The organism is Mesorhizobium sp. IMUNJ 23232 (assembly GCF_044326205.1).
GTDB lineage: Bacteria > Pseudomonadota > Alphaproteobacteria > Rhizobiales > Rhizobiaceae > Kumtagia.
Window position 1 is genome coordinate 1 of the sequence record NZ_JBIRCY010000009.1, and the last position, 55,433, is coordinate 55,433.

At 63.1% G+C, this 55,433-nt stretch carries 56 protein-coding genes and 1 pseudogene; 34 read left to right on the forward strand and 23 right to left on the reverse strand.

All coding sequences use genetic code 11. From position 1 onward, the window contains the following. From ACH196_RS08585 to ACH196_RS08595, 3 genes and pseudogenes are all read left to right on the forward strand, one after another. Positions 1 to 109, forward strand: a pseudogene (locus ACH196_RS08585) (IS5/IS1182 family transposase); the annotation flags it as partial. Between the two features lie 432 nt (positions 110 to 541). Beyond that, positions 542 to 1,075, forward strand: coding sequence for a PAS domain-containing protein (locus ACH196_RS08590; RefSeq protein WP_396646640.1), 534 nt, complete (start codon positions 542 to 544; stop codon positions 1,073 to 1,075). 83 nt (positions 1,076 to 1,158) lie between these two features. Continuing rightward, positions 1,159 to 1,377 carry a hypothetical protein gene (locus tag ACH196_RS08595; RefSeq protein WP_396646470.1) on the forward strand — a complete coding sequence of 73 codons (219 nt, stop codon included), beginning with the start codon at positions 1,159 to 1,161 and terminating at the stop codon, positions 1,375 to 1,377. 40 nt (positions 1,378 to 1,417) lie between these two features. Here ACH196_RS08595 and ACH196_RS08600 read toward each other — a convergent pair whose 3' ends face one another. Then, positions 1,418 to 1,663, reverse strand: a complete 246-nt coding sequence (locus ACH196_RS08600; RefSeq protein WP_396646471.1) for a hypothetical protein — start codon at positions 1,661 to 1,663, stop codon at positions 1,418 to 1,420. 255 nt (positions 1,664 to 1,918) lie between these two features. On the opposite strand from ACH196_RS08600, the gene ACH196_RS08605 reads away from it, so the two are divergent. The 3 genes from ACH196_RS08605 to ACH196_RS08615 are packed head-to-tail and all read left to right on the forward strand — an operon-like array spanning position 1,919 to position 3,636. After that, the gene (locus tag ACH196_RS08605; RefSeq protein ID WP_396646472.1) at positions 1,919 to 2,338 is read left to right on the forward strand and encodes an HIT domain-containing protein; all 420 of its coding nucleotides are present in this window, start codon (positions 1,919 to 1,921) and stop codon (positions 2,336 to 2,338) included. 31 nt (positions 2,339 to 2,369) lie between these two features. After that, positions 2,370 to 3,311 (forward strand): NAD(+) diphosphatase, encoded by a 942-nt coding sequence (gene nudC, locus ACH196_RS08610; protein ID WP_396646473.1) that lies wholly within the window; start codon positions 2,370 to 2,372, stop codon positions 3,309 to 3,311. Between the two features lie 31 nt (positions 3,312 to 3,342). Next, positions 3,343 to 3,636, forward strand: a complete 294-nt coding sequence (locus ACH196_RS08615) for a Dabb family protein (RefSeq protein ID WP_396646474.1) — start codon at positions 3,343 to 3,345, stop codon at positions 3,634 to 3,636. 42 nt (positions 3,637 to 3,678) lie between these two features. On the opposite strand, the gene ACH196_RS08620 is transcribed toward ACH196_RS08615, so the two are convergent. Together ACH196_RS08620 and ACH196_RS08625 are read right to left on the reverse strand one after the other, a co-directional pair. Continuing rightward, complete coding sequence (locus ACH196_RS08620; protein WP_396646475.1) at positions 3,679 to 4,542, reverse strand: prephenate dehydratase; 864 nt, start codon at positions 4,540 to 4,542, stop codon at positions 3,679 to 3,681. A gap of 2 nt (positions 4,543 to 4,544) precedes the next feature. Continuing rightward, positions 4,545 to 5,279 carry a 3-deoxy-manno-octulosonate cytidylyltransferase gene (locus ACH196_RS08625; protein ID WP_396646476.1) on the reverse strand — a complete coding sequence of 245 codons (735 nt, stop codon included), beginning with the start codon at positions 5,277 to 5,279 and terminating at the stop codon, positions 4,545 to 4,547. A gap of 195 nt (positions 5,280 to 5,474) precedes the next feature. On the opposite strand from ACH196_RS08625, the gene ACH196_RS08630 reads away from it, so the two are divergent. The 7 genes from ACH196_RS08630 (at position 5,475) to ACH196_RS08660 (ending at position 15,146) form a co-directional block, all read left to right on the forward strand. Next, positions 5,475 to 6,200, forward strand: a complete 726-nt coding sequence (locus tag ACH196_RS08630; RefSeq protein ID WP_396646477.1) for a c-type cytochrome — start codon at positions 5,475 to 5,477, stop codon at positions 6,198 to 6,200. A gap of 156 nt (positions 6,201 to 6,356) precedes the next feature. Further along, on the forward strand, positions 6,357 to 8,273 hold the full coding sequence (locus ACH196_RS08635; protein ID WP_396646641.1) for an extracellular solute-binding protein: 1,917 nt from the start codon (positions 6,357 to 6,359) through the stop codon (positions 8,271 to 8,273). Next, positions 8,273 to 10,150, forward strand: a complete 1,878-nt coding sequence (locus ACH196_RS08640; protein ID WP_396646478.1) for an extracellular solute-binding protein — start codon at positions 8,273 to 8,275, stop codon at positions 10,148 to 10,150. Before ACH196_RS08635 ends, ACH196_RS08640 begins: the two co-directional genes overlap by 1 nt. Before the next feature lie 90 nt (positions 10,151 to 10,240). Beyond that, the gene (locus ACH196_RS08645) at positions 10,241 to 11,344 is read left to right on the forward strand and encodes a microcin C ABC transporter permease YejB (RefSeq protein WP_396646479.1); all 1,104 of its coding nucleotides are present in this window, start codon (positions 10,241 to 10,243) and stop codon (positions 11,342 to 11,344) included. Continuing rightward, positions 11,344 to 12,495 (forward strand): ABC transporter permease, encoded by a 1,152-nt coding sequence (locus ACH196_RS08650; RefSeq protein ID WP_396646480.1) that lies wholly within the window; start codon positions 11,344 to 11,346, stop codon positions 12,493 to 12,495. Before ACH196_RS08645 ends, ACH196_RS08650 begins: the two co-directional genes overlap by 1 nt. Then, positions 12,492 to 14,123 carry an ABC transporter ATP-binding protein gene (locus ACH196_RS08655; protein ID WP_396646481.1) on the forward strand — a complete coding sequence of 544 codons (1,632 nt, stop codon included), beginning with the start codon at positions 12,492 to 12,494 and terminating at the stop codon, positions 14,121 to 14,123. Before ACH196_RS08650 ends, ACH196_RS08655 begins: the two co-directional genes overlap by 4 nt. 81 nt (positions 14,124 to 14,204) lie before the next feature. Beyond that, a complete protein-coding gene (locus tag ACH196_RS08660) occupies positions 14,205 to 15,146 on the forward strand; it encodes a 2-hydroxyacid dehydrogenase (protein WP_396646482.1) in 942 nt (313 codons plus the stop codon). Between the two features lie 53 nt (positions 15,147 to 15,199). Here ACH196_RS08660 and ACH196_RS08665 read toward each other — a convergent pair whose 3' ends face one another. From ACH196_RS08665 to ACH196_RS08675, 3 genes are all read right to left on the reverse strand, one after another. Continuing rightward, the gene (locus ACH196_RS08665) at positions 15,200 to 15,820 is read right to left on the reverse strand and encodes a TadE/TadG family type IV pilus assembly protein (protein ID WP_396646483.1); all 621 of its coding nucleotides are present in this window, start codon (positions 15,818 to 15,820) and stop codon (positions 15,200 to 15,202) included. A gap of 65 nt (positions 15,821 to 15,885) precedes the next feature. Beyond that, positions 15,886 to 16,626, reverse strand: coding sequence for a TadE/TadG family type IV pilus assembly protein (locus ACH196_RS08670; RefSeq protein WP_396646484.1), 741 nt, complete (start codon positions 16,624 to 16,626; stop codon positions 15,886 to 15,888). 6 nt (positions 16,627 to 16,632) lie between these two features. After that, positions 16,633 to 17,061, reverse strand: a complete 429-nt coding sequence (locus ACH196_RS08675) for a pilus assembly protein N-terminal domain-containing protein (RefSeq protein ID WP_396646485.1) — start codon at positions 17,059 to 17,061, stop codon at positions 16,633 to 16,635. Between the two features lie 340 nt (positions 17,062 to 17,401). Here ACH196_RS08675 and ACH196_RS08680 point away from each other — a divergent pair, with 340 nt between their 5' ends. The 12 genes from ACH196_RS08680 to ACH196_RS08735 all read left to right on the forward strand — a co-directional run bounded on the left by ACH196_RS08680 (position 17,402) and on the right by ACH196_RS08735 (position 30,275). Beyond that, the gene (locus ACH196_RS08680; protein WP_396646486.1) at positions 17,402 to 17,575 is read left to right on the forward strand and encodes a Flp family type IVb pilin; all 174 of its coding nucleotides are present in this window, start codon (positions 17,402 to 17,404) and stop codon (positions 17,573 to 17,575) included. Positions 17,576 to 17,716: 141 nt separating this feature from the next. Further along, on the forward strand, positions 17,717 to 18,238 hold the full coding sequence (locus tag ACH196_RS08685; protein ID WP_396646487.1) for a prepilin peptidase: 522 nt from the start codon (positions 17,717 to 17,719) through the stop codon (positions 18,236 to 18,238). A 189-nt stretch (positions 18,239 to 18,427) separates the two neighbouring features. Further along, the gene (cpaB, locus tag ACH196_RS08690; RefSeq protein ID WP_396646488.1) at positions 18,428 to 19,240 is read left to right on the forward strand and encodes a Flp pilus assembly protein CpaB; all 813 of its coding nucleotides are present in this window, start codon (positions 18,428 to 18,430) and stop codon (positions 19,238 to 19,240) included. A gap of 8 nt (positions 19,241 to 19,248) precedes the next feature. Beyond that, positions 19,249 to 20,865, forward strand: a complete 1,617-nt coding sequence (locus tag ACH196_RS08695) for a type II and III secretion system protein family protein (protein ID WP_396646642.1) — start codon at positions 19,249 to 19,251, stop codon at positions 20,863 to 20,865. A 14-nt stretch (positions 20,866 to 20,879) separates the two neighbouring features. Then, on the forward strand, positions 20,880 to 21,611 hold the full coding sequence (locus tag ACH196_RS08700) for a CpaD family pilus assembly protein (RefSeq protein WP_396646489.1): 732 nt from the start codon (positions 20,880 to 20,882) through the stop codon (positions 21,609 to 21,611). A gap of 26 nt (positions 21,612 to 21,637) precedes the next feature. Then, complete coding sequence (locus ACH196_RS08705; RefSeq protein WP_396646490.1) at positions 21,638 to 22,924, forward strand: CpaE family protein; 1,287 nt, start codon at positions 21,638 to 21,640, stop codon at positions 22,922 to 22,924. 30 nt (positions 22,925 to 22,954) lie between these two features. Next, entirely contained in the window at positions 22,955 to 24,448 is a 1,494-nt protein-coding gene (locus tag ACH196_RS08710) for a CpaF family protein (RefSeq protein WP_396646491.1), read from the forward strand. 160 nt (positions 24,449 to 24,608) lie between these two features. Then, positions 24,609 to 25,622 (forward strand): type II secretion system F family protein, encoded by a 1,014-nt coding sequence (locus ACH196_RS08715; RefSeq protein ID WP_396646492.1) that lies wholly within the window; start codon positions 24,609 to 24,611, stop codon positions 25,620 to 25,622. Positions 25,623 to 25,629: 7 nt separating this feature from the next. Continuing rightward, complete coding sequence (locus tag ACH196_RS08720; protein ID WP_396646493.1) at positions 25,630 to 26,646, forward strand: type II secretion system F family protein; 1,017 nt, start codon at positions 25,630 to 25,632, stop codon at positions 26,644 to 26,646. 61 nt (positions 26,647 to 26,707) lie between these two features. Further along, positions 26,708 to 27,895 carry a glycosyltransferase gene (locus ACH196_RS08725; protein ID WP_396646494.1) on the forward strand — a complete coding sequence of 396 codons (1,188 nt, stop codon included), beginning with the start codon at positions 26,708 to 26,710 and terminating at the stop codon, positions 27,893 to 27,895. A 56-nt stretch (positions 27,896 to 27,951) separates the two neighbouring features. After that, complete coding sequence (locus ACH196_RS08730) at positions 27,952 to 29,250, forward strand: cytochrome P450 (protein WP_396646495.1); 1,299 nt, start codon at positions 27,952 to 27,954, stop codon at positions 29,248 to 29,250. A gap of 32 nt (positions 29,251 to 29,282) precedes the next feature. Beyond that, on the forward strand, positions 29,283 to 30,275 hold the full coding sequence (locus ACH196_RS08735; RefSeq protein WP_396646496.1) for a class I SAM-dependent methyltransferase: 993 nt from the start codon (positions 29,283 to 29,285) through the stop codon (positions 30,273 to 30,275). A 25-nt stretch (positions 30,276 to 30,300) separates the two neighbouring features. Here the strand turns inward: ACH196_RS08735 and ACH196_RS08740 are convergent, their stop codons facing one another. Beyond that, positions 30,301 to 31,152 carry a tetratricopeptide repeat protein gene (locus ACH196_RS08740; protein WP_396646497.1) on the reverse strand — a complete coding sequence of 284 codons (852 nt, stop codon included), beginning with the start codon at positions 31,150 to 31,152 and terminating at the stop codon, positions 30,301 to 30,303. Positions 31,153 to 31,255: 103 nt separating this feature from the next. Between ACH196_RS08740 and ACH196_RS08745 the strand changes: the two genes are divergently transcribed. The 3 genes from ACH196_RS08745 (at position 31,256) to ACH196_RS08755 (ending at position 34,631) form a co-directional block, all read left to right on the forward strand. Then, a complete protein-coding gene (locus ACH196_RS08745) occupies positions 31,256 to 32,626 on the forward strand; it encodes a leucyl aminopeptidase family protein (protein WP_396646498.1) in 1,371 nt (456 codons plus the stop codon). A 797-nt stretch (positions 32,627 to 33,423) separates the two neighbouring features. Beyond that, complete coding sequence (locus ACH196_RS08750; protein ID WP_396646499.1) at positions 33,424 to 33,774, forward strand: MarR family winged helix-turn-helix transcriptional regulator; 351 nt, start codon at positions 33,424 to 33,426, stop codon at positions 33,772 to 33,774. Beyond that, positions 33,771 to 34,631, forward strand: coding sequence for a C40 family peptidase (locus tag ACH196_RS08755; RefSeq protein ID WP_396646500.1), 861 nt, complete (start codon positions 33,771 to 33,773; stop codon positions 34,629 to 34,631). The genes ACH196_RS08750 and ACH196_RS08755 overlap by 4 nt, the downstream gene beginning before the upstream one ends. A 19-nt stretch (positions 34,632 to 34,650) precedes the next feature. Here ACH196_RS08755 and ACH196_RS08760 read toward each other — a convergent pair whose 3' ends face one another. Continuing rightward, a complete protein-coding gene (locus tag ACH196_RS08760) occupies positions 34,651 to 35,676 on the reverse strand; it encodes an aldo/keto reductase (protein WP_396646501.1) in 1,026 nt (341 codons plus the stop codon). Between the two features lie 194 nt (positions 35,677 to 35,870). Continuing rightward, a complete protein-coding gene (locus ACH196_RS08765; RefSeq protein WP_396646502.1) occupies positions 35,871 to 36,815 on the reverse strand; it encodes a nucleoside hydrolase in 945 nt (314 codons plus the stop codon). 123 nt (positions 36,816 to 36,938) lie between these two features. Between ACH196_RS08765 and ACH196_RS08770 the strand changes: the two genes are divergently transcribed. Together ACH196_RS08770 and ACH196_RS08775 are read left to right on the forward strand one after the other, a co-directional pair. Beyond that, a complete protein-coding gene (locus tag ACH196_RS08770; RefSeq protein ID WP_396646503.1) occupies positions 36,939 to 37,364 on the forward strand; it encodes an Hsp20 family protein in 426 nt (141 codons plus the stop codon). Positions 37,365 to 37,446: 82 nt separating this feature from the next. Next, on the forward strand, positions 37,447 to 37,704 hold the full coding sequence (locus ACH196_RS08775; RefSeq protein WP_396646504.1) for a DUF1150 family protein: 258 nt from the start codon (positions 37,447 to 37,449) through the stop codon (positions 37,702 to 37,704). Positions 37,705 to 37,775: 71 nt separating this feature from the next. Here ACH196_RS08775 and ptsN read toward each other — a convergent pair whose 3' ends face one another. The 7 genes from ptsN to def all read right to left on the reverse strand — a co-directional run bounded on the left by ptsN (position 37,776) and on the right by def (position 43,888). Next, positions 37,776 to 38,240, reverse strand: a complete 465-nt coding sequence (ptsN, locus tag ACH196_RS08780; protein ID WP_396646505.1) for a PTS IIA-like nitrogen regulatory protein PtsN — start codon at positions 38,238 to 38,240, stop codon at positions 37,776 to 37,778. Between the two features lie 64 nt (positions 38,241 to 38,304). Further along, entirely contained in the window at positions 38,305 to 38,883 is a 579-nt protein-coding gene (gene hpf, locus ACH196_RS08785) for a ribosome hibernation-promoting factor, HPF/YfiA family (protein ID WP_396646506.1), read from the reverse strand. Between the two features lie 257 nt (positions 38,884 to 39,140). Then, positions 39,141 to 40,661 (reverse strand): RNA polymerase factor sigma-54, encoded by a 1,521-nt coding sequence (gene rpoN / locus ACH196_RS08790; RefSeq protein WP_396646507.1) that lies wholly within the window; start codon positions 40,659 to 40,661, stop codon positions 39,141 to 39,143. Between the two features lie 198 nt (positions 40,662 to 40,859). Next, positions 40,860 to 41,675 (reverse strand): LPS export ABC transporter ATP-binding protein, encoded by an 816-nt coding sequence (gene lptB / locus ACH196_RS08795; protein WP_396646508.1) that lies wholly within the window; start codon positions 41,673 to 41,675, stop codon positions 40,860 to 40,862. Next, positions 41,675 to 42,256: an LptA/OstA family protein gene (locus ACH196_RS08800; protein ID WP_396646509.1), complete on the reverse strand. Its 582-nt coding sequence runs from the start codon at positions 42,254 to 42,256 to the stop codon at positions 41,675 to 41,677. The genes lptB and ACH196_RS08800 overlap by 1 nt, the downstream gene beginning before the upstream one ends. A 14-nt stretch (positions 42,257 to 42,270) precedes the next feature. After that, positions 42,271 to 42,960, reverse strand: a complete 690-nt coding sequence (lptC, locus tag ACH196_RS08805; RefSeq protein WP_396646510.1) for an LPS export ABC transporter periplasmic protein LptC — start codon at positions 42,958 to 42,960, stop codon at positions 42,271 to 42,273. A 397-nt stretch (positions 42,961 to 43,357) separates the two neighbouring features. Next, positions 43,358 to 43,888 (reverse strand): peptide deformylase, encoded by a 531-nt coding sequence (def, locus tag ACH196_RS08810; protein ID WP_396646511.1) that lies wholly within the window; start codon positions 43,886 to 43,888, stop codon positions 43,358 to 43,360. Positions 43,889 to 44,014: 126 nt separating this feature from the next. Between def and ACH196_RS08815 the strand changes: the two genes are divergently transcribed. Next, on the forward strand, positions 44,015 to 45,271 hold the full coding sequence (locus tag ACH196_RS08815; protein ID WP_396646512.1) for a DNA recombination protein RmuC: 1,257 nt from the start codon (positions 44,015 to 44,017) through the stop codon (positions 45,269 to 45,271). An 87-nt stretch (positions 45,272 to 45,358) separates the two neighbouring features. Then, the gene (locus ACH196_RS08820) at positions 45,359 to 45,487 is read left to right on the forward strand and encodes a hypothetical protein (protein WP_349008047.1); all 129 of its coding nucleotides are present in this window, start codon (positions 45,359 to 45,361) and stop codon (positions 45,485 to 45,487) included. A 66-nt stretch (positions 45,488 to 45,553) separates the two neighbouring features. Here the strand turns inward: ACH196_RS08820 and ACH196_RS08825 are convergent, their stop codons facing one another. Continuing rightward, positions 45,554 to 46,033 carry an SRPBCC family protein gene (locus ACH196_RS08825; protein ID WP_396646513.1) on the reverse strand — a complete coding sequence of 160 codons (480 nt, stop codon included), beginning with the start codon at positions 46,031 to 46,033 and terminating at the stop codon, positions 45,554 to 45,556. Positions 46,034 to 46,304: 271 nt separating this feature from the next. On the opposite strand from ACH196_RS08825, the gene ACH196_RS08830 reads away from it, so the two are divergent. Then, the gene (locus ACH196_RS08830) at positions 46,305 to 48,800 is read left to right on the forward strand and encodes a hypothetical protein (protein WP_396646514.1); all 2,496 of its coding nucleotides are present in this window, start codon (positions 46,305 to 46,307) and stop codon (positions 48,798 to 48,800) included. Positions 48,801 to 48,807: 7 nt separating this feature from the next. Here ACH196_RS08830 and ACH196_RS08835 read toward each other — a convergent pair whose 3' ends face one another. The 5 genes from ACH196_RS08835 to ACH196_RS08855 form a co-directional block, all read right to left on the reverse strand. After that, positions 48,808 to 49,404, reverse strand: a complete 597-nt coding sequence (locus ACH196_RS08835; protein ID WP_396646515.1) for a hypothetical protein — start codon at positions 49,402 to 49,404, stop codon at positions 48,808 to 48,810. Between the two features lie 29 nt (positions 49,405 to 49,433). Then, positions 49,434 to 50,489, reverse strand: a complete 1,056-nt coding sequence (locus ACH196_RS08840) for an aldo/keto reductase (protein ID WP_396646516.1) — start codon at positions 50,487 to 50,489, stop codon at positions 49,434 to 49,436. 128 nt (positions 50,490 to 50,617) lie between these two features. Then, positions 50,618 to 51,100, reverse strand: a complete 483-nt coding sequence (locus ACH196_RS08845) for a class I SAM-dependent methyltransferase (RefSeq protein ID WP_396646517.1) — start codon at positions 51,098 to 51,100, stop codon at positions 50,618 to 50,620. Between the two features lie 69 nt (positions 51,101 to 51,169). After that, the gene (locus ACH196_RS08850; RefSeq protein ID WP_396646518.1) at positions 51,170 to 52,039 is read right to left on the reverse strand and encodes a D-alanyl-D-alanine carboxypeptidase family protein; all 870 of its coding nucleotides are present in this window, start codon (positions 52,037 to 52,039) and stop codon (positions 51,170 to 51,172) included. A gap of 149 nt (positions 52,040 to 52,188) precedes the next feature. Continuing rightward, a complete protein-coding gene (locus ACH196_RS08855) occupies positions 52,189 to 54,048 on the reverse strand; it encodes a CHASE3 domain-containing protein (RefSeq protein ID WP_396646519.1) in 1,860 nt (619 codons plus the stop codon). 163 nt (positions 54,049 to 54,211) lie between these two features. Here ACH196_RS08855 and ACH196_RS08860 point away from each other — a divergent pair, with 163 nt between their 5' ends. Continuing rightward, positions 54,212 to 54,841, forward strand: a complete 630-nt coding sequence (locus ACH196_RS08860; protein ID WP_396646520.1) for a nucleoside triphosphate hydrolase — start codon at positions 54,212 to 54,214, stop codon at positions 54,839 to 54,841. A 324-nt stretch (positions 54,842 to 55,165) separates the two neighbouring features. On the opposite strand, the gene ACH196_RS08865 is transcribed toward ACH196_RS08860, so the two are convergent. Then, entirely contained in the window at positions 55,166 to 55,417 is a 252-nt protein-coding gene (locus ACH196_RS08865; RefSeq protein ID WP_396646521.1) for a hypothetical protein, read from the reverse strand. Positions 55,418 to 55,433: the final 16 nt, after the last annotated feature.

The window sequence follows — 55,433 nt, forward strand, 5'->3', positions numbered from 1 at the left end:
CTGTCGGCGCCTGGCCAAGGACTGGGAATGCCTCAACGCCAGGGCACTCGCTTTCCTAAAGCTCGCCTCCATCCGCCTCATGATCAGAAGACTTTGTAATCCATCATAAAGTTACCGGACTGACTCTGAGGATTTTCAGTATGGAAGACGCTCGCGAGGGTCGTATGCAGTTGCGTCGCGATGCGGACGACAAATATTTGTTATAGATTGACAGAAATTTTCTATAAGCCAATAAAAAGTTGACCGCGATTGTCTTGTACGGCGCGTAGGTCGTACTTTGGTACAATGGCAAGAATTCACTCACTCCCGTAGCGGAGGATTGATTGATTGTACCCTAAAAATATCAACAAGAATGGCGGCATTAAAAATCAGTAAGAGATTTTATCTTTCTCTTTCGGTCAAGGCCAGAAAGGAATTGCGAAATAGCTTCGCTCTGGCTTGAATGCGGACTTGACCTGATGGTTTACGAAGCTACCTTCCATGCCATCAGGAGTATTCGCCGTCGGATCCACACTGGCGGGCGGGGGGATTGATGATCGCGATGGTTGACGGGTCAGGCGTCGTCCCGCAGAGATTCCTGGTTGGTAGCTGGTCTTGGGATGTGAGCGGAAACCGGGTGTATGCGGACGGCGGCGTATCGGCTTGCTTTGGACTGACGCAGGAAGATGGGGTGAGAGGCGTTCCGGTGGAGCGGTATCTCCACGCCATCCATGAAGACGACAGGGACTGCGTCAGGCATGCTATCGATGAGACTCTGGCCGGGAGGCGCGACTACAATGAGACATATCGGCTAACGCCGTCGTATGACGGCATACGAACGATACAAGCCTTGGGGCGGTGCTCGCGTGTTCGATCCACAAATCGTCCGACAATATACTTCGGCCACATCATCGACCTGCATCGTGTGCCGACTGGCAGCGTTGTGGACGATGACCTTCGTCGCCATGTAATTTCCGCTATTTCCCTAGCGCGAACGGGTGGTCGAGACCTGATGGCCCATCTTCTAGAGATGGCTCTTGAAGACATGTCTTTCGATGGCAAGGAAAGAACGGATCGGCCGTGGCGCCAGCATTAAAGGGCGGACATCGGCCCATCCGGCTCATGTCCGGAGCAATGTGGCCGCCCCGGACCAGAAGTGGAAGCATTGAAGGCGTAGACGTGAACACACCTATTCGCCACGATACCCGCGAGAAATTGATCTACGTTCATTCCATGCTGCGGGAACTGAAGACCATCGTTGAGGCGGAACGCTGCGACATGCTCGCCCATCTGATCGAGATGGCCTATCTGGAATCGGGGGATATCCTGCGCGGTTCGCGGACCCTGCGCTCCGGCGGGGCTTCCGGTCTCCGAATAGCCTCTGATCGAGGAAAGTAAGCCTGACGACCGGTGACAAGGAGGCCGCCGCGGAAATCGCCTACCGGTCGTCGGCAACGCCGCCCGTTGGACGTGCGCCCGGGAACGCAACGCCGGTGGAAGACCGTACGGAACGCGCGACTTCCAAAAGGTGAAGCAGCGGTTCATCGCCGATGATCCATCCCTCGGCGCGAACCATTGTGGCGAACGCGTCGATGAACTCATCCCCTTTCCTTTCGAACAGGAGCCGGTTCAGCAGCAATCCCGCTTGCACGTCGGGAGCCGGAGGTACGCTCGTCTTCGGCACTCTCAGGTCCTCCTCTTCCACGGGCACAGCAGACTGGTGCGAAAACGTTTCCGAGGCATCTACCACGACATCAATGACCGGTTAAGCACGGGAACGAAATTTAATGTCGGCTTGGCGATAGGCTGCGATCGGAAGTCGACGCCGCTATTGACGGACGAATGTTCGCGCGATGTTTTGCCGGTGCGATGGCCAATCATTCGCTTGCAGCCGCGCAGCGCTACATCTAGCTTTCTCAAAACCAACGAGGAAACGCCGATGCTGCCTGGCCTCAAGGCCGGATTCGAACTCGACACGCGGCTTGAAGCCGACAGCGTGTCGGTGATGTGGCTCGGGCTATGCGAACTCCGGCTGATGAACGACCGGCGCTGGCCGTGGCTGCTGCTCATTCCCCAGCGTCCGGGCATCGAGGAACTGCATGACCTCACCCCTCTCGATCAGGCGATGCTGACCTTCGAGACCAACATGGTCGCTCAGGGGCTGAAGCGCGCAACCGGCTGCACCAAGATTAATTCCGGCGCGCTTGGCAACATCGTGCGCCAGTTGCATATCCATGTGGTGGCGCGTTCCGAGGGCGATCCGGGCTGGCCGGGGCCAGTCTGGGGGTTTGGCACGCGCGAACCTTACAAGGCGGACGACAAGCACAGCTTCATCGACAAGGTGAGGGCGGCGCTGTAGGGTCGAAACCCCGACTCATTCCGTTTCAGTCATGACCTTCCGCCTTTTCGACGCGCCCGAGCGCGAACCCAGCCAGTTCGTCGGTTTCGCCGGCAACCGCATCGACCGCCAGGCGGAGAAGCGCAGCGATGCGGCCGTGCCGTTGGCGCTTGCTGATCCGGCCGCGCGCATCTTGCTGGTGCGTGGCGGCCGCTCCTATCTGAAGCTGAACGGCGGCGGCTTCGACACCTATTTCGCGCGAGAAGAGGCCGAAGCCCTCGGCGCCGGAGTGGCGGAAGCGATCCTGCTCGGCGTCGACGAGCATGGCCCGGTTCTCGCGGCCACGGCCGGCGTCGATCCCGAGCAATTGCCGGAAACCATCAAGGCTATCGACTACCGTTCGGTCTATACGCAGGGCCTTCTCGGCCCCTCCGAGATCGGGGCGCTGGCGCAGGCTGCTTCCCTGCTCGCCTGGCATGCCAACCACCAGTTCTGCGGCCGCTGCGGCCACAAGACCGAGATCCGCGCCGGCGGCTATAAGCGGCATTGCCCGAATTGCGGTGCCGAGCATTTTCCGCGCACCGATCCGGTCGCGATCATGCTGACGGTGACCCGCGAAAAATGCCTGCTTGGGCGCGGCGCGCATTTCGCGCCCGGCATGTATTCCGCGCTTGCCGGCTTCATCGAGCCCGGCGAGACCATCGAGGCGGCGGTCCGCCGCGAGACGCTTGAGGAGGCGGGCATAAGACTGGGGCGCGTCGTCTATCACGCCAGCCAGCCCTGGCCGTTCCCCTATTCGCTGATGATCGGCTGCTTCGGCGAAGCGCTGAACCAGGACATCCGGCGCGACGAGGCGGAACTGGAAGACTGCCGCTGGTTTTCACGCGACGAGGTCCTTGCCGCATTGGCCAAGAGCCATGCCGGCGGCGTTTTCGTCCCGCCGTCGGGCGCGATCGCTCACCATCTCATCCGCTTCTGGGCCGAAAACCCTTGAGCGTCATCGTCATGCCGGAAGGGGAGATCGCATGATCCGCCACACAGTGGTTTTCACGCTCAGGCACGAACCGGGATCGCCCAAGGAGGGCGCGTTCCTGACCGAGGCGAAGAAGCTCGCCGATATTCCCGGCGTCGAAAAGTTCGAGCAGCTTCGCCAGGTCAGCCCGAAGAACGATTTTCGCTTTGGCTTCTCGATGGAGTTCGCCGACCAGGCGGCCTATTCAGGCTACAACGATCATCCGTTCCACGTCGCTTTCGTGCGCGACCGCTGGGTGCCGGAGGTCGAGAGATTCCTCGAGATCGACTACGAGCCGCTGGGCTAAGAGCGGGACTCCGCAAGAGGAAGACCGCTCCCGGAGGTCGGTTCAGTCCGCGACGTTCCATTCCTCGCGCGAATCGCTGCGCGGATAGACGCCGAGGATGCGCATCTCCTTGGAGAAGAAGCGCAATTCGTCGAGCGCGTTCCTGACGCTGACGTCGTCGGGATGGCCTTCGATGTCGGCGTAGAACAGCGTCGCGGTAAACGCGCCGAGCTGGTAGCTCTCCAGCTTCGTCATGTTGACACCGTTGGTGGCGAAACCGCCCATCGCCTTGTAGAGCGCCGCGGGCACGTTGCGGACGCGGAATATGAAGGTGGTCATCATGCGGGCGTCGGCGGAGGGGCGTTCGACCCATTGCTTGCTGCGGGTCAGCACCACAAAACGGGTCACGTTGCTGTCGGTGTCCTCGACATTTTCCTCCAAAATGTCGAGGCCGTAGAGGCTGGCGGCGAGCCGCGGCGCAAGGGCTGCCATGCTGCGGTCGCCGATCTCGGCGATGAGTTTTGCCGCTCCGGCGGTGTCGCCGGCGACCGTCGGCTTCCAGCCGTTCTTGCGGATGTATTTGCGACACTGGCCAAGCGCGTGGATGTGGCTGTGGACCGTCTTGATCTCCTTGCGCGATACCCCTGGAAGCACCATCAGTTGAAAATGGATCGGCAGAAAATATTCGCCGACGATGTGCAGCTTCGATTCGGGCAGGAGATGGTGGATGTCGGCGACGCGGCCGGCGATCGTGTTCTCGATCGGGATCATGGCGAGGTCGGCCTTGCCGGTCTCGACCGCGTTGAAGGCGTCCTCGAAGGTTGGGCAGGGCAGCGGCTCCATGTCCGGGAACATGTTGCGGCAGGCCGTGTCGGAATTGGCACCGGGCTCGCCCTGGAACGAGATGCGATTGGTCTTGTCGGCCATGGTCAGACTTTCACGCTGAGGAGTTCGCGCGCCCGCTCGAGATCTTCGGGCGTGTCGACGCCGAGCGGCACGGCTCCGACGATTGCCGCGTCGATGCGCATGCCGGCCTCCAGCGCCCGCAGTTGCTCCAGTTTTTCGCGCTTTTCCAGCGGCGAAGGCGGCAGCGAGACGAAGCGGGCAAGGGCGGCGCGGCGATAGGCGTAGAGCCCGATATGGTGATAGAGCGGGCCGTCGCCCCAGGGCGCGGTGGCGCGGGTGAAATACAGCGCCCTGAGCCGTTTTGACGCCAGCGCCGAGCCGACGATCTTCACGACGTTCGGATTGGTGCGTTCCTCGTCGCGAACGATCTCGACGCCCAGCGTGCCGATGTCCACCGCCGGATCTTCGAGCGGAGAAAGGGCTGCGGCGATCGTTGCCGGCTCGATCGTCGGCAGGTCGCCCTGCACGTTGATCACGGTATCGACCTGGCCCTGCGGGTCGAGTGCCGACAGCGCCTCAAAAATGCGGTCGGAGCCGGATTCGTGATCGACGCGGGTCATCACCGCCTCGAAACCGTTGGCGCGCACTGCGTCCGCCACCACTTGCGTGTCGGTCGCCACCACGACGCGGCCGAGGCCGCTTTCGGCGGCGCGCATCGCGACATGCACGATCATCGGCTTGCCGGCGATGTCGGCCAGCGGCTTGCCCGGCAGGCGCGTCGAGGCCATGCGGGCAGGGATCAGGATAAGATTTTTCATGGTCATTCGGGCGGGGCGGAAGGGCTGTCCAAAGTGGCAAAAGGTCTCACGGCGAGCGCCCTTATAGGAGTTGCAACGACCAAGCAAAAGACCTAGTTTCCGGCCGACCTGACCGGGCGGCTTCCCGGTCGCGGCATCATGCCCGCGTGCCGGAAACGCACGGCCGAGAGGGGCGGGATCAGGAGCCTGGAGCGTATGGACTCTTTCGAATTCAACAAGGTGGTCGGTGCGCTGCTGGGGGCCGTCTTCATCGTTTTCTCGATCTCGCTGATCTCGGACGCGATCTTTGCCGCGCCGGTGCCGGAGAAGCCCGGCTTCATCATCGAGGCGGCGGAAGAGGACCATGGCGGTGGCGGCGCCGAGGCGCCGGCCGAGCAATCGGTTCTGCCGCTGCTGGCCAGCGCCAGCCCGGAAGCCGGCGCGGCGGTGTTCAAGAAATGCGCCGCCTGCCACACCGACGACAACGGCGGCGCCAACAAGGTCGGCCCGAACCTCTGGGGAGTGATCAACCGCCCGGTCGCCTCGCACGCCGGCTTCGCCTATTCGGCGGGGATGAAGGAATTTGCTGATGGCGGCAAGGTCGTGTGGGACTACGAGCATCTCGACCATTTCCTGACCTCGCCCAAGGCGCTGGTGAAGGGCACGGCCATGGGTTTCGCCGGCTTGAAGAAGGCCGAGGAACGTGCGGCCGTCATCGCCTATCTGCGCACCACCGCCGACAGCCCGCCGCCGTTGCCGGAAGCTTCCGCCGCGCCGGCCACTCCCGCCGCCGAGAATGCTTCGGCTCCGGCCGATGCCGCCAAGCCCGCCGAGGGCGCGGCGCCGGCTCCTGCCGAGGCTGCCCCGAAGCCGGCTGAAGGTGCGGCGCCGGCCCCGGCGGAGGCTGCTCCCAAGCCGGCTGAGCCCGCGCCTGCTCAATGACGAAATTGTAATTCTCGAAATCATGAAAAAGCCGGGTTCTGCCCGGCTTTTTTGCTATCAAGATCATGCCGACGCGAGACACGATGGTTTTCATCGGCGCGTCGTGGCCTAGATTTTGGACGGAAGACGAGTTGGAGATTGCCGATGAAGGTTTTGCTGCGCGTGGGAAAAACTGTTCTGACGGCCGCCGTCCTTGTGCTTGCCGCGGCCGCAAGCCAGGCCCAGGAATGGCAGACCTCGTCCTCGCTGATGGGCGAAACCAAATACGGCAAGGATTTTAAGCACTACGACTACGTCAATCCGGATGCGCCGAAGGGCGGCACGCTGAACAGCGTTGTCTCGCCGGGCACGTTCGACAGCTTCAATCCCTACATCGTGCGGGGCTCACCGGCCGCCGGACTCGCGCCATTCGGTGGCGGCCTGCTCTACGACACGCTGATGGAGCAGTCGATCGACGAACCGAGCGTCAGCCATGCGCTGATCGCCGACGCTTTCAAATATCCCGACGACTATTCCTCCGCGACCTATCGGCTCGACCCGCGCGCCAAATGGCATGACGGCCAGCCGATCACGGTCGACGACGTTATCTGGTCGTTCAATGTGCTGAAGGCCAACAGCCCTATGTACAACCGCTACTACGAGAATGTGACCGAGGCCGTGGCGCTGAATGACCGCGAGGTCGAATTCCGCTTCAACCAGAAGGGCAATCGCGAGCTGCCCAAGATCATCGGCGATCTGGCCGTGCTGCCGAAACATTGGTGGGAAGGCACCGACGCCAGCGGCAAGAAGCGCGACATCACGCAGCCGACGCTGGAGCCGCCGCTCGGTTCCGCCGCGTACAAGATCGAGAGCTTCAAGCCCGGCGCGGAGATCGTCTGGAAACGGGTGGACGACTATTGGGCGGCGAAGGTGCCGGTGAAGGTCGGGCGTGAGAATTTCGACACGCGCAAATACATCTATATCCAGGACAGGACTGCCGCCTGGCAGGCCTTCACCAAGGGTGGCTTCGAGGACATCCATCCGGAGGCCAGCTCGCGGTACTGGGCGACCTTCTACAATTTCCCGGCGTTCAATGCCGGCGATGTCATCAAGCAGGAATTCAAGGCGACGGCACGGGCGTCGATGCAGGGTTTCGTGATGAACACGCGCCGGCCCCTGTTCCAGGACCGGAAAGTGCGCGAGGCGCTGACCTATGCCTTCGACTTCGAGACGATGAACCGGACCATCTTTTTCGGTTTCAACACACGCGTCAGCAGCTATTTCACCGGCAGCGAGCTTGCGTCGAGCGGCTTGCCGAAGGGCAAAGAACTGGAGATCCTGAACCAGTACAAGGACCAGCTGCCGCCCGAAGTGTTCACCACCGAATACAGGCTGCCGGTCTATGAGCAGCCGAAAGCGCAGCCTGACGACCGGCCCCAACCGGTGCCTGTAAGCCCACCGCAACAGGAGCGCGCGATTCTGAGGGAGGTCGTCAGGCTTTTCGCCGAAGCCGGCTGGAAGATCCAAGGCGGCAAGATGGTCAACGAAAAGACCGGCAAGCCGTTCACCATCGAGATTCTCGGCAATGACGAGACGGATGGCGTGATCGCCAATCCCTACATCAACATGCTGAAGAAGGTCGGCGTGACCGCGACGCTGCGGATCGTCGATCCGAACCAATATGTCGAGCGCGTCAACAATTTCGATTTCGACATGTTGACGTCGGTGCTTGCGCAGTCGGAGTCGCCCGGCAATGAGCAGCGCGACTTCTGGTCGACGAAGGCCGCGGACACGCCCGGCTCGCGCAATCTCTCCGGTATCAAGAACCCGGTCGTTGATGCGCTGGTGGACAAGGTGATCTTCGCGACCGATCGGGAAGATCTGGTTGCCGCATCCAACGCGCTCGATCGCGTGCTGCTGTGGAACTTCTACGTCGTTCCGCAATACACGCGTCCGGTCGTCTGGCTGGCCTATTGGAACAAGTTCGGCATCCCGGAGAAGCAGCCGACCTATGTCGGCCCGGACATCGAGTCCTGGTGGATCGATCCGGAAAAGGAAAAGGCGCTGGCGGCGAAGTACAAGGGCGTGAACTGATGCGCGCTTCCCGCCGCGGGTTCCTGGCTGGCGCCGGTGCGGCGCTCGCAATTCCCTTGCTGCCGAAGAAAATCTTCGCGGCAAGCCCGACGAGCACCCCGCTGCACGGCCTCTCCGCTTTCGGCGACCTGAAATATCCGGCTGATTTCAAGCACTTCGACTACGTCAATCCGGATGCGCCGAAAGGTGGCCTGTTCAGCTTCTCCGTGCCGAACTGGCTGTACAACCAGAATCCGCAGACCTTCAACACGCTGAACAGTTTTGTGGCGCGGGGCGACGCGCCGCCGCGTATGGAGATGTGCTTCGATTCGCTGATGACCAACAAGTCGACGACGGCGTTGGACGAGCCGGACGCCGTCTACGGCCTGCTTGCCGAAAGCGTCGTCATCTCCGAGGACCGCAAAAGCTTCGAATTCTTGCTGCGGCCCGAAGCGCGCTTTCACGACGGCTCGCCGCTTACGGCCGAGGACGCGGCCTTCACCTACAAGCTGTTCAAGGAGGACGGACACCCCAGCCTGCTGCTTGTGCTCACCGAAATGACCGAAGCCGTGGCGCTCGACCGGCATCGCCTGAGGCTCAGCTTTTCCGGCAAGCACTCGGAACGCACGATCCTCGACGCGGTGATCTTTCCCATCCTGTCGAAAGCCTACTACACCGAAAACAGCTTCGAGGGCGGCGATCTCAAGCCGCCGCTGGGTTCGGGTCCTTACAGGGTCGGCCGCGTCTCGCCGGGGCAGACGATCGAATACGAGCGGGTGGCCGATTATTGGGGCAAGGATCTGCCGGTCAATCGCGGGGTCTACAACTTCGACCGCATCCGCATCGACTTTTATCTTAACAGGCAGGCGGGGTTCGAAGCCTTCAAGAAGGGTGACGTTCTCTACCGGCAGGAGTTCACGGCGCGTGTGTGGGCGACCGACTACGACTTTCCCGCAATCGCACAGGGTCGGGTTGTCAGGCGGGAATTTCCGGACGAGAAGCGGCCTTCCATGCAGGCGATCGCGATCAACACCCGCCGCGAGCGATTCCAGGATGTGCGGGTCCGCCGGGCGATCACCATGTGCTTCGACTTCGAATGGACGAAGCGCAACCTGTTCTATGGTTCCTACGAGCGCTCGCAGTCCTGCTTCGAGACCTCGGATTACAAGGCCTCCGGCCAGCCTTCTTCGGAGGAATTGGCGCTGCTTGAACCGCTGCGCGAGCAGCTTCCGCCCGAAGTTTTCGGTGAAGCCGCGATGCAGCCGGTCTCCAACGGGTCGGGACGTGACCGCAGGCTGCTCGGCGCCGCCTCGAAGCTGCTCGCTGAAGCCGGCTGGAAGCGCGAGGGCGGCGTTTTGGTCGATGGCAAGGGTGAGCGGCTGACCATCGAGTTTCTCGACGACGACGACAGCCTCCTGCGCATCATCGCTCCTTGGGTCGAGAACCTGAAGGCCATCGGCATCGACGCGTCGATGCGGGTGGTGGACGCGGCGCAGATGCAGGCGCGCCAAGCCGACTTCGACTTCGATCTGGTGATGATGGCTGTGTCCTGGGACGCCACGCCTACCGAGGACGGCTTGGCTACGACGTTCCATTCCCGGTCCGCGAAGCTGGCAGGCTCGCGCAACCTCACAGGCACGGCGGATCCGGCAGTGGACGCCTTGCTAGCGGCCGTTGGCAAGGCCGCCGACCGGAAAAGTCTCATTGTCGCCATGCGGGCGCTCGACCGGGCCTTGCGCGCGCGGCAGGACTGGATTCCATGCTGGTATTCGGCGAATCACCGCGCCGCCTTCTGGGACATGTTCGGCTTCAAGGAGCCGAAGCCGGATTACGGTTTTCCCGTCGAGGCGATGTGGTGGTTCGACAAGGACAAGGCGGCGGCGATTGGGAAAGCCTGAGATTTTATCCGAATGGGCAAACCCGGCGAGCGACCCATTCGTGGGCTATGCTGCGCCTAGCTGGGCAGCAAGGAAAGCAGGCTCGACCTGATGGGCGCCTATATTCTCCGCCGCATCCTGCTGATGATCCCGACATTGTTCGGCATCATGGCGATTTCGTTTGCCGTCATCCAGTTCGCGCCCGGCGGCCCGGTTGAACAGGTCATCGCCAAGCTGACGGGACAGGGCGGCGACGCATCCGACCGCCTGTCGGGTGGCGGCAGCGACCTGGGCGGCAACAACAATTTCGACGCCGGGGGCGAGGCTTCGTCGAAATACCGCGGCGCGCAGGGCCTCGATCCGGAATTCATCAAGAAGCTGGAAAAGCAGTTCGGCTTCGACAAGCCGCCGCTGGAGCGCTTCGGCCTGATGCTGTGGAATTACATCCGCTTCGACTTCGGCGAGAGCTATTTTCGCGACATCGGGGTGCTGGAACTGATCGTCGAGAAGATGCCGGTGTCGATCTCGCTGGGCCTGTGGATCACGCTGCTGTCCTACCTGATCTCCATCCCGCTCGGCATCCGCAAGGCGGTGAAGGACGGATCGGCCTTCGACACCTGGACCAGCGGCGTTGTGATTATCGGCTATGCGATTCCGGGCTTCCTGTTCGGCATCCTGCTGATGGTGCTGTTTGCCGGCGGTTCGTTCTGGGACTGGTTCCCGCTGCGCGGCTTGACCTCCGACAATTGGGACCAGCTCTCCTGGCCGGACCGCATCCTCGACTATTTCTGGCACCTCACTCTGCCGCTGACGGCGATGGTGCTGTCGGCCTTCGCCACCGCGACATTGCTGACCAAGAACTCCTTCCTCGACGAAATTCGCAAGCAATATGTCGTCACCGCCCGGGCCAAGGGCCTGTCCGAACGGCAGGTGCTTTATGGCCATGTGTTCCGCAACGCCATGCTGATCGTCGTCGCAGGTTTCCCCGGCGCCTTCATTTCGGTGTTCTTCACCGGCTCGCTGCTGATCGAGAACATCTTCTCGCTGGACGGGCTCGGCCGGCTCGGCTTCGTCTCCGTCATCCAGCGCGATTATCCCGTGGTCTTCGCCAATCTCTACATCACTTCGCTGATTGGCCTGTTCATCGGCCTCATCTCGGATCTCACCTACACCTGGATCGACCCGCGCATCGATTTCGAACGGCGGGAAGTCTGATGACCGACATCCAGATCAAGACGGAAGTGGAAGCGATCCGCGAGCGCTCGGCGAGGCCATGGCTGTCGCCGCTCAACCGCCGGCGCTGGGACAACTTCAAGGCCAACCGCCGCGGCTACTGGTCGTTGTGGATATTCCTTGTGCTCTTCGTGCTGTCGCTGGGCGCCGAATTTATCGCCAACGACAAGCCGATCCTTGCTTCCTACAAGGGCGAAATCCTCTTTCCAGTTCTCGTGGCCTATCCGGAGGAGAAATTCGGCGGCTTTTATGCCGTCACCGACTACCGCGATCCGGTCATCCAGGATGAGATCAGAGCCAATGGCTGGATGATCTGGCCGCCGATCCGCTACTCCTACGGCACCGTGAACAATGAGATTCCACAGGCCGCACCCGCGAAACCGTCGTGGCTGTACTCGAAGGAGGAGCGTTGCTCACGCTATCCGCAAGGGGTGGACGACGAGAACTGCACGATCGGCAACTGGAACTGGCTGGGCACCGACGACCAGGCGCGCGACGTGTTCTCGCGCGTTATCTACGGTTTTCGCATCTCCGTGCTGTTCGGGCTGATCCTGACGGCCGGCTCGTCGCTCATGGGTGTCTCGGCCGGCGCGGTCCAGGGCTATTTCGGCGGCTGGACCGATCTGCTGTTCCAGCGCTTTATCGAAATCTGGTCGGCAATACCGGTTCTCTACCTGCTGCTCATCATTTCCGCGATCCTGCCGCCGGGTTTCTGGATATTGCTTGGATTGATGCTGGTCTTTTCCTGGGTCTCGCTGGTCGGCGTGGTCCGGGCCGAGTTCCTGCGCGCCCGCAATTTCGAATATGTCAACGCGTCGCGCGCACTGGGTGTCCCCGACCGGACGATCATCCTGCGGCACCTGTTGCCGAACGCCATGGTGGCGACGCTGACCTTCCTGCCGTTCATCCTGAACGGCTCGATATCCACGCTCACCTCGCTCGATTTCCTCGGCTTCGGCCTGCCGCCCGGTTCCGCTTCGCTGGGCGAATTGCTGAAGCAGGGTCAGAGCAATCTGAACGCCCCCTGGCTGGGCTTCTCCGGCTTCTTCGTCATCGCCATCATGCTGTCGCTGCTGATCTTCATCGGCGAGGCGACGCGCGATGCCTTCGACCCGCGAAAGACGTTCAAGTGAGCGGCGCTCCCCTGCTTTCCGTGCGCGATCTGTCGGTTGCGTTTACTCAAGGCGGCAAGGTCACCACGGCGGTCGACCACATCTCCTTCGACATCGGCAAGGGCGAGACGGTGGCGCTGGTCGGCGAGTCCGGTTCCGGCAAGTCGGTTTCGGCGCTGTCGATCCTGAAGCTGCTGCAATATCCGATGGCGAGCCATCCTTCCGGTCAGATCCTGTTCGGCGATCAGGATCTGCTGGCGCTGAGCGAAAAGGAGTTGCGCCGGGTTCGCGGCAACAAGATCACCATGATCTTCCAGGAGCCGATGACCTCGCTCAATCCGCTGCATACGATCGAGCAGCAGATCGTCGAGATCCTGCAGCTCCACAAGGGGATGTCCAACCGCGCCGCTCGCGCCCGCACGCTCGAACTTCTGCACGAGGTCGGTATCCGCGACCCCGAAAAGCGCCTGGACGCCTATCCGCACCAGCTATCCGGCGGACAGCGCCAGCGCGTCATGATTGCCATGGCGCTGGCCAACGAGCCGGCACTGCTGGTCGCTGATGAGCCGACCACCGCGTTGGACGTCACGGTGCAGGCGCAGATCCTCGAACTGCTGGCGGAATTGAAACAGAAGAACGGCATGTCGATGCTGTTCATCACGCATGACCTCGGCATTGTCCGCAAGATCGCCGACCGAGTCTGTGTCATGACCAAGGGCAAGATCGTCGAGCACGGCCCGACGCAGGAAATCTTCGCCAATCCGCAGCATGCCTATACCAGGCATCTGCTTGCCGCTGAGCCCAAAGGCAAGCCGCCGGTGGCCGATCTCGCCGCCAAGGCGGTGATGACCGGCGAGGACATAAAGGTCTGGTTCCCGATCAAGCAGGGGTTTTTCCGCAACACGGTCGACCATGTGAAGGCGGTCGATGGCATCGACGTCACCGTCCGCGCCGGCCAGACCCTGGGCGTGGTCGGCGAATCGGGGTCGGGCAAGACCACGCTGGGGCTGGCGCTGGCCCGCATGATCTCGTCCACCGGCACGATCAACTTCAACGGCCAGGAAATCGACAAGCTGTCTTTCAAGTCGATGCGGCCACTGCGGCGCGAGTTGCAAATCGTCTTCCAGGATCCCTTCGGTTCGCTCAGCCCACGAATGGCGGTGTCGGAGATCATCGAGGAAGGGCTGACGATCCACGAGCCGGCCCTCTCCGCCGACGCCAGGGACACCCGCGTGGTCGACGTGCTCAAGGAAGTGGGCCTCGATCCCGAAACCCGCTTCCGCTATCCGCACGAATTCTCCGGCGGCCAGCGCCAGCGCATCGCGATTGCCCGCGCCATGGTGCTCAATCCGCGCTTCGTCATGCTCGACGAGCCGACCTCGGCTCTGGACATGAGCGTGCAGGCGCAGGTGGTGGACCTGCTCCGGGCCCTTCAGGCCAAACACAACCTCGCCTACCTGTTCATCAGCCACGATCTGAAGGTCATCAGGGCGCTCGCCAACGAGGTGATCGTCATGCGCAACGGTCGGATCGTCGAGCATGGCCCGGCAGTCGAGATATTCGAGCGTCCGCAGACGGATTATACCCGTGCGCTAATCTCCGCCGCCTTCCGCATCGAGACCGCACCCACCGGCATCGTCAGTGAGTGACTTCAATCAGTTCCGCCCGATTGCGCTCTTGCGCGACATCCCTGTTGGATACTAATCGGGTCCGGCAGGAGGAGGAGCCGAATGGAAAAGGGCAAGGTGCTGCTCTCGGTGACGGGTTTTAACCCGCAGCGATGGCGCGAACTGTTGTCGGCGCGCCGGGATGTCGTGTTGGAGCCTGACGGCCCGGCCGATCCCTCGATCACCTATGCGGTCGTGTGGAAGCAGCCGGCGAATATCCTCTCCAGCCTTCCCAATCTGAAGGCGATCTTCTCCATCGGCGCCGGTGTCGACCATATCCTCGCGGATCGAACGGTACCCGACGTGCCGATCGTCCGCGTCGTCGACGAGAACCTGGCGCAGCACATGACGGAATACGTCGTCTGGCGCGTACTCGATCATCATCGCTTCGGCATGCTCTATCAAGCTCAGCAGAAGAAGAAGATCTGGCGCGAGCCGCCGCAGCGCACCGCCAACGACATATCGGTCGGCATCATGGGGTTCGGCAGCCTCGGGCGCGCCGCCGCACGGGCTCTTCTCGGCCTGGGATTTCGCATCAATGGCTGGAGCCGCTCGGAGCGTCCGATGGACGGCGTGGCGACCTTCGCCGGCAATGCCGGGCTTCGGTCGTTCCTGAATGCGACCGACATACTGGTCGTGCTGCTGCCGCTGACCGCCGCGACCAGGGGCATCGTCGACTACGGCCTGCTGAAGGAATTGCGCAGGCGCAACGGCCTCGGTGGCGCCGTCCTGATCAATGCTGGACGGGGCAAGCTGCAGAAGGACGACGACATCCTGCGCGCGCTGGACGACGGGACCTTGAAGGAGGCAAGCCTCGATGTATTCGAGGTCGAGCCGCTGCCGAAGACCAGCCCGCTGTGGGGCCATCCGAAAGTGTTCGTGACGCCGCATGCGGCTGCGACATCCGACCCGAATTTCCTCGTGCCGCCGATGCTCGCGCAGATGGACGCGCACGACCGCGGCGAGCCGCTGCGCGAGCTTGTAGACAGGCAGGCGGGGTACTGAATCACCGCTGCCGCGTGCGCGCGCCGCCCGTGTCTACCGGCCGCGCCTGGAGGTCAGCAGCCGGTGCAAGGAATGTCCGGACTCATGCGCGGGCGGTTGTAGTAAGTCTCGTTCATCGGGATGTTATTGAAAGCCGCGGCGAAACCCAAAGCCTCCTGCTGGCTCTTCTGCCAGAAGATCATCGGCTTGTAGCACATGTCGCTCTCCACCCGGATCAGGAATGTGCCGGGAATGTTCAGCGCTGCCGGGATGGTGGCAGGGTCGCCCACCTTAGGCGCCTCCGGAGGGGTCGGGCAGTTCTCGCCGGCCCGCCTGCGCGACCACGCAACCCTGACTTGAGACGTGGGATTAGCTGCCGTGATCTCGATCGCCGTTATGGTGATGGTCGGCTTGCTGCGAGAATATGGCTGGATGATCGATTGGCCGATCTGCATGATTGCATCGGCCTCGGCGCCGGTGATCCTGTCCTGCTGGGTGACAAGGTCGGCAACCATGCTGGCGATGCGCCCGACCTTCTTGTTGGTCGTGATGGCCTGCGAAGCCTCGATCGTCACGAAATACATGATGAACATGATCGGCGCTATCATCGCGAATTCCACGGCGCCGACACCACCTTTGTCCGACAGCAGCCCCGTGAATGCGCGGAACAGATCCAACGCAGGCCGGCGTATCATTTTGCGCATATTCACCGTCTTCGTTCGCTCATCCAGTTTCACGGCAAAAGCCTCGTGAAAAGAAATCAGTTGTTGAAGGGCTCATTCCTCCAAATGACGGCGGCGAAATGCACCGTCTTGCCTTCTTTGCCATTTTGCAGGAGTCCAATTATATTGTCGGTGAAAATAGGCCATTTGTAATAAAGACGGAGCATATTTATAGTCTGTGGCCCGCCGAGTTCAACCCTGAAGTCGTTATTGTCAAGGTCATCGGACAGCATATATTTTTTGACAGTGGTTGCTCCGGAAAAAGTCGTGAAAGTACGCAAATCTACGTAAAGCCCAGGGCAATCGTTCGCGACAATAATCTTGATCTCTGCGCAGACAAGGTTCTGAAGTTTTTCCTTGTCCATGGTTTTTTCCTGGCCGGTTCTCATCCGCCGCGCGATGTCGTCCGCTGCGTTGGCCAGAACCTGCGATCCGGCGAAGGAAATACAGCTTTCAAGAATGACGAAGAGCATCAGCGAGAAGGGCAATGCCAACACCGCGAATTCGATCGCGGTTACACCTCTTGCGTCTACGATGAATCGCCGGAGCAACCCTGCGAACAGGCCCCTCTTGCGGAGGCTGTTGTGCTGCGGAACGGCGCTCATCGCTTTTTTGCCCATACGCTTTTCATCGTCCGAGACTTTAGCGCGAAACCATTGCGGTCCGGTTTTGCCGATTGTTAAAATCGGTTTGGATAGATTTACGGCCGCGTAACCAGGGGCGCGGCCGTATTCATGTTGCAAAAGACGGTTTCGGGCGGGCGCTGCCGGCGCAGCCATCCTCGCTTATTGCGAGGCGTTCGTCTCCGCTTCCGACGTGCGTTCCGCGTCGGATTTATAGGAACTCTCGCAGAACGGCGTGCAGGAGAGCGTCTGTATCTCCGCGCGCCTGTATATGCGCAAGGACGAGGCCGTCTGACGTGCCACTGTGATCTGCTCGTCGACGATCGGCGTGCCCTCGGCATCGAGCACGACAAGGTTGGTCACGCCGAATCCCTTGCCCGTCAGCACGATGGTGGTCGAATCCTGCACGGAGGCGTCGGCGATATTGGGATTGCCGACCACGATGGTGTCCGCCGCTCGTGCCAGTTTCACGATCTTGGCCTGGTTCATCACGACCTCTATGCCGCCATCAGCCTGCGCCGGCATCACGGCGGCCGTGACTACTGTTCCCATCAGGCCGAGCATCTTCAGCGAAATCTTCAGGGCGGCCATAAGGTTCTCCGGGCGGTGCAGGTTCTCAACTGAAAATGAACGATATTGGTGAACCAAGCGTTAAGTGCCGGAAGTGGACACGGAAGACAGCATTCTCACGTGGCCGGTCCGCGCCGGCTGCATGGTTGAAATGTTTGCAGGAATTTGGGTAGTTCGAATTTTACTACAATTCTTTATTTAGTTCGGGGTTTACCACACAAGCTGGGGGCCTGGCGAAACAATTCGGTAAGGCTGTTTATTAAGCGCATTGAAAGAGCTTCCCCGTAGATTGCGACCATCCGATCAACCCCGAGAAAAGTTGACGGAAGTGCTGTAACACGTGGATTGAAGGATCTCTTAGATGTCGAAGCTTTTTTCCCGCTTTGTGAAGAACGAATCCGGCGCGACCGCCATCGAATATGGTCTGATCGCCGCCCTCATCGCTCTGGCCATCATCGTCGGCGCCGGCACCCTCGGCAACACCCTGAACGAGAAGTTCCTCAAGATTTCCGGTGAACTGACCAAGGCGAACTAAGCTCTGCCGAGCCTGTCTGACGGCGTTGCTATATGTCAGCGAGGGCCGCTCCGTGTGGAGCGGCCTTTGCCGTTGAGACAGAGCGGCGGTTAGCGTTGTCCGGATCTCCGAAATCGCCTTGGATCGAAAGTCACGAGAACCATGGTTGAAGCCTTGATATTCGTCGTGTTCCCGTTCTGCATGGCGTTCGCGGCCATATCGGACATGTTGTCGATGACCATCGCCAATCGTGTGGCGATCGTCCTTGTCGCGACTTTCGCCGTCGTCGCTCCCCTGACGGGTATGGACTGGACGACCTATGCCTGGCATTTCGCGGCGATGTTCACGGTCTTGCTGGTGACCTTCGCGCTTTTCGCGCTGGGCGGCATGGGCGGCGGTGACGCCAAGCTTCTCGCGGCGACCGCTCTCTACATGGGAATGAGCGTCCAGCTCGTTCAGTATCTGGTGATTTCCGCCTTCATCGGCGGAGTGTTGACGATTGCCATCCTGAGCTTCCGCGCATCCGCGCTATCCGTCTATACAGGCCATAACCTCTTCCTCAGGAATTTCACGGATGCCCAGAAGGGGGTTCCCTACGGTATAGCGCTGGGGGCTGGCGGCCTGTTGGCCTACCCTGCCTCACCCCTGATGGTGTGGGCTCTCGGGCAACTCGCAGGCAATTGAAATAGCATTTGCAGAATACAGCGAAAGATGATGGCGGCCCCCGGCCGCCATTTGTGGTTTGCAGATTTCGTTGTCCGGCATTTAAAGAAACTTAAAATTAATCATAAACGTTCGCACACCGTTAACCGTAATTTGACGATTGCCGCTGCAAGTTCCGCCTTGGCTTGAAGAATTGCGGGGTTCGAACAGATGGCTGCATCGCGGCTGATCATTCTGGGCGTGGCTGTGGCCGCGGCAGGTGGTGCAGGATACGTCGCCAAGAACATGACGGCACCGCCGCCGGCGCAGATCGTCGTCGATCAGGGACCATCGCAGCCGGCCGTCGCGCTGGGCGAGGTTCTGGTCGTCTCCGGCGACGTGCCGATGGGAGCGAGTGTCGGCGACCAACTGTCCTGGCAGGAATGGCCGTCGGAAGGGATAAACGACAAGTTCATCACCCGCGAGGCCGAGCCGAACGCGCTCGACGAACTCAAGACCGCCATTGCCCGGGAGCGGATGTATGCCGGCGAACCGCTGCGCCGCTCCAAGCTGGTCGGTGAGGGCCAGAGCTTCATGTCCTCGATCCTGCCGTCCGGCTACAGGGCGATTGCGACGCAGATCGCTGCGGACACCTCGGCCGGCGGCTTCATCCTGCCGAACGACTATGTCGATGTCATCATGACGCGGCGCGCCGAAGCCGGATCGGCGACGGGTTTCATCACCGAAACGATCCTGCAGAACATCAAGGTTCTGGCGATCGACCAGACCATCCAGGAGGACGAGGAAGGCAAGAAGGTCAAGGTCGGCGACACAGCCACGCTGGAACTCACGCCGCAGCAGGCTGAGATCATCACGGTCGCCCAGCAGATGGCGGACAGGCTGACGCTGGCGCTCCGCTCGGTCGCGGATGCGCAGGTGCCGCCCACCAACGAAGCCGACTATCTCGTCTCGGGTAACGGCAAGCGTGGAACCGTGCGCCTCATCAAATCCGGTGAAGTTTCCGAAGTGGGAGCAAGGAAATGAACTCAGAGATGGAGCCGATGGCCAAAGCGGCCGGACGCGGTGTTCCCATGACGATGCTGAAGAAAGCCACCTCGGTAGCGGCAGCCTGCGCCGTCCTGATGGCGGGTACCAGCCTGCCGGGCGTCGGCACTGCGACCGCCGCTTCGAACCTCGTTTCGGTGGGACCCACCCAGCGCGACAGCCAGCGCATCAACCTCGGGCTGAACAAGTCGATCGTCATCGATCTGCCGACGGACGCCTATGACATATTGGTCGCCAATCCCGCCGTCGCCGATGCCGTGACCCGCACTGCGCGCCGCATCTATCTCTTCGGCAAGGCCGTGGGCGAGACGAACATCTTCGTGTTCGGACCCAACGGCGAGCAGATCGCCAGCCTGGACCTCCAGATCGAACGCGACGTCGCCGGTCTCGAGGATTACATCAAGCGTTTCATCCCGACCTCCGACGTCACGGTCGAACTGCTGAACGACAACGTGGTTCTGACGGGCACCGTCGAGACGCCGCTCGATTCCAAACGCGCCGCCGATCTCGCAAACATCTTCGTGACCGGCGGCGAGGCGACCACGGGTCAATATTCGCAGACCGCTTCCGGCGGATCGAGCGACAGTGGCGTCGCCATCGACAATCCAGACCAGGAACGCCGGGTCAGCCAGATCGTCAACCTGCTGCAGATCATCGGCGAGGATCAGGTCACGCTCAAGGTGACAGTCGCCGAGGTCAGCCGCACGGTTTTCAAGCAGCTCGGCGTGAACCTTATCGCCGGCGGCGATTCCAACGGCATAAGCTGGGGCGCCATCGCCGAATCGTCATTCGGCCTGGGCAAGCCGCTGTCGGCCACTGGCCTCGCCTTCGGAAGCTCGGTGATCGACGGTTATGTCAACGCCATGGAGCAGGCCGGCATCATGAAGACGCTGGCCGAGCCGACGCTGACGGCGGTGTCCGGCGAGAAGGCGACGTTCAAGGTCGGCGGCGAGTTCAACCTGGTCACCGGGCGCAACAGCGCTGTCTCAGACGACAACAAGACCGGTCAGATCACCTACACGGTCGAGAAGCTGGAATACGGCATCGGACTGGAGTTCATTCCGGTCGTGCTTTCTCCCGGCCGCATCAGCCTGAAGGTGAGGACTTCGGTTTCGGAGCCGACCACGGAAGGATCCGTGGTGTTTGAGGGAGGCCCTCCCCGCAAAAGTCCGGGCCTGCTCGGCGGAATTTTCGAGCCACGAGCCAACTTGCAGGGCACGAACATGCTGTCGATCCGCAAGCGCCTGGCTGACACCACCGTTGAATTGCCTTCCGGCGGCTCGATGATGATCGCCGGCCTGGTCCGCGACGACGTCCGTCAGGCGATCCAGGGGGTACCGGGCCTTTCCAAGATACCGGTGCTGGGCACGCTGTTCCGCAGCCGCGACTTCGTGCGCAACGAGTCCGAACTGGTGATCATCATCACGCCCTATCTGAGCAAGCCGGTGGCGCGCTCCGCGCTTTCCAAGCCGGACGACAATTTCAACCCCGCCAGCGACGGCGCGGGCATGTTCCTCGGCCGCGTCAACCGCGTCTACGGAACCATGAAGACGGACAGACCGAACGGCCAGTACCACGGCATGGTCGGGTTCATCTACAAATGATCGGGAAACGGGCCATGATCGACAAGACCTGCGAATTCAGACCGGCCTCGATGCGTCCCGGAGCCAGCACACTGCGAAGGCCGATGCTGGCGGTGAGCACCGCGTTCGCATTGGCGCTGATGACCGGCTGCGCGACAAGGACCGACAGCGTGACGGTGGGAGCGGTGCCGGACGATTACCGGACCAATCATCCGATCTTCATCGCCGAGAAGGAGCAGGTCATCGACCTGCCGGTCGGCGCCAGCGAGCGCGGCATGACCAAGATGCAGCGCACGGCGCTTGGGGGTTTCCTCAGCGACTACGACCGTAACGCCGCTCCGGTCCTCAACATTCTGGTGCCGGTCGGCTCCTACAACCAGGCCGCCGCCGCCCAGGCAGGCGCCGACTTCGCGCATTTCGCCAAGAAGTACGGCGTCCCCGCAAGCCGCATCGCGGTCTCTTCCTATCAGGCCACCTCCCCCGACGTGTCCGCGCCGGTCCGGGTGACCTATAGCGCGATCAAGGCGCAGACCAACAAATGCGGGCGCTGGCCGGAGGATATCGCCGAGACCAATCAGAACAAGCACTACGCGGATTTCGGCTGTTCCTATCAGAACAACCTCGCCGCCCAGCTTGAGAACCCCGCCGACCTACTCGGTCCGCGCAAGCAGTCCGAGATCGATGCGGAGCGCCGCAGCAACGTCATCGACGCCTACCGCAACGCGCCGGTCTGGGTCGATAGTGCCGTTCGCGAAGTCGATTACTGAGGATTGGGCCGCAAGGGGGCATCCATATGAGCAATCTGGCCTACGATTCCGCTCTCGATGTGGAGCGTTCAGCGGACCGCGACGCTTCTGCCATGTACGCCTTGCGTCCGGTGCCGCGCATCTCGATCCAGGCCTTCTGCGAGACGGACGGCATCGCGGTGCCGATCGAGCGCGCCGGCGAGGACCGGCGCATGGCCAAGGCGCATCTGAAGATCCATATGGGCGGCATTCCCACCGCCGTCGAATTCTACCAGAACGCGCCGACGCCAAATCTGATCATCGTCGAATCGCGCAGCGAGCCGCGTCAGTTGCTCGAAAGCCTTGGCGAGCTTGCCGAACTTTGCGATCCGAGCACGAAGGTGGTGGTCATCGGCCACTACAACGACGTCGCGCTCTATCGCGACCTGATCAAGGCCGGCGTCTCGGAATACATGGTCGCGCCGATCTCGCTGGCCGACATCGTCGGCGTCATCACGCACATCTTCGTCGATCCCGAGGCCGACCCGATCGGTCGCTCGATCGCCTTCGTCGGCGCCAAGGGCGGCGTCGGCTCCTCGACGATCGCCCACAATGTCGCGTGGGCCATGTCCAACCTTTTCAGCTCCGAAGTCGTCGTGGCGGATTTTGATCTCGCCTTCGGTACCGCCAACATCAATTTCGACCAGGATCCCGCACAGGGCATGGCCGAGGCGGTCTTCTCGCCCGAACGCATCGACGAGGTCTATCTCGACCGTCTGCTCGCGCAATGCGCGGAGCGCCTCTCGCTCCTCGCGGCGCCCTCGACGCTGGACAGGGTCTACGACTTCGATGCCGACGCCTTCTCGCAGATCATCGAGACAGCGCAGCGCAGCGCCCCGCTCCTGGTGCTGGACCTGCCGCATGTCTGGACAGGATGGAGCAAGCAGACGCTCTTGCAAGCCGACGAGATCGTCATCACCGCGACGCCGGAACTCGCCAGTCTGCGCAACACCAAGAACCTCGTCGACATGCTGAAGAGGACGCGGCCAAACGATGCGCCGCCGAAATTGATCATCAATCAGTCAGGCGTACCCAAGCGGACCGAGATTTCGGTCGCCGACTTCTCCGATCCGCTGGGCATCACGCCGATCAGCGTCATCCCCTTCGACCCGCAGCTTTTCGGCAATGCCGGCAACAACGGCCGCATGCTCGGCGAGATGGATGCCAAGCATCCGACCGTCCAGGCGGTCAACGAAATCGCGCATGTGCTGACCGGCCGCGCCGAGATCAAGGCGAAGGCCAAACCGGGCATCTCCGGCATCCTCGGAAAACTCAAGCTGAAGAAGAAAAAGTAATCCTTCCGACGCGCAAAACGGCAGAAGATCATGTTTGGTAGACGAGGCAATGACGACGGAATCCGGGGCAAGACCGAGTTCCGCTCTCCCGCGCCGATGGGTGCGCCTGCACCGGCTGGCGATACGGCGACTTTGCCCCCTCGCCAGGCGGACGCGAAGCCGGTCGTGCCGGCCGCTCCGCCTCCCCGGCGTATCGAAGTTCCGCCGCCCGTGGAGCCGCGCAGGGCGCAGCGGGAAAAGAGCGAGACTTATTACGACACCAAGTCCCAGGTGTTCTCCGCGCTGATCGATACGATCGACCTGTCGCAGCTTGCGAAGCTCGATCCCGAAAGCGCGCGGGAAGAGATCCGCGACATCGTCAACGACATCATCGCCATCAAGAATTTCGTGATGTCGATCGCCGAGCAGGAAGAATTGCTCGAGGACATCTGCAACGACGTTCTGGGTTTCGGGCCGCTCGAGCCGCTGCTTGCCCGCGACGACATCGCCGACATCATGGTCAACGGCGCCAGGCAGGTCTATATCGAAGTGAACGGCAAGGTCGAGCAGACCGGCATACGCTTTCGCGACAATCAGCAGCTTCTCAACATCTGCCAGCGCATCGTCAGCCAGGTCGGCCGGCGCGTCGACGAATCCTCACCCATCTGCGACGCGCGCCTTCCCGACGGTTCGCGTGTCAACGTCATCGCGCCGCCGCTGTCGATCGACGGCACGACTCTTACGATCCGCAAGTTCAAGAAGGACAAGCTGAAGCTCGACCAACTGGTCAAGTTCGGCGCGATCTCGCCGCATGGCGCGGAAATCCTCAAGATCATCGCCCGCGTCCGCTGCAACGTCGTGATCTCGGGCGGCACCGGCTCCGGCAAGACGACGCTGCTCAACTGCCTGACCAACTACATCGACCGCGACGAGCGCGTCATCACCTGCGAGGACTCGGCGGAGTTGCAACTGCAGCAGCCGCATGTCGTGCGCCTCGAAACCCGCCCGCCCAATCTCGAGGGCGAAGGCGAGATCACCATGCGCGACCTGGTCAAGAACTGCCTGCGCATGCGCCCAGAGCGCATCATCGTCGGCGAGGTGCGCGGACCGGAGGTCTTCGACCTGCTGCAGGCAATGAACACCGGTCACGACGGTTCTATGGGGACGATCCACTCCAACAGCCCGCGTGAATGCCTGAACCGCATGGAAGCGATGATCGCCATGGGCGGCTATTCGCTGCCGCAGAAGACAGTGCGCGACATTATCGTCGGCTCCGTCGACGTCATCATCCAGGCTGCCCGCCTCCGCGACGGCTCGCGCCGCATCACCCATATCACCGAGGTGATCGGCATGGAGGGCGACGTCATCATCACCCAGGATGTGGTCCTCTATAACCTCAAGGGCGAGGACGCTTCGGGCAAGCTGATCGGCGAACATGTCTCCACGGGCATCGGCCGCCCTCACTTCTGGGACCGCGCCCGGTATTTCGGCGAGGAACAGCGGCTCGCCGCAGCTCTCGAGGCGATGGAAAAGCGGACGGATTAGGGTCTGTCGAGATACAGGCCAGGACGAGACGAAAATGGCGTTTTTCGAGAACCGAAGCGCAGTGTGCGACCGGGTACATGAGCATCCGAAGCGCAGAAAAGCGCCATTTGCAGGCCGTCATGGCCTGAGTATCAACAGACCATAGCCGGAAAGGGCCATCATGTTCGGCTTGGATACGACGATACTGGCTTTCATCGTGCTCGCCGGGCTAAGCGCCGGCGCCATCGCCTATGCGTTCCTGTTCAATCGCATCGCCACCGAAAAGACGGTCGACAGGCGCCTCGACACGGTGAAGCGCGCCGACACCGACCGGGCGGTGATCAAGGCGTCTCGCGATCGCCAGGTGGAGGTCGCCAAGCGCCGCAAGTCGCTTCAGGATTCGCTGAAGGATCTCGACGCCAAGCAGATGACGCTGGACCACAACGTCAAGAAACCACCGCTGCGCATCCAACTCAAACAGGCGGGCCTGACCCTGTCGGTGGAGCGGTTTTATCTCTATTCCGTTCTCTGCGGCCTGTTCCTTACGGCAGCCGCCTTCATGGCGGGTGCGCCGCTGCTGATCTTGCCCGGCGTGCTCATTGCTGGAGGGCTTGGCCTGCCGCGCTGGTTCGTGTCTTTTGCCAGGGCGCGCCGCGTCAAGGCGTTCCTCAATGAATTCCCCAATGCGCTCGACGTCATCGTGCGCGCCGTCAAGTCCGGCCTGCCGCTCAACGACGGCATCCGCCTGATCGCCACCGATGCACCCGAGCCGGTCAAAAGCGAGTTCCGCCGCATCGTCGAATCCCAGCAGATCGGCATGTCCATTCCCGATGCGGCGTTGCGCATGCCCGAGAGCATGCCTTGTCCGGAAGCCGGTTTCTTCGGCATCGTCATCCAGATCCAGAGCCAGGCCGGCGGCAACCTCTCGGAAGCGCTCGGCAATCTTTCCCGCGTGCTGCGCGACCGCAAGAAGATGAAGGCCAAGGTCCAGGCGCTGTCGATGGAAGCCAAGGCATCCGCCGCCATCATCGGCGCCTTGCCGTTCATCGTCGCCCTTCTCGTCTACCTGTCCAGCCCGAGCTACATCATGCCGCTGTTCACGACCACGACCGGCAACATCATTCTCGGCGTCTCCGGCCTGTGGATGTCGATCGGCATCTTCGTGATGCGCCAGATGATCAACTTCGAGGTCTAGGCCTGATATGACCGCTCAAGTCGCCAAGACCCTTACCGATCCATCGTTCCTGATGGCGCTTCTGGTCGGCATTGCCGTATTCGCCACCTTCTTCACTATATTGCCCGCCTTCGGCGGCAATCCTCTCAAGGCGCGCATGAAGACCGTCGCGCTGGAGCGTGATGAACTGCGCGCCAAGCAGCGCGCCCGTCTCGCCGCCGAGGCCGACAGGCGCCGCAAGGGCCTGCGCGAGGAGCAGTCCGTAGGCATGCGCAACATCGTCGACAGGCTGGACCTGCGGCGTGCGCTGGTGGACGAGAACACGCTCAACAAGCTGAAAGTCGCCGGTTTCCGCGGCCAGAATCCGCTGACCAAATTCCTGTTCTTCCGCCTCGTCCTGCCCTTCGTTTTTCTCGCTGCCGCGCTCGTCTATCTGTTCCTGCTGGGTGGATTGCCGGAGCAGCCGGTCTTCATCAAGCTGTTCGTCGCGGTGGTCGTCGGCTACGCCGGGTTCTATGCGCCGGTCCTCTACGTCAGCAACCGCGCGACCAAGCGCAAGCAGTCCATCCAGAGCGCCTGGCCGGATACGCTCGACCTGATGCTGATCTGCGTGGAGTCCGGCATGTCGGTCGAAGCGGCGATGCGCCGGGTCGCCGACGAGATCGGCGCGCAGTCGGTCGAACTCGCCGAGGAATTGATCCTGACGAATGCCGAGCTTTCCTATCTCCAGGAGCGGCGCCAGGCGTTCGAGAATTTCGCCAACCGCACCGGCCTAGAGACGGTCAGGTCCGTAACCCAGGCGCTGATCCAGGCCGAACGCTACGGCACGCCGGTTGCCCATGCGTTGCGCGTGCTGGCCGCTGAAAGCCGCGACATTCGCATGAACGAGGCGGAGAAGAAGGCTGCCGCGCTACCGCCGAAGCTGACCGTTCCGATGATCCTTTTCTTCCTGCCCGTGCTTTTTGCGATCATCCTGGGGCCAGCCGGTATCCAGGTCAGCCAGCGCGGCCTGTTCGGCGACAAGCAGTCCTCGTCGAGCGAATAGCCCAAAGCGAAATCTGATCCGTTCCCTTCCGTTCGGGCTGTTCATCGCTTAGACGGGGCGCATGTCCGTCCCGTGGATTCACGTTCTGGTTTTCATCGGCTTCGCGATCAACGCCATCTCGGCGGCGAGCGTCGTGCTGCGGCTGAGACGGCTGCAGAAACCGCGCTCGGCGCGCCAGGCAGCCGCCACGGTCATCCTGCCGATCACCGGGGCGTCGCCGGGCCTCGAGGCGCTGATCGCCACGCTCAACGCCCAAACGCTGCAACCGCGCCGGCTGATCATTTCGGTCGAGTCGGAGCTGGATCCGGCCTATCGCCGTGCTGCCGCCGTGGCGCCGCTGGCGCGTTTTCCGGTGGAGATGGTGGTTGCTGGCGAAGCATCCCACCAAGCCCAGAAATGCCGCAACCAGCAGGCCGCGCTCGCACGCATCGACAACAGGGATGACGCCATCGTCCTGATGGACAACGACATTCTTCCGCAATCCTGGTGGCTGAGCGCGCTGGTCTCCCCGCTGGTCGACGACCATTCCGACCTGGTCACCGGCCATCGCTGGCAACGCGTGGCGCGGCATCGGCTCGGCGCCCATCTGGTGACCGCTATCGACCGCGCCCTGACACTGATGCCGCGGCTGGGCTCTGAGTCGACCAGTGTCGTGTGGGGGGGAAGCGTCGGCATATCGCGGTCCGCCGCGACAAGCATGGATCTGATGGGCAGCCTTGAACGCACTTTGTCAGACGACCTTTCGCTGGCCGAGCATGCGATGGCGGCAAATCTGCGCACGCTGACGCGCGGCGCGCTGCTCATCGCCTCTCCGACTACGCTGGACCTAGCGTCAGCTTGGCGCTTCGCCGTGCGCCAGTACAGGATCGGCCACATCTACCGGCCATGGCTGTGGCGGCTGGCCGTGCTCAGCGTTGGTCTGCGGCTCGTCATTTGGGGGGTGGTCCTTTATCAGATGCTCACGGTCGGCACGTTCGTCTGGGCCGGCGCGGGCCTGGCGGCGCTGGCCGTTCTGAAGCAATATCTGGTCGGGGAGGTCGCGCGACGGATCGATATGCCCGATCCGCGTGCGGTAAGGATTGTCCAGTTGCTGCTTGGGCTCGTTCAGCCGCTGGTCGACCTGTTCCACATCGCCGTCCTCATCGCCGCGGCATCGACACGGCGCGTCACCTGGGGACATGTGGTCTATGACATCGCCGGTCCCTACTCCATCGAGGTCAAGGAGCGCCTGCCATTTTCCGCTTCCTGAAAATCCTCTTCTGGACGCTGGGCCGCCTACCTTATGCGAGCCGGCTCGTCGGCCGCATGTTTCCCGATCCGATGCGGTTCGTCGCCGGAAAGCCGCTGGAGCGCTGGCTGATGATCATGGACCTGCCATACCGCAAGCTCGCGCTGGCCAACGATCCGAAGATCGCTGAGACGGTCATGCTCGATCGGAAAGGCCAGTATCCGAAGAGTGTCGTCGTGCACGATCTTCTGCGGCCGCTGATTGGCGGCGGCGTTTTCGGCCAGCCGGGCGGCGCGTCCGTCAAGGAGACGCGGCGCATCTTCTCGCGGTCTCTGGCGACGATACCGGACGCGCATGTGGCCGAAACGGCGGAAGCGCTGACAGCCGAGTATATCGACCGCTGGCTGGCGGCGTCGGACCATGAGGTGCCGATCGGCGAGGAATTGTCGCGGCTGACCGTCGACATCGTGTCGCAATGCACGCTCGGCAACCGCTTCGACGCCGAAGAATCGGTGCGGTTCACCAGGCTGTTCTTCGCCTTCCATCAGAAGGCGGCGCCGCTCGTGCTCATGCTGGCGAAGCGCGACGAGAAGGCACGGGCTCGCATCGTCCGGGAAATGGGCATCGAGCGGATCGGCGCCGAGATGCGCACGCTGATGTATGAGCGTTTCGTACGGCCGCTGATGACCGGCGAGCAGGCGCTGGAAAGCGCGCCCTTCGCGCTGGCGCTCGCCGAGGCGGGCCGGTTCGCGCCGGGTGAGACCGACGGCGAGGCTTTGCTCGACGAGATCGCCGTCATGCTTCTCGCCGGTCACGAAACCACCGCCTCGACGCTGTCCTGGCTGAGCTTCGAACTCGCCGGCCGCGTGCCGCTGCAGGATGCGGCGGCGCGGGCTGTCCGCGAAGCTCCCGACGGCAAGGGCATATGGCGGGAAAGCGCGCCGGAGGCGGTCGTCGATTCGCTGGCGAAGGAGGCGTTGAGGCTGTACCCGCCGATCGGCTTCTTCCTGCGCGAGACCGAGCAGGATGTCACTTTTCGCGAGAAACAGGTGCCGGCTGGCAGCTTCTTCGTGATCTCGCCCTGGACCTTGCACCGGCACCGAAAACTCTGGCCGCGCCCGGACGATTTTCTGCCGCAGCGCTGGCTGGAAAGCACGGCCGCGCCGGCGCGCACCAGCTACATGCCTTTCGGCATGGGTGCGCGCGGCTGCCCCGGCGCCCGCTTCGCCAATGTCGAGATGGCGGTCATCCTGCGTGGACTTCTCAGCCGCACTCGGTTATCGCTGCTGCCCGGAACCCGGCCCGAACCGCTCGGCAATCTCACGTCGCGGCCCGACCGGGAAATCATCTTGAGCGTCAGGGAACGTCGGGCCTGACGCCGCGAGCCGAACTCCAAAAAGGCGGATGAATGGCTGAAATCGAACTGAGCCAAGCCGTCGTCCAGGACGGCAAACCGTTGCCGCCATGCCCGATCACCGGCAAGCCGGCGCTGCGGCGCATCCACGGCGTTTCGGCGCGCACCATCGAGGAGATCTGGCGCATAGGGCAGGGCGTCGACGTCTCGCCGCTGTTCAAGGGCATCGACCGGATAACGCTCTACGAGTCTCCGACCGGGCTGGTGTTCTTTGAGCCGCGCATCGTCGGCGATGGCGACTTCTACGAGACCTATTACAAGAAATGGGATGTGCATGCGGGGCTGAACAACATCTCGCATTCGCGGGTCGACTACAAGCGCTCCGCCGGGTTCATCCCGCCAGGCGCGAAGGTGGTCGACGTCGGCTGCGGCCCGGGCGTTTTTCGCCACCATCTGCCGCATGCCCATTACACCGGCCTCGATCCGTATGCGGGGCCTGACGTCGACGATGTGGTGATCCGCGAGACGCTAGAGGAACATGCGGACAAGCGGCCGGGCTTCTACGACGTGGCGAGCGCCTTCCACGTCATCGAGCATGTGCCCGATCCGCGCCGGCATGCCGAACTCATGGTCAGGCTGATCAGGCCGGGCGGTATGTTGATCCTGGCCGCGCCGCTGCATCCGTCGCCGCTCACCGAGATCCCCAACTTCCCGATCAATCTCCCGCCGCATCACGTGACGTGGTGGAATCCCGGCGCCTACAAGGCGCTTGCCGCCGAACTCGGCCTCGACGTGGTGGAAGCCGGCACGCTGGCGCCGTCGCCGCATCAGGGTGTCATTTATTGGCTGCACCGGCTTCTGCCGGTCCGCACCGATAGGCCGCCCAACGAGCGCTACGTCGCGCATCGCTGGAGCTGGCATGCCAGCATCGCGATTGCCTATGCGCTGGCGAAGATCGCGAGCCGCATCAAGGTGCTGCCGGCCAACGCTCGCCCGGTGGACGCGTATCTGGTGGCGAGGAAGCCGATAGGGGGCAGTAGGGAATAGGCAGTCGGCAGTAATGTCCCACTGCCTATTGCCGACTGCCTACTGCCTTCTTCTTGTCCTCGGCCTTGAGCTGCTTCCAGGCGTTCTGCTGGGAAAGCATGCCGCGCAGATAGGCGACGTTGGCCTGCGCCTGTTGGGGCGAGAGTTCCTGGCTGGCGATCTGTTCGGCCTCGTCGAAGCGGCCCTGCAGTCCGACCACCAGCGCCAGGTTCTGGCGCACGCGGCTGTCGGCGCCCGGCTGCCCGACGGCGTTGCGCAGATAGGTCTCGGCTGTCTTCAGGTCGCCGTCCAGAATGTAGGACATGCCAAGATTGGAGAGCACCGAGGGCTCGTTCGGCTTGATGTCCAGCGCCTTGCGGTAGAGTTCGCGCGCCTGCGCCTTCTCGCCGATCTGGTCGAGGATGGCGCCTTCGGCCGACAGCAGTTTCCAGTCGGGATATTCCGGGGTCTGGGCGCGCCGTATGGCGTCCAGTGCCGGTTCGAACTGACCGATGCCGGCCAGTGCCTTGCCGTAGGCTGCAAGTACCGTCCGATCCTTGGGAAGGTCGATGACCAGCTTGCGCATGACGGCGAGCGCCTGTTCCTGGCTGCCTTGCATCTGCAGGACGTTGGCGTAGCGCAACGCCACATCCTTGTTCCTCGTGTCTTTCGCATAGGCTCTGCCGAGCGATGCCGCAGCACCCGGAAGTTCGCTTGCCGCGAGCTGGTCGACCGGTTTGCCGACGCTCCGCGAGACCGAGCCGGTCGTCTCGCGCGAGACGCCGCCGGCGCAGCCCGCAGCACTTGCCGCCAGCGCGAAAACGATCGCGATGCCGGCGAGGCGCTTCCAGTTCGCGCCCGACCGAATGTCCATTGCCATCGGAACTGAAGTCTTCATTGATGCGATGGCCTCCCAAGGCCCCTTGTCTTCCCTGCGAGAAATATTCTGTTAACCCTAACGATCCGTTAAACGCGTTAACTTCCATGAATGGACTGTTTGCATGCCCGTCGAATTGATCGAACATCGCCCGAAGAACTCCCGGCCCATCCAGCTCGTTACCAGCGCAGGTTTTAACGGAATGGCGCTTTCCCCTGCAGCGCGCGCCTGGGCGGAAGCCAACGGATTTTCGGGAGAGGCCGGACGCCTGTTGCTCGTGCCGAATCCCGAAGGAGGCATAGAGGAGGCGCTGTTCGGCGTGGGCAACGGCCAGGAGGGCGCGCTCGCCGCGGGTTCCCTTGCCAAGTCCCTGCCGGAAGGCGACTGGCATTTCGCCGCGGCGCCAGAGGATGCGAGCCTCGCTACCCTCGGGCTGGTGCTCGGTGGCTACAGCTTTACCCGCTACGGCAAGAAACCCGGCAAGTCGATCCGCTTCACCCTGCCGAAGGGCGCTGACGCCGGTTCGATCGGCCGCATCGCCGAAAGTGTATTCCTGGCACGCGACCTGATCAACACGCCGACCAACGACATGGGGCCGGCGGCGCTGGAGGACGCGGCCCGCAAGCTGGCGAAGGCGCACAAAGCCCGTGTCTCGGTGACCGTCGGCGACAAGCTTCTCGAAGCGAATTTCCCGATGATCCACGCGGTCGGCCGGGCTTCGACGGAAGCGCCGCGGCTGATCGATTTTTCCTGGGGTCGCAAGGCCGCGCCCAAGGTCACGCTGGTCGGCAAGGGCGTCTGCTTCGATACAGGCGGGCTCGACATCAAGCCGGCCAGCGGCATGCTGTTGATGAAGAAGGACATGGGCGGGGCGGCCAATGTTCTCGGCCTCGCCTCGATGATCATGGCGGCTGATATCGATGTCCGGCTGCGCGTGCTGATCCCGGCGGTCGAGAACGCGATTTCGGGAAACGCCTTCCGGCCGGGCGATGTTTTGCAAAGCCGCAAGGGCCTGACCGTCGAGATCGGCAATACCGATGCGGAAGGCCGGCTCATCCTCGCCGATGCGTTGGCGCTTGCCGACGAGGAGGCGCCCGACCTTCTGATCGACATGGCGACGCTGACCGGCGCGGCGCGCGTGGCGCTGGGTCCCGACCTGCCGCCCTTCTACACGGGCGACGATGCGCTGGCTGACGAGATCGCAAAGGCGTCGGCCGAGGTCGAGGATCCGCTGTGGCGCATGCCGCTGTGGAAACCTTACGAGGCGAAACTGTCCTCCAAGATCGCCGACATCAACAACGTCACCACCGACGGTTTCGCCGGTTCGATTACTGCGGCCCTGTTCCTGCAGCGTTTTGTCGAGAAGGCGAAGAGCTGGGTGCATTTCGACATCTTCGGCTGGAGTCCCTCCGATCGCCCGCATGGCCCGACCGGCGGCGAGGCGCAGGCGATCCGCGCGCTGGAGAAGGTGATTGCCGGGCGGTATGGCAAGTAGCGAGCCGACGGGGGCAAACGCCGGGGACAGTTCACTTTTATCCGCCCGTACGAACTCTCCATGGCTTCGACCTTTCCGCGGATAAAAGTAAACTGTCCCCTGCATTCCAGCCGTCTCCGTTGCCACGCTGCCCTTCGGCCCTGGCCATTGTCAAAGAACGCTCCCCGCCGCGGAGGGAGAAGTCGGGAAGCGGGCGCAAAAAGCCTTGCCTCACTAGAATTGGATACGGCGCAGCTTCCCGCGCCCGCCGGCGATTTTTGGCCTCGTCCCGTTCCGCTTCGCCTTGCTCCGGCTCCGGCATTTTCGCCTCGGCTGGCCCGGTCTTAAGCACTCGTCCAGTGCGCCCCGACCGTAGTGTCAGGGGAGGAACCTTCGGACGCGACCTCCCCGGCCATGCCGCTTCGTCGGCAGCATGGCGGAGGCGCCGGTTCCTCCCCGCTAACGAACGACTCCGGAAGCGTTCCCGGCGGGAGAAACTGCGGAGGATTATGAGGCAGGTTTCGGGAGCGGGGATGAAATGGGCCGAAAAAATGAGGCGCGGAATTTTCTTGCTGCGAATTGAAACAGGGTAAGTGCCAGGGATTTTTATCTTTTTCCTGCTCACACGAAATCGCGGAGATCGGCGTTTTTCCACGAAAAGACAGGAAACCGTCCCCCTTGCCCAGAACTGTGGTATGGCGCCCCTGGTTCAGCCCGGTTCCGCGCCGCGAGGGCACTGCCGTACCCGTGGGCGGTGCTCCGGCGATGTCCGGCCTCATCATAACGCATCCGAAACGATTGGTCGCGAATATGGGGGCATGTCGATCTCGATGCGTCCGACCCAGGCGTTGCGGCTCTGGCAGTACGTCGCCCTGTCGGAGGTCCAGGCCAATATGCCCGACCTCTCGATGCGGCAGATGGCGATCCTGCTCACCGTCTATCTCGATCCGCCGCCGCATACGGTGCGCGGCCTGGCAAGCCAACTCGGCGTGACCAAGCCAGTGATCACCCGGGCGCTGGACACGATGGGGGCGATGAAATTGATCACCCGCCACCGCGACGAGCAGGACCGCCGCAACGTGCTGGTTCGCCGCACCGTCGAGGGCGCGCTCTATGTCGAGCGGTTCGGCGATGCTATCATCGCCGGCGCCAGGGAGCTTCCGATTTGACCATTCGCGACAAACGCCTGCACGCCTTCCGACCCGACCTTGCCGACCTGCGCCTGCTGGGCGAGGTGGAGGCCGAGCGATTTGTCGAGGGCCGCCCAGCCCGGATAGCGGCGTCGGTGGCGGACTTGCGCGCCGCGCCGCGTCCGGATTCCGGCATCAACACGCAGCTTCTGCGGGGAGCATCGGTCACCGTCTTCGAGGAAACGGAGGGGTTCGCCTGGGTCCAGGCCGCCGAGGACGGTTATGTCGGCTATGTCGCCGACAGCGATCTCGGACCGGTTGATCCGCAGCCGACCGACAAGGTCGCCGCCCCGCGCAGCTTCATTTATCCCGGTCCGGATCTCAGGCTGCCGCGCAGCGGCATGCTGTCGATGGGCGCGGCGGTGACGGTCGTCGGCCATGCCGAGACGCGCAACACGAATTATGCGCTGCTGCCGTCCGGCGAGGCGGTGATCGCCGCGCACCTCTGCGCAGTCGACGCGGTCGCCGACGACTATGTCGCCGTCGCCGAAGCGTTTATCAGCACGCCCTATCTCTGGGGCGGCGTCTCCGGCTTCGGCATCGACTGCTCTGGACTTGTACAGCTTGCCATGCGCATGGCCGGACGGCAGGTGCTGCGCGATTCCGACATGCAGGCGGCCACACTTGGGGCGCCGCTCGACCCAGGCCCGGCCTATGAGAACCTGCGCCGTGGCGACCTCGTGTTCTGGAAGGGGCACGTCGCGATCATGACCGACGCGGAGACGATGATCCACGCCAACGGCCACACCATGCTGGTGTCGCGCGAGGGCCTGAAGGAAGCGATCGACCGCATCGGCTATCTCTATGGCAGGCCGACGGGATTCCGCCGACCCTAAGCGCTTCCAATGCTAGTCGTCAGACCGGCAGCGGGTTGCGGTTGGCAAAATCGAGCTGGTGCCAGTAGGGATAGGCGCGGTCGCGCGCGCTGGCGGCGTCGAGCGTCGCCACTTGCTGTTTTGTCAGGTTCCAGCCCACCGCACCAAGGTTCTGCCTGAGCTGTTCCTCGTTGCGCGCGCCGATCACGATGTTCGACACGCCGGGTCGCTGCAGCAGCCAGTTGAGCGCTACCTGCGCGACCGTCTTGCCGGTCTCGGCCGCGACGCTGTCCAGCGCGTCGACGACGCCATAGAGATAGTCGTCATCGACCTTCGGTCCGCCCTGGGCGCCGCCGCTGGCGATGCGGCCTTCCTTGGAAGCCTGTCCGCGGCGGATCTTTCCGGTGAGGCGGCCCCAGCCGAGCGGGCTCCACACCATCAGGCCGACGCCCTGATCGAGCCCAAGCGGCATCAGTTCCCATTCGTAATCGCGGCCGATCAGCGAATAATAGCCCTGGTAGATGACGTAGCGGGCAAGGCCATGTTTTTCCGATGTGGCGAGCGACTTCATCACATGCCAGCCGGAGAAATTGGAGCAGCCGATGTAGCGGATCTTGCCGGCGGTGATCAGGTCGTCCAGCGCGCGCAGCGTCTCGTCCACGGGCGTCAGCGCGTCGAAGCCGTGCATGAAATAGAGGTCGATATGATCGGTGCCGAGGCGCTTCAGGCTGGCTTCGCAGGCTTCGATGAGGTGGAAGCGCGAGGAGCCCACGGTGTTGACGCCATCGCCCATCTGGAACGTGGCCTTGGTGGAGATCAGGACCTTGTCGCGACGACCCTTGATGGCTTGTCCGAGCACCTCCTCCGAGCCGCCCTGCGAATAGACGTTGGCGGTGTCGAAAAGATTGAGCCCTGATTCCAGGCAGATATCGACTAGGCGGATGGCCTGCCCGACATCGGTGTCGCCCCATTTCCCGAAGAAATCTCCCGATGTGCCGAAGGTGCCCGTGCCGAGGCTGAGCACCGGTACCTGGAGGCCCGAACGGCCCAACTGCCTGTGTTCCATCTGATGCCGATCTCCTGAAGCCGGGATCAATTACGATCCGGTTGATAAACGTTGATGACGGAAAGAGTGAGCGCCCTTGCAGGCGGAAATGGCTGGCTTCACACCAATTCCGGGCCCGGAGCCACAGGCATGGAGCCTGGGCCCGCCGGCTCCAAATGTCAAACGCTGGCGGGGCCTCGAAGGCCGCGCAATCGTCAGGGCAACCGCGCCAGCCGCTCCGTCAGCAGCGCGTAGAAACCGTCATGGTCGATGTCGCGCATATAGGTGACGTTCTTCTCGCGTTTGGTGACGCCCCACCAGTCGGCGACGGTCATGCCCATGGTCAGCTCCGACGCGGTCTCGACTGAGACGTTGATGAAGCGGCCGCCGAAGAGGTCGGGCTGGAGCAGGTAGGCGATGACGCAGGGATCGTGCAGCGGGCCGCCGTCGGTGCCGTATTTGTCCTCGTCGAAGCGCTCGAAGAATTCCAGCAGTTCGGCGGTGGCGATGCCCACCTTCGTGCCGAGCGCCCTGATGGCCGCGATGCGCTTTGCCGTCGTCAGCGCCTTGTGGGTGACGTCGAGCGGCATCATGACGATGGGCGCGCCGCATTTCAGCACGATGTCGGCGGCGTGCGGGTCGACATAGATGTTGAACTCGGCGGTGGGCGTGACATTGCCGCCCTCGAACAGACCGCCGCCCATCAGCACGATTTCCTGGATGCGCGGCACGATGCGCGGCTCGCGCGACATCGCCAACGCGATGTTGGTGAGCGGCCCGAGCGGGCAGAGCGTGACGGTGGCCGGCGGCTCGCGCATGATCGTCTCGACGATGAAGTCGACGGCGTGCTGGTCCTGCAGCTTCATCGTCGGTTCGGGTAGCGACGGGCCGTTGAGGCCGGTCTTGCCGTGCACTTCCTCCGCCGTCACCAGTTGCCGCACCAGCGGCCGGATCGCGCCGGAAAACACTTTCGTATCCGGCTTTCCGGCAAGCTCGCAGATCTTCATCGCGTTCTTCTGGGTGAGGTGCAGCGGCACGTTGCCGGCGACCGCGGTCAGCCCGAGCACGTCGAGTTCCGGGCTGGCCAGCGCCAGCAGGATTGCCACGGCGTCGTCCTGGCCGGGATCGGTGTCGATGATGATCTTGCGCTTGTCCTGCATTTCGCTTCCTGGGTGTTTTTATGAAGGCTTGAAGTCGGTGGCGGCGCGAACCATATCCAGATCAGCGGGAAAAATGCCATCTGGATTTTTCCCCGGAATGTCGCTCGATGAGGACAAAGTAACATGAGCCGGATGCCGCCTTTCTCGAGCCCGCTTCTGCTCGGGTTTGACGCGATGGAAAAGACGATCGAACGTCTTGCCAAGTCCGGCGACGGCTATCCGCCCTACAACATCGAACGGATAGGCGCTGCCGAGGGCAACCCCGAAAGGCTGCGCATAACCTTGGCCGTCGCGGGTTTCTGCGACGAGGACCTCGAAGTGACGATCGAGGAAAGCCAGTTGGTCGTGCGCGGCAGGCAGCGGGACGACACGGAACGCGACTTTATCCACAGGGGTATCGCCGCGCGACAGTTCCAGCGGACTTTTGTGCTGGCGGATGGGATGCGGGTGACTTCGGCGGAGCTCAAGAACGGACTCCTGTCGATCGATCTCGACCGGCCGCAGCCCGAGAGGCTGGTACGGAAAATAAACATTTCGGTGAAAGACTGATTCGAACCCGCTTCGAATCGGCTGGAACCGAAAGCTCTAAAGCGGGTTGGTCATGACGACGCCCCGCGAACAGGAGGCTACAATGACGAGTACAGACACCAGACCGGTTGTGACGCAGGCCGATCTCGCCCACCTTGGCGAAGGCACCGTGGCCTATCTGCGCGAAATGGGTTCCGAAGAGCTGAAGGGCAAGTTTCCCGGCCTTCCCGAGATCCAGCCCGGCCTGAAGCTGTGGGCGCTGTTTGCCGCCGACGGAAGGCCGATCCTGCTCTCCGACGAACGTGACCGGGCTCTCGCGGGCGCCGCCGAGAACGATCTGGTTCCCGTCGCGCTCCACTGAGTTTCGCGCCGACGAACAACGGGCGGCATCCGCCGCCCGCTATCCTTCACTCCAAACTGAATCGTTGATTTTCAGGCCGCGTGCGATGTGGGCGCGGATGCCAGCAGCGCATGGATTGCGGTGGCGTCACGCGCGCCGCGCACTTTTGCAACGGTATCGGCATCCCTCAGCACCCGCGCGATTCGCGACAAAGCCTTGAGGTGGTCGGCGCCGGCGCCCTCCGGCGCAAGCAGCAGGAAAACCAGGTCGACGGGCTGGTCGTCCAGCGCCTCGAAGTCGACCGGCTGTTCCAGGCGCGCGAAAACGCCGGTGATCTGCTTCACGCCCGCCAGCTTGCCGTGCGGAATGGCGATGCCGTTGCCGACGCCGGTCGAGCCCAGGCGCTCGCGCTGCAGGATCGTGTCGAAGATCTCACGCTCGGGAATGTGGGTGATGGCGGCGGCTCGCTCGGCCAGCAGTTGCAGAAGCTGCTTCTTCGAATTCGCCTTCAAGGTCGGCAGAATGGCCGGCACCTGAACGAGATCGCTGAGATCCATGCCAAAGTCCTCTTCATAGCCCGGACCGGCCGCGCGGGGCATGCCGGCCGGGCGTTCCCCGTTTTCAAGCCTGAGCGGATCTCGTGGTCGACGGATCGATCCAGCCGATATTGCCGTCCGGCCGGCGGTAGACGATGTTGACGTGGTCGTTCCCGGCGTTGCGGAACACGAAGACGGGGCTTTCCTTGGTGTCGAGCTCGATCACGGCGGAGGCGACCGACATGGTCTTCAGCGACATGGTCGATTCGGCGACGATGGCCGGCGAATAGTCGTCAGCGACTTCCGCCTCGTCGTCCTCGGCAATTGCCGCCATCACCGTATAGGCGACGTCGGTCTCCTTGCCATTGCCGCTGCGTGACTTGAGGCGGCGCTTGTAGCGGCGCATGCGCTTTTCCAGCCTTTCGGCGGCGCCGTCAAAGGCGATGATCGGATCCTGCGCGGCGCTGGTCGCCTGCAAGGCGGCGCCGCTGTCCAGGTGGATCATGCAGTCGGCGGTGTAGCGCGAACCCGCCTTGGCGACGGTGACATGTCCGGCAAATCCTCCGTCAAAATATTTGTCGATCGTTTCGCCGATGCGCGCCACGATGCGGGAGCGGAACGCATCGCCGATATCCATGTGCTTTCCTGAGATACGCAGGCTCATGAGATAGCCGACCTTCCTGTTCAGTCTTCCAACGCGAGTGAGTTTATACCGGTTGCGGGAGCGCACAAGCATGACAGCGCTAAGCGACAGCAGCCCTTTTCTATTTTCAGGTTAGCCACGTGCCGTCCCCCGACGGAAATCCGTCCGGTCCATGGGCGCGGGCTTCTAGTGAGTTCGGGAAGGCTTGTCAATGAAAGGCCGGACGCCGCAACGGAAACCGCAGGGGCCGGTCGCTCCAATCCCGTTGCCAGCCAGGATTAGCGGCCCGCCGTGCTCATCGCCCGCTTCTCGCGCCGGCGCTGCACCGAGGACGGAATGTTCATGCCTTCCCGGTACTTGGCCACCGTGCGGCGGGCGATATCGATGCCGTCCTTCTTCAGGATATCCACAAGCGCATCATCGGAAAGCACGTCGTCGGGTTTTTCCTCGTCGATCATCTGCTTGATGCGGTCGCGCACTGCTTCCGAAGAATGCGCATCGCCGCCGCCTGACGCGGCAATCGAAGCTGTGAAGAAATAGCGCAGTTCGAACACGCCGCGCGGCGTCAGCATGTATTTGTTGCTGGTGACGCGGCTGACCGTCGATTCGTGCATGCCGATGGCGTCGGCGACGTTGCGCAGGTTGAGCGGGCGGAGATGCCGGATGCCGTGCAGCAGGAAGGCGTCCTGCTGGCGCACGATCTCGGTGGCGACCTTCAGGATCGTCCTGGCCCGCTGGTCAAGGCTGCGGGTAAGCCAGTTGGCGTTCTGCAGGCATTCGGCGAGGAACTCGCGGTCGGCGGGATTCTTCGCCTGACGTGAGACCTGGGTGAAATAGATCTGGTCGACCAGCACGCGCGGCAGCGTGTCGGCATTGAGCTCCACGGTCCAACTGCCATCGCTGGCGGCCTTCACCTCGACGTCGGCGACGATGGTGTCCACCGAACCGCCGGAAAAGGCCAGCCCCGGCCGCGGGTCGAGCGCGCGGATTTCCTTCAGCATGTCGAGGAGATCCTCCTCGTCGACACCACACAGCTTTTTCAAAGCCTGGAAATCACGGCGCGCCAGAAGCTCCAGATTGGTAACCAGCGCGCGCATGGCAGGGTCGAGCCGGTTTATCCGAGCAAGCTGCAAGGAGATGCACTCGGCAAGGTCGCGGGCGAACAGGCCGGCCGGATCGAAGGACTGGCAGGTCGACAGCACCGCCTCTATCTCGCCGGCCGCCGCGCCCAGCCGCTCGCCGATCTCGGCGACGTCGCCGCGGAAGTAGCCGGTCTCATCGAGACCGTCTGTCAGTTCATGGGCGATCAGCCGCGCTGCGGGATCCTGGATGGCGAAGGCGATCTGCTCGCCGACGTGGTCGCGCAAGGTGAGCCGCGCCGCTGCTACGTCTTCGAGGTCGAAGCCGTCGGCTGCGCCGCCACCGCCCGTGCCGGCGGACTTCCACTGGGCGGCGAGATCCGGCCCGAGCTTGTCGGTCGTGCCGGGATCATCCGGAAAGACGTTTTCCAGCGAGGTGTCGAGCCGATCCGAGATGGCTTCGGCCGTCGTGGAGCCGTTGGTCTCGTACCAACCGTCGTCGGCCGCGCCGTCATCCCTGTCCTTCTGCACCTGATCGGTCGCTGCGTCGTCCTGCGGCTCCTCGACTCGCTCCAGAAGCGGGTTGCGTTCGATCTCCTCGTCGACGAATCGTTCGAGTTCGAGATGCGTGAACTGAAGCAGCTTGATCGATTGCATCAGTTGCGGCGTCATGATCAGCGACTGGGACTGCCGCAGTTGCAATTTGGCCGACAATGCCATGTCCGGTCGTCTTGCTCCTGAACCCTACGCCACGCAGAGGTCCGCCACGGTTCGCGGCGGGACGGGACAGTCGGATTGAACTGGCCCGGCTTTTGCTTGTCAAGAAGAACAGGTACGAAAAACCCTTACCGCATCGTTAGCGGGGCGGATTTTCTTGAAATTCAAGGGCAAAATCGAGCGAAATCGCGCTCGACGACATCAGAGGGCGAAATCCTCGCCCAGGTACAACCGCCGCACATTGGCGTCAGCGATGATGTCGTCTGCGCTTCCGTGCTTCAGGATCTCGCCATTGTGGATGATGTAGGCGCGGTCGATCAGCTTCAGCGTCTCGCGCACATTGTGATCGGTGACCAGCACGCCGATGCCGCGCGTCGTCAGGTGGCGGACAAGCTGCTGGATGTCGGCCACGGCGATCGGATCGATGCCGGCGAAGGGTTCGTCGAGCAGCATGTAGTGCGGCCGGCTGGCGAGTGCCCGGGCGATCTCCAGCCGCCGCCGTTCGCCGCCGGACAGCGACATGGACGGCGATTTCCTCAGATGCGCGATGTGGAATTCCTCCAGCAGCGCGTCGAGCGATTTTTCGCGCTCCTTGCGGCTTGGCTCGACCACTTCCAGGACGGCGCGGATGTTGTTCTCGACGTTGAGGCCGCGAAAGATCGATGCCTCCTGCGGCAGGTAACCGATGCCGAGCCTGGCGCGGCGGTACATCGGCATCGAGGTTATGTCGAAGCCGTCGATCTCGATCTTGCCCTTGTCGACCGGGACCAGGCCGGTGACCATGTAGAAGCATGTTGTCTTGCCGGCGCCGTTCGGGCCGAGCAGCCCGACCGCCTCGCCAGCGCGCACGCCCAGCGAGACGCCGTTCACCACCTGGCGGCCCTTGTAGCTCTTGGTGAGCCCGGTGGCGATCAGCGTGCCTTTCAGTTCGGCGGCATGCCGGCTCACCGCGGGGGCTGCGGGCGCAAAGCGGAACCGTCCCGACAAGCGGGACAGCAACGATTCTCCAGATGTCATCAGGGCTTCTGCGTACCGGGCGTGATCGACATCATGACGCGGCCGCTGCTGTTGGTGTCCGACTTGCAGCCCTCGACCTCGGCACGACCGCTCTTCATGTTGACCGTGAGCTTGCAGCCGACGAGGGCGTTCTTGCCTTCGGACAGAACGACCTCCTTGCCCGAAAGCACGAGGACTTGGCTCGCCATGTCGAACGTGCCGCGATCACCCGTGGCGACCTGGGTATTGGATTTGATGTAGACCTTGTCCTCGACCTCCAGCCGGTCGATGGCAGCCGAGCCGGTGGCGGCTGAGCCGGTCCCGTCATTGGCGTAGAACACCGTCATCTTGCCGGCCTTCATCAAGGTCGGCCCCTGGGTGACGTTGACGTTGCCGACGAACAGCGCCTTGCTCTCACCGTCGATGACTTCGAGGCGGTCGCTCTCGATCTGGATCGGCAGGCCGCTGTTGATGCTGAGGCCCTGCAGCCGCCCAGTCGCTGTCTTGGGCGCGGCCGCCTCCTGCGCCTGAAGCACCGATACCGGCAGCGCCAGCAAGGCGAACGCGGCGCAAGCGGACAGACTGAAACTTTTCCCGATCATCCCCTTATCCACCCTTACTGGCTTGCCGTGTCTTTCTTCGGCAGCACTATATGCACCTTAACGCGCTTGTCGAAAACCACGACCTTGCCGCGATCCTCGACCGACATTCCGCCCGACATGATCGACCCGCCCTTGTAGCGGACCTCCACCGGCTGGTCCGTCGACATGCGGCCGCCGCTGATGTCCAGCAGCGCCGATGCCAGCTTGGCGACAGCGCCGTCAGACGTGATGATATTGATCTCGCTGTTGACGTCGAGCGTGTTGGCCATGCGGTCGAACAGGCCGCGCGCGGTGTCGATCGTCGCCGACCGGCTTTGGTCGAGCGGCACTGTCGCGGCGATGCCCTGGAGTTCGACGACGGCGTCGTTGCCGACGTCCTGGACCGCGCGCAGCGCGCTGACAGAATAGGGGCGGTTGTCGTTGGTGAAGCCTTCGAGTTTCGGGCTCTCCATCACCAGCTTGCCGTCGGATACGGTCGTCTCTTCGGCCTTGATTTCAACCGCCGGCGTCGAGCGGTAGGACTGCAGGATGAAGGCGCCGGCCATGACGACCGCCAGCACGGGAAAAGCGATCTTGAGCACGCCGACGCGGCGCGAGTGACGCATAGCATTGTGGAAGACAGCCGAGCGCTCGACCTCCGACCCGTTCGGGCCTATGATCGCTTGCGTCGATGCGTTCGTCGTGTCTGGCGACCGTGCCAACATTGTGTACCTGTCTCGCGTCGCGGCATGAACCACGGTCGTCGCGCCGGATCACCCATCGACTGACCGCGATCAACGTGCCGAAAGCCACGAAATTATGGCCAACTGCCTGATACCGCTCGACCCTCCCCCTTCCGCTAGCGCGGAACAGGCCGATTCGGGGATTCCACCAGACCGGTTGCAGGCTCCTCGCCCACCCCTCGATCCTACATACGCGACGACGAAAACTCCGCCGCCGTTCGCGGACATCGGCACAATATGGTATCTTTGAACGGATTGTCAGCCCTCCCGAGCCACGGAAACAGGTGGCATCGACAGTTTTTCCTGACATTGGCGACCAAAGGATGAACGCTTTTACCTGCGTTCAGGCGGGCAAATCACGCCGAAGCGACAGAAACGGTCAGCCGGCCATGCGACTCGGCGGACGATCCTTGGCAAGCTTGCGGAACTTTCGCACCACGATGTCGCGCTTCAGCCGCGAGATATGATCGATGAACAGCACGCCGTCGAGATGGTCGATCTCATGCTGGAGACAGGTTGCGAGCAGGCCCTCGGCCGTCACTTCGCGCTGGTTGCCTTCGAGATCGAGATATTTCACCCGCACGGAAGCGGGGCGTTCAACCTCCGCATAATAGTCCGGAATCGACAGGCAGCCCTCTTCATAAGTGGACCGCTCGTCGGAGCGCTCGACGACCACCGGATTGATGAAGACCTGGGGCGCTTTCGGTTCGTCTTCCTTGGCGAGGTCGATGACCAGCATGCGGATCGGCTCGCCAACCTGGATGGCGGCCAGCCCGATGCCGGGGGCATCGTACATCGTGTCCAGCATGTCGTCGGCAAATTTGCGCAGCGGCGCATCGAAGCGCTCGACCGGCTTGGAAACCAGGCGCAGTACCGGATCGGGAAGGATAATCAGCGGCTTGATGGACATGCGTTTCGAGACTTGGTGGACACGCGTTTCAGGTAATGGCTTGCACGAAAAGCGTCAACGGGGAGAGACTGATGACGTTCCTGTTTTGATCTATGACCGGCGGGCGAATCGGCTATCCTTGCTGATATGATCGATCTTGCCGAAATTCTTGCCCAGCCGATAGCCCGGCTCGGCGCGACGGTTGTGACCCTCGGCCATGCGCTGATCGGGTTCGCTGTCCTGTTCCTGGCTCTGCTGGTGGCGCTGGCCGTGTCGCTGTGGCGTTCGGCCTCGGCGCGCGCGCTGGCCGCCGCCGAGGCCGCGGACCATGCGCGCGAGACGGAAACCCGCATGGCCGGCATATTGCAGGCGCAGGCGGAGATGCAGGGACGCATGAGCACCGTCGCCGACGTGCTCGGCGCGCGGCAGGCTGAGCTCAACCAGTCGATCGGCCAGCGCCTCGACGCCATGACCGGCCGCATCGGCCAGACAATGGCGGAGCAGACGAGGTCGACGCACGAGAACCTCGCCCGCCTGCAGGAGCGGCTGGCGGTGATCGACACCGCGCAGAACAACATCCAGTCGCTGGCCGGCCAGGTGGTACAGCTTCAGGCGATCCTGTCCAACAAGCAGACGCGGGGCGCCTTCGGCCAGTCGCGCATGGAGGCGATCGTCGCCGACGGTCTGCCGCAGGGCGCCTACGCTTTCCAGGACACGCTGTCCAACGGCAGCCGGCCGGATTGCACGGTTAAAATGCCGAACGGCGCGCCGCCTCTGGTCATCGACGCCAAATTTCCGCTGGAGGCGTGGAATGCCATCCGCGCCGCGGCGGAAGCCGACCAGACCGGTGAGGCGCAAAGGGCGGCGCAACAGGCGTTCCGCCGCGACCTCGACGTGCATATCAGGGCGATCTCGGAAAAATACCTGCTACCCGGCGAGACCCACGACACTGCCTTCATGTTCGTGCCGTCGGAATCGATCTTCGCCGAAATCCACGAGAATTTCGAGGCGATCGTCCATCGCGCCCACAGACTGCGCGTCGTCATCGTCTCGCCGTCGCTGCTGATGCTGTCGATCCAGGTGATCCAGTCGATCCTGAAGGACGCCTCGATGCGTGAGCAGGCGCATCTGATCCAGGGCGAGGTGGTGCGTCTGATGGAAGACCTGTCGCGCATGGACGAGCGCGTTCGAAAGCTGCAGGCGCATTTCAGCCAGGCCAGCAAGGACATCGACGACATACTCGTCTCGACCGGCAAGGTCGCCAAGCGTGGCCAGCGGATCGAGGCGCTGGAATTCGGCGATCCGCCGCCGGCGGCGGCCGCGATCGAGCCCGAGCGCCCGCGTGGCGCCGAAAGCAAGACCGGCCAGTTGCGGCTGCGCGTGATCGAGGACGGCTCGGCCTGATCCGAAGTTCGGCGCGCCGCGCGGGGCATCTTGCGTATCGGCCAGACTCCTGATTCAATTCGGTAAAGTTCAACAGGAGGACCGGATATGGCCAAAGGCTCTATGCGACCGGGCAAGGAAGCCCGCAAACCCAAGAAGGACGCCAAGAAGCCGGCTGCGCCGCCCGTGCTGCATGCACCCGCCGTGCCGGCGATGAAGATTAAGGAAAAGAAATAATCTCGTCCTGATCTCGCGCATCGATATGGCCGCTCCGTGATGGGGCGGCCATAACATCTCTTTTGTTCAGAGCTTCGCGGCGATCTCCTCGAGTTGATCGGCGCACTGGTCCCAGCCTTCATGAAAACCCATTTTTTCATGGGCCTCGCGGTCCTCGACTGACCAGTGGAGGACGCGGGCGGTGTATTTTGTCTTGACCGGGCCGGCATCCTCGAAGGTGAGGATGCCCGTCATGAACGGCTTTTCCGACGGTTCCCAGGCGCTGACGAAGGCGTCGGTGAAGACGATGCGCTCGTTGGGCACGACGTCGAGATAGATGCCGCGATTGGGGAATTCTGTGCCGTCGGGACCAGCCATGACGAACAGGCTTGATCCGCCCGGCCGCACGTCGACCTCGACCTTCGGTGTGGTCCAGGGTTTCGGCGCGAACCACAGCGGCAGAATCTTTGGGTCCGTCCAGCAGCGATAGACATTTTCGCGCGGCGCGTTGAGGATGCGGGTCAGCACCAGTTCGCGGTCGCCGGGCGTCTTGGTCGTGTCGGTCATCATGCTCTCCTGAAAGTTGGTTTCAAGCCAAGGACGCCAATAGGCCGATGGTTCCGACAGGCGCCGCCAATTATTTCGCGGAGCGTGCCGGGCAAGGCCCCGGCACGTCGAGAATAGCCTCGGCGAGACGCGGCCGGCCTCGTTGTGCTCTGGCCAGCCCTGCGATAGTCCCGCCGCCGCCGTACAAAAACCCGAGACGGCGCCCTAGATTGCCCCAAGTCCTTAAAGTCCAGGGCGGGCATTTCTGGTTGCATCGGAGCGAGGCATCTTCATGGATCGACGTAGTTTTCTGATCGGCGCCGGCACGGTCGTCGCGGCCGCGCACACGGCTTTCGCGCAGGATGCAGCCACTCTCATCGTCCTGACCGACAAAGTGACGGCGGCGCAAAAATCCGTGCCGGAAGGCATCAGCCGCGTTGCGACATTCGCCTATGATGCCGCAAAACATCCGACGCGCGGCGGCGCAAATTATCGCCTGAGCGATGTCGACGAAACCGCGCGCTATCCGCAGGCCGCCTGGTTTTCCACGGTCAACGGGCGGTATTTCCTGCTCGATGAGAGTCCTGCATCGCCGCTGATGCTTGGCGCCATCGGCGACGGCAAAACCGAGGACGCACCCGCCGTGCAGGCCGCCCGCGACTTCTGTGCGGTCGCCGGCGCGCCTTTGCTGATCGACGCCTATTTCGCGCATTCGGGGACGCTCGAACTGATCAAGCCCATCACGATCCGCGGCGTCGGCCGCGAGCGCTGTGGCCTCTACCTGTCCATCGACCGCGAGAACGAAGGCGTCAACATCCTGACCTCGGGCATCACGATCGAGGATATCGAGATCCGCGCCTACATCCCGAAAGGCATCCAGAACGGACAGGGTTCCTACGGCACCTGCATTACCGTAGGCAAGATCATCTATGAACCGGTCCGTGAGAACGGCAAGCTGATCGCGCCGGAACTGGTCACCGGGACGGCGCTCAGCCGCCTCAAGATCACACGGGCCGAAGGCTCGGCCGGCGCCCATGCCATTGCTTGCACGGGCCGTATTTCGGGCGTCACCGGCAACGACCTGCTGATCGAAGGCGCTTCGCCGAAGAACCCGCATGGCGACGCGGTGCTGGTGCATTGGGGTACGTCCGGCAAGGATTTCGACCTTCACGAGGACGGCACCATCGTCAAGCCTCAGATCATGCACAAGGACCCCGAGGCGTTCACCTATCATCCCAACAACATACGTTTCGAGAACCTGCGCGTGCGCAACACGGGCCGCCTCACTGCGGTCTCGTCTGCATACGCCGTTCACTTCGCGAAAGTCGATTATGACGGCCTCGACGATGACGTGCCACGCAACGGGCTGCAAATACTGGACCTGGTGGTCGGAGACGACGCCGACCGCTACGCGCACCCGGATGACCAGGGAAAAGTCTTTTCGAACATCGGCCTGAGCGATGTCATCGCCTACAACATCACCGGCTACGGCATCAACGGCCGCGCGCTCATCGACGTCTCCGGCTTCGGCACGTCCAAACAGGCGAAAGATCCCAATACCGGCGCGTACTATCTTGATCAGCCCCGCTGGAAGAACATCGAGATTGCCAATGTGGTGATGGAGGCCGATCTTTCCGACACCACCGAACTGATCAATGTCCGCAACTTCCTGGGCGACATCAGTTTCCGGGATGTCCACGCGATCGCCAAGGTCAGCCAGGGCGGCATCAGCGTGCAGCAATGTGAAGGCAGCCTGCGTTTCGACAACTGCAAGGTCAACGGACGCACGCTGGTCAACGATTGCGACGGCCTGTCGATGCGGGACTGCCAGCTCTCGGGCTCGATGTTTCCGCAACTCGCGATCACGCTGGATTCCAGCAAGGGTTTTGTCCTTGGCGAGCAGGTTACAGGCGGAATGAGCGGCGTCATCGGCAAGGTTGCCGCCATACCCGACGAGACCACGGTCAACGTGCAATTGCTTGAAGACTGGAAGCCGTTCGTCGAGGGCGAGGAACTCGCAGGCTCGGGGCGCGGCACGATCAGTACGATTGCGGTCGCGTCCAACGCGACGGTGACGATAGGCGGCGAAATCACTGCCGGGACCTTGATGTCCGACCTCGAGGCGGGCGGCACGCTGATATCGGTTGCGTCCGAACGCGCGCGGCCGGGCTTGTCGCGGGCAGTCAAGATCGGCGACAAGATCGCCTTTGACGGCGGCGTGCTTTATGTCACCCGCTATGCGCCGGCCAACACCGCCAATATCGAGGTCGCGCCGGCCCCGGCGGCGGTAAAGGCCGGCGGCGCTCTGGCGTTGGAGCGACGTAGCCGCAACATTCGTTTCGAGGGCTGCGGCATCAGCGGTTCGAACCGGGCAGTGGACGCGCGCAATTGCAACGGCGTGATCTTCAGCGGCGGTCATATCCGCGACGCCGGCCAGTACGGGCTTCTGGTCGGCGATGGCGCCGACATCTCCGTCACCGGGACCATCCTCTCCAACAACGGCCTGCGTCGCCTGCTGCAGCAGGACGCCACCCTGGCGACGCGCGACATCGCCGTGGGAGCGGGTGGACTGTTCAACGGGCGCGACATCCGCTTCGAAGATAGCGGCCGCGTCGTCAACAACGTCAGCGTTAATGACGCAGCGCTCGGCGGTTCGTTGCAGAACAGCGTGTTTGCCGGCACGCCGGTCGAGGCCAACCTGTCAGTCGCCAGCAGGCTCAAGGGCGGCGGCCGCTTCACGCTCGCCGACAACCGGACGGCTGACGGCGCGGCGGTTAAGGGGAATTAGCAGCGACTCAGGCCGTGCCCCCGAGCGCAATTGCCGATCCCGTGAAAGGCAGCACCAGCTTGTAGCCTTTCGGCGCCGGCTCGATCGGGACCGCCGCGGCGGTGCCGAACTGGGTGATGCCGGGGCCAAGATGATCCGCAAGGTCGTAGCGGCGGCCGCCGAATTCGAACGGCACGCTGGCGATCAGCCGCGCCGAGAACACGTTGGTGCCGACCACCGAGGCCGTCTTCTTGCCGACCGTGGCGTCGACCGTCGTGCCGATCACAATGCTGGTGCGGCGGAAAGTGGCGATACGCTCGCCCTCGGCGAAAGAGGCCGGATCGTCGTAGTTTCCCGCTGGCCGGCGCTGAAGATACAGTGCGAACTCGCCGACCGGATCGCGCCCGAGCTTCAGCGCGCCATTGTCGATTTCCTGCGCCTTGAACGGTTTCGCGGCGAAGGTGAAATGGGCCTTCTTCTCGGAATGTCCGCCGTCGAACAGCGGCGCTTCGATGAAAGGCAGGTGCAGGAAATAGCCGTAGTCGGCGAGCAAATCGTCCTTGCTGGCCTGGTAGAAGCGGCCGGTGGCGTACCAGGCGAGTTCGCCGGGGAGCAGCGTGGTCATGAGTGGCCTTTCGGTTGCAGGGTTGCCGGCTATTTCGTCAGATGCGGGCCAAGCAGCGACAGGTCGGCCGGGCCGAGCCGGTCGCTCGCCGTCCACAACTGGTGCCAGTAGGGGTAGAGCACCGGCGGCGCGCTGACGGCGTCGAGGCGGGCGCGCTCGTCGTCTGAAAGCTTGAGGTCGGCGGCGCCGAGATTGTCCTTGATCTGGGCTTCGGTACGGCCGCCGATGATGACGGAGGTGACGCCCTGCCGGCCGAGCAGCCAGGCCAGCGCCACCTGCGCGCCGGAGACGCCTCGAGCGTCGGCGATGCCGACCAGCGTGTCGATGATCCGCCACAGGCGCTCCTCGTCGCGGATCGGCGGCTCTTTCCAGCCGGCGAGCTGGCGCGTGCCTTCGGGCGCCGCCCGGTCGCGGCGATGTTTGCCGGACAGCAGGCCGCCGGCGAGAGGGCTCCAGACGAGGATGCCGAGCCCCTGGTCGAGGGAGATCGGCACGAGTTCGTATTCGGCCTCGCGCGCCTCAAGCGTGTAGTGGATCTGCTGGCTGATGAAACGCTGGCGGTGTTCGGCGGCCGAGATGCCGAGCGCCTTCATGACGTGCCAGCCGGAATAGTTGGAGCAGCCGATGTAGCGGACCTTGCCCTGCCGCACCAGCGTGTCGAGCGCTTCCAGCGTCTCTTCGAGTGGTGTCTGGCCGTCCCATTGATGCACCTGGTAGAGGTCGATGACGTCGGTGCGCAGCCTTCTCAGGCTGGCCTCACAGGCGCGCATCAGATAGTGCCGCGACAGGCCGCGGTCATTCGGTCCCTGGCCCATCGGGTAACGCGCCTTGGTGGCGATAAGCACAGTGTTGCGTTTGCCGCCGAGCGCCTCGCCGACGATCTCCTCGGCGGCGCCGGAGGAGTAGACATCCGCCGTGTCGATGAGATTGACGCCGGCGTCGATGCACAGGTCGATCTGCCGCCGCGCCTCGTCTAGCCCGACATTGCCGACTTTGGCGAAAGGCTCCTTGCCGCCCATCGTCATGGTGCCGAGCGTTATGGTCGAGATTTTGAGGCCGGATTTGCCGAGCAGCCTGTATTCCATGATCCCCTCCGTCGGTCTCGCTTGCCGCACAGCGGTACGCTTTTGCCATGCTCAATCCGGCGCAACCAATAGCGCGCGGCAAGCCTTGTGGGTAGGGAGCCGGCGCGATCTTGATCGGCGAGGGGACGTCAGACGGCCTTGCGGTAAATGAAATAGCGCCCGGCTGGCACGCCGTCGCAGAGCGGCAGCGGTTGAAGGCCGGCATGGTCGAGTGGCAGGCCGCTGACGGCTATGCCGCCGGACTGCAACAGGCTGACGGCGAGACCCGGCAGCCATTGCTGGGTCTTGAGGTCGAGTTCTTCAATGCCGGTGCCGATGTCGGCATGGACGAGCGCAGCGCGGATGCCGGCGAAGCGTGCGGCGGTCTCGCGGATCTCGCCGATCACCAGGTCGCTTTCGGGTGGTACGGAGCTCGGATGGGCGGCGAGCGCCCGGTCGAAGGCGATGATCCTTCTGCCGGGCAGGCGCTCGCGCAGATGGTCGTAGGTGCGCCCGTTGCCGAGCCCGAGTTCGAGGATCGGTCCTTGCATGTCTGTGACCTCGGCGCAGACGGCATCGAGCACGATGCGCTGCGCCGTCATGCGCCGGATGAAACTCTCGAGCCGGCTCATACGCGCCCGCCGCGCACGAAGGAAACTTGCCCGGCAAGGGCGGCGGTGGAATGCACGGTCATCGGCGGCTCAGACCCCGCCCCGCGACGCCGAAGGCATGTAGCGCTCGATCAGTTCCTCGACATGGGCGTTGCGCTGGCGCGCGGTGTTACCGCCCATCACCACGACGACGAGTTTTCTGCCATCGCGGTTAACCGAGGTGACGATGTTGAACCCCGAGGCGCGGACATAACCCGTCTTGATGCCGTCGACGCCCTCGACGCGGGCGAGCAGGTCGTTGTGGCCGCGGATCGTGCGGCCGCGGAAGGTGAAATTCTGGGCGGAAAAATAGACGAATTGCGCCGGGAAACGCTTGCGCAGCGACATGCCGAGCAGAGCCATGTCGCGCGCCGTCGTCCGCTGGTCGACGTCAGGCAGGCCCGACGCGTTGCGGAAGGTGGTGTTGCGCATGCCGAGCGACCGCGCCTTGGCGGTCATCATCACGGCGAACTGCTCCTCGCTGCCGCCGAGATATTCGCCGACTGCGACGGCGACGTCATTGGCGGATTTGGTAACCAGCGCGCGGATCGCCGAATCGGCGTCGATCGTGTCGCCCGGCCTGAAACCGATCTTGGTGGGCGGGCGACGGGCAGCGTATTCGGAGACCGGAATCTCGGTGGCCGCCGTCACGCGCCCCTGCTGCATCGCCTCGAACAGCAGGTAGAGCGTCATCATCTTGGTCAGCGACGCCGGATAGCGCTGTGCGTTGGAATCAACTTCGTAGAGCACGGCGCCGCTGTTGCCATCGACGACGATCGCCGCGTATTTGCCTGACATCGGCGTCGACATCGGCGAGAGCGAAGGCGGCGCGACCTCCAGCGTCTTCGACGTCGAGCAGGCGGCAAGGCCAAGCACCAGGAGAAGCATCGCCGCTGCCCGGAACGGCGCCATGATCGACATTCTCAACTGCCCGCCTGAAACCGATTGCCCGATGGCCGGCCGCGTTACCCCCGCGAAGCAGCCGCCCGGAAACTACCGCAACTCGCACCGGTCCCGCAACGCGGATCGCCATGAATGTTTGGCCGACGCAACTCCGGCCGCCGGCCCGGTCAGCGGTCGAGGACCTCGCGGATTTTCAGCGCCAACTGATCGATGGAAAACGGCTTGGCGATGAAGTCGACACCGTGGTCGAGCACACCATTATGGACCACGGCATTCTTGGTGAAGCCGGTTGTGAACAGCACCTTCAGGTCCGGCCGGCTCTGGCGGGCCAGTTCCGCTAGTTTGCGTCCGTTGGTGCCGGGCATGATCACGTCGGTGAACAGCAGCGCCGTACCGGGATTGTTGGCAAGCATTGACAGCGCCTCTCCGGCGCCGCCGGCATGGATGACCGTATAGCCGAGGTCGCGCAGCGCCGCGACTGTACCGGCGCGAACGCGCTCGTCGTCTTCCACCACCAGCACCAGTTCAGTCGGCGTCTTGACCACGGCCGATCCCTTCGCCTGCTCCTGGACGCGCTCCTCACCGAAATAGCGCGGCAGGTAGACCTTGATCGTCGTGCCTTCGCCCGGCTCGGAGTAGATCTTCACATGGCCGCCGCTCTGCTTGACGAAGCCGAAGACCTGGCTGAGACCGAGCCCGGTGCCCTTGCTGACCTCCTTGGTGGTGAAGAACGGATCGAACGCCCGCTCCGCCACCTCGGGCGGCATGCCGGTACCGGTGTCGGTGACGGCGACGAGCACGTACTGGCCTGCCGGCACCTCGGCGTGCTGCTCGGAATAGCGCTCGTCGAGATGGCAGTTGGCCGTCTCGATGGTCAGGCGGCCGCCATCCGGCATGGCGTCGCGCGCGTTCACGGCAAGATTGAGGATGGCGTTTTCGAGCTGGCTGGTATCGGCGAAGGTGCGCCACAGGCCGCCGGCCAGCACCGTCTCGATCTGGATGGGCTCGCCCAGCGTGCGGCGCAGCAGGTCCGACATGCCGGTCACCAGCCGGTTGGCGTCGATCACCTGCGGCGCCAGCGGCTGCTGGCGCGAGAAGGCGAGCAGCCTTGCGGTGAGGTTGGCGGCGCGGCTGGCGGCGTCCGTCGCCGCCTCGACGAATTTCTCGATGTCGGTCTCGCCGCGCTTCAGCTTGCGCTGGACGAGGTTCATCGCGCTCATGATGACGGCCAGCATGTTGTTGAAATCATGCGCGATGCCGCCCGTCAGTTGCCCGATCGCCTCCATTTTCTGCATCTGCCGGATTTGCGCCTCCGCCGACTGGCGCGTCGATATCTCCTTCTGCAGGCTGGTATTGGTTTCGCTGAGTAGCGTGTGCGCCGAGACCAGATCCTCCAGCCGACGGCGCGCCGACCAGATTCCGAAAGCGGCCATCGCGAAAACGGCGACCAGGGCCAGGATGGAAACCAGCCGCATCCAGTCGTCCATGTCTTCGGCGTTGGCGAGGCGCTGCTGCAGCAGGGCGTTCTCGTCGCGGCGGATGTCGGCGACGGTCCTGCGGATGGTATCCATCAGCACCTTGCCACGATCGCTGCGCACCAGGTCCAAGGCCGCCGCCGCATTCCCTGCGTCGTAAAGCCGGATCGTCTCTTCGATCTCCGCCAGCTTCTCGCGGATGGCAGCGGTGAGCGAATCGATCTGGGCCACGCGGACCGGATTGGCCTGGGCAGCCTCACGGACGGTTTCGAGTTCCTTGGGAAGGCCTTGAACCGCTCCGGTGTAGGGGGCGAGATAGGATTTTTCGCCGGTGAGCAGATAACCGCGCTGGCCGGTCTCGGCGTCCTGCGCTAGCCCGAGCACCCCGACGATGCGCCGTTCGAACTCGAACGCCTGGCGGACAGCAACATTGTCCTGCCGCTGCGATTCGATCAGCAGCGAGCGCGCCGCTACGATCGCAGCGAGCACAGCAAAGCCGGCAATCAACGGGATCAGTTGGGCTCTCAAGGCCCTGCGCAGCCGCGCGATCATTCATACGTCCGGAAAGTTCGAAGCCCCAGCCTTGGTATCAGCGAATGAGGGCGATGCAAATCGTCTGGACGGTTAGAAACGGCTGACGCCTCTTCCCCGCCCGTTTTCCTGTGCCATACTTGGTGCAAGGTGCGTCCGAGAATTCATCGCCAGGGAGGAAAGCATGTCGGAAATCGCCAAGCTTGCGGCGACCGTCTTCAAGCGGGCAGGGCACCGGAAACGGTTCGTCGTGGCGGTCGCGGGCCCACCGGGCAGCGGCAAGTCGACGCTTGCGGCGCGCCTCGGCGAACTTTTTCCGGAGGGCAGCGCCGTCGTCGTGCCGATGGACGGGTTCCATTTCGACGACGTCGTCCTCAACCAGCGCGGGCTACGGCCGCGAAAAGGCGCTCCCGAGACTTTCGATTTCCACGGCTTCGAGGCGTTGCTGAAGCGCATCCGCGACAACACATCCGAAATCGCGATTCCGGTCTTTGACCGAACGGTCGAATTGTCGCGCGCCGGCGCGGCGATCATCGGGCAGGACGTCAAATTCGTGCTGGTCGAGGGGAATTATCTGCTGCTCGACGAGGAGCCGTGGAGCCGGCTCGGGGGACTGTTCGACTTCTCGATCTATGTCGATGTCGAGCGCGATGAGCTTGACCGCCGGTTGCAGAAGCGGTGGGACGAACACGGCAAGACCAAAGCCGAGGCGCGCGCCTGGATCGATTCCAACGACATGCCGAACATAGATCGCGTTTTGTCGCGCCGCCGTTCCGCCGATCTGGTGATCCAGCCTTGGAGCGACATCAGATAATCTTCGCCAGTTTTCGCCCGTTCCACCCTGTTTTCCGTTGAAAATCCGGGCGTTTCCGCCTCCCTGGGGAACCGAATGCCGTCAGAGGCATTAAGCCGCAATCCCATCGGAGGGAATTGTCATGGCAAAATCAACGAAATCGTCCGCCGCAAAGCCGGCAAAGGGATCGAAGACCTCAACCGCGAAGCCGGCCGGCGAGAAGTCGGTGGAGAGCAAGACGGGCGCCGGCGCTGCGATTGCCGCGCGCTCGAAGGACGCGGCAGGCAGCAAGAAGTCGGAGGCCAAATCGTCCGCGACGAAGGCGGCCGCCGAAAAGGCGCCGTCTCAGAAGAAGGCCGCCGCAAAATCCGTTGCATCGACCACAAAGGCTTCAGCCAAGCCGGCGAAATCCTCATCCGCCAAACCGGCGAAATCACCTGCCGCCAAGTCCGGGAAATCGTCGGCCGAAAAGTCCGCGAGCGCCAAACCCGCTGGCAGTGCTTCAAAACAGTCGATCGCCAAGCGCGTGCTGCGCAAGGTCAAGTCGGCGGCAGGCGAAGTGGCTTCGATCGCGGGATCCGTCGTCGGTGTCGGCAAACATTAGCCGCCGGGG

Bases quoted from the DNA above. Each gene is read 5' to 3' on its own strand.
- ACH196_RS08590 (WP_396646640.1), top strand. From the start codon at position 542: ATGGTTGACGGGTCAGGCGTCGTCCCGCAGAGATTCCTGGTTGGTAGC.
- ACH196_RS08605 (WP_396646472.1), top strand. From the start codon at position 1,919: ATGCTGCCTGGCCTCAAGGCCGGATTCGAACTCGACACGCGGCTTGAA.
- nudC (WP_396646473.1), top strand. From the start codon at position 2,370: ATGACCTTCCGCCTTTTCGACGCGCCCGAGCGCGAACCCAGCCAGTTC.
- ACH196_RS08615 (WP_396646474.1), top strand. From the start codon at position 3,343: ATGATCCGCCACACAGTGGTTTTCACGCTCAGGCACGAACCGGGATCG.
- ACH196_RS08620 (WP_396646475.1), bottom strand. From the start codon at position 4,542: ATGGCCGACAAGACCAATCGCATCTCGTTCCAGGGCGAGCCCGGTGCC.
- ACH196_RS08625 (WP_396646476.1), bottom strand. From the start codon at position 5,279: ATGAAAAATCTTATCCTGATCCCTGCCCGCATGGCCTCGACGCGCCTG.
- ACH196_RS08630 (WP_396646477.1), top strand. From the start codon at position 5,475: ATGGACTCTTTCGAATTCAACAAGGTGGTCGGTGCGCTGCTGGGGGCC.
- ACH196_RS08640 (WP_396646478.1), top strand. From the start codon at position 8,273: ATGCGCGCTTCCCGCCGCGGGTTCCTGGCTGGCGCCGGTGCGGCGCTC.
- ACH196_RS08645 (WP_396646479.1), top strand. From the start codon at position 10,241: ATGGGCGCCTATATTCTCCGCCGCATCCTGCTGATGATCCCGACATTG.
- ACH196_RS08650 (WP_396646480.1), top strand. From the start codon at position 11,344: ATGACCGACATCCAGATCAAGACGGAAGTGGAAGCGATCCGCGAGCGC.
- ACH196_RS08660 (WP_396646482.1), top strand. From the start codon at position 14,205: ATGGAAAAGGGCAAGGTGCTGCTCTCGGTGACGGGTTTTAACCCGCAG.
- ACH196_RS08665 (WP_396646483.1), bottom strand. From the start codon at position 15,820: ATGATACGCCGGCCTGCGTTGGATCTGTTCCGCGCATTCACGGGGCTG.
- ACH196_RS08670 (WP_396646484.1), bottom strand. From the start codon at position 16,626: ATGGCTGCGCCGGCAGCGCCCGCCCGAAACCGTCTTTTGCAACATGAA.
- ACH196_RS08675 (WP_396646485.1), bottom strand. From the start codon at position 17,061: ATGGCCGCCCTGAAGATTTCGCTGAAGATGCTCGGCCTGATGGGAACA.
- ACH196_RS08680 (WP_396646486.1), top strand. From the start codon at position 17,402: ATGTCGAAGCTTTTTTCCCGCTTTGTGAAGAACGAATCCGGCGCGACC.
- ACH196_RS08685 (WP_396646487.1), top strand. From the start codon at position 17,717: ATGGTTGAAGCCTTGATATTCGTCGTGTTCCCGTTCTGCATGGCGTTC.
- cpaB (WP_396646488.1), top strand. From the start codon at position 18,428: ATGGCTGCATCGCGGCTGATCATTCTGGGCGTGGCTGTGGCCGCGGCA.
- ACH196_RS08695 (WP_396646642.1), top strand. From the start codon at position 19,249: ATGGAGCCGATGGCCAAAGCGGCCGGACGCGGTGTTCCCATGACGATG.
- ACH196_RS08700 (WP_396646489.1), top strand. From the start codon at position 20,880: ATGATCGACAAGACCTGCGAATTCAGACCGGCCTCGATGCGTCCCGGA.
- ACH196_RS08705 (WP_396646490.1), top strand. From the start codon at position 21,638: ATGAGCAATCTGGCCTACGATTCCGCTCTCGATGTGGAGCGTTCAGCG.
- ACH196_RS08710 (WP_396646491.1), top strand. From the start codon at position 22,955: ATGTTTGGTAGACGAGGCAATGACGACGGAATCCGGGGCAAGACCGAG.
- ACH196_RS08715 (WP_396646492.1), top strand. From the start codon at position 24,609: ATGTTCGGCTTGGATACGACGATACTGGCTTTCATCGTGCTCGCCGGG.
- ACH196_RS08720 (WP_396646493.1), top strand. From the start codon at position 25,630: ATGACCGCTCAAGTCGCCAAGACCCTTACCGATCCATCGTTCCTGATG.
- ACH196_RS08725 (WP_396646494.1), top strand. From the start codon at position 26,708: ATGTCCGTCCCGTGGATTCACGTTCTGGTTTTCATCGGCTTCGCGATC.
- ACH196_RS08730 (WP_396646495.1), top strand. From the start codon at position 27,952: ATGTTTCCCGATCCGATGCGGTTCGTCGCCGGAAAGCCGCTGGAGCGC.
- ACH196_RS08735 (WP_396646496.1), top strand. From the start codon at position 29,283: ATGGCTGAAATCGAACTGAGCCAAGCCGTCGTCCAGGACGGCAAACCG.
- ACH196_RS08740 (WP_396646497.1), bottom strand. From the start codon at position 31,152: ATGAAGACTTCAGTTCCGATGGCAATGGACATTCGGTCGGGCGCGAAC.
- ACH196_RS08745 (WP_396646498.1), top strand. From the start codon at position 31,256: ATGCCCGTCGAATTGATCGAACATCGCCCGAAGAACTCCCGGCCCATC.
- ACH196_RS08750 (WP_396646499.1), top strand. From the start codon at position 33,424: ATGTCGATCTCGATGCGTCCGACCCAGGCGTTGCGGCTCTGGCAGTAC.
- ACH196_RS08760 (WP_396646501.1), bottom strand. From the start codon at position 35,676: ATGGAACACAGGCAGTTGGGCCGTTCGGGCCTCCAGGTACCGGTGCTC.
- ACH196_RS08765 (WP_396646502.1), bottom strand. From the start codon at position 36,815: ATGCAGGACAAGCGCAAGATCATCATCGACACCGATCCCGGCCAGGAC.
- ACH196_RS08770 (WP_396646503.1), top strand. From the start codon at position 36,939: ATGAGCCGGATGCCGCCTTTCTCGAGCCCGCTTCTGCTCGGGTTTGAC.
- ACH196_RS08775 (WP_396646504.1), top strand. From the start codon at position 37,447: ATGACGAGTACAGACACCAGACCGGTTGTGACGCAGGCCGATCTCGCC.
- ptsN (WP_396646505.1), bottom strand. From the start codon at position 38,240: ATGGATCTCAGCGATCTCGTTCAGGTGCCGGCCATTCTGCCGACCTTG.
- hpf (WP_396646506.1), bottom strand. From the start codon at position 38,883: ATGAGCCTGCGTATCTCAGGAAAGCACATGGATATCGGCGATGCGTTC.
- rpoN (WP_396646507.1), bottom strand. From the start codon at position 40,661: ATGGCATTGTCGGCCAAATTGCAACTGCGGCAGTCCCAGTCGCTGATC.
- lptB (WP_396646508.1), bottom strand. From the start codon at position 41,675: ATGACATCTGGAGAATCGTTGCTGTCCCGCTTGTCGGGACGGTTCCGC.
- ACH196_RS08800 (WP_396646509.1), bottom strand. From the start codon at position 42,256: ATGATCGGGAAAAGTTTCAGTCTGTCCGCTTGCGCCGCGTTCGCCTTG.
- lptC (WP_396646510.1), bottom strand. From the start codon at position 42,960: ATGTTGGCACGGTCGCCAGACACGACGAACGCATCGACGCAAGCGATC.
- def (WP_396646511.1), bottom strand. From the start codon at position 43,888: ATGTCCATCAAGCCGCTGATTATCCTTCCCGATCCGGTACTGCGCCTG.
- ACH196_RS08815 (WP_396646512.1), top strand. From the start codon at position 44,015: ATGATCGATCTTGCCGAAATTCTTGCCCAGCCGATAGCCCGGCTCGGC.
- ACH196_RS08820 (WP_349008047.1), top strand. From the start codon at position 45,359: ATGGCCAAAGGCTCTATGCGACCGGGCAAGGAAGCCCGCAAACCCAAG.
- ACH196_RS08825 (WP_396646513.1), bottom strand. From the start codon at position 46,033: ATGACCGACACGACCAAGACGCCCGGCGACCGCGAACTGGTGCTGACC.
- ACH196_RS08830 (WP_396646514.1), top strand. From the start codon at position 46,305: ATGGATCGACGTAGTTTTCTGATCGGCGCCGGCACGGTCGTCGCGGCC.
- ACH196_RS08835 (WP_396646515.1), bottom strand. From the start codon at position 49,404: ATGACCACGCTGCTCCCCGGCGAACTCGCCTGGTACGCCACCGGCCGC.
- ACH196_RS08840 (WP_396646516.1), bottom strand. From the start codon at position 50,489: ATGGAATACAGGCTGCTCGGCAAATCCGGCCTCAAAATCTCGACCATA.
- ACH196_RS08845 (WP_396646517.1), bottom strand. From the start codon at position 51,100: ATGAGCCGGCTCGAGAGTTTCATCCGGCGCATGACGGCGCAGCGCATC.
- ACH196_RS08850 (WP_396646518.1), bottom strand. From the start codon at position 52,039: ATGTCGATCATGGCGCCGTTCCGGGCAGCGGCGATGCTTCTCCTGGTG.
- ACH196_RS08855 (WP_396646519.1), bottom strand. From the start codon at position 54,048: ATGATCGCGCGGCTGCGCAGGGCCTTGAGAGCCCAACTGATCCCGTTG.
- ACH196_RS08860 (WP_396646520.1), top strand. From the start codon at position 54,212: ATGTCGGAAATCGCCAAGCTTGCGGCGACCGTCTTCAAGCGGGCAGGG.